Annotated in this window: 41 protein-coding genes (1 of these 41 running past the window's edge); 22 read left to right on the forward strand and 19 right to left on the reverse strand. The window is 59.9% G+C overall.

Annotation, left to right across the window (positions count from 1 at the left end):
• Positions 1-268: 268 nt before the first annotated feature.
• The 3 genes from ACSQ83_RS29495 to ACSQ83_RS29505 are packed head-to-tail and all read right to left on the reverse strand — an operon-like array spanning position 269 to position 4,489.
• Positions 269-1,735, reverse strand: a complete 1,467-nt coding sequence (locus tag ACSQ83_RS29495) for an efflux transporter outer membrane subunit (protein ID WP_436230570.1) — start codon at positions 1,733-1,735, stop codon at positions 269-271.
• A 20-nt stretch (positions 1,736-1,755) separates the two neighbouring features.
• Positions 1,756-3,357, reverse strand: a complete 1,602-nt coding sequence (locus ACSQ83_RS29500; RefSeq protein WP_436230571.1) for a DHA2 family efflux MFS transporter permease subunit — start codon at positions 3,355-3,357, stop codon at positions 1,756-1,758.
• Entirely contained in the window at positions 3,350-4,489 is a 1,140-nt protein-coding gene (locus tag ACSQ83_RS29505) for an HlyD family secretion protein (protein ID WP_436230572.1), read from the reverse strand. The genes ACSQ83_RS29500 and ACSQ83_RS29505 overlap by 8 nt, the downstream gene beginning before the upstream one ends.
• 92 nt (positions 4,490-4,581) lie before the next feature.
• On the opposite strand from ACSQ83_RS29505, the gene ACSQ83_RS29510 reads away from it, so the two are divergent.
• Positions 4,582-5,388: a CerR family C-terminal domain-containing protein gene (locus tag ACSQ83_RS29510; protein WP_436230573.1), complete on the forward strand. Its 807-nt coding sequence runs from the start codon at positions 4,582-4,584 to the stop codon at positions 5,386-5,388.
• Positions 5,389-5,436: 48 nt separating this feature from the next.
• Here the strand turns inward: ACSQ83_RS29510 and ACSQ83_RS29515 are convergent, their stop codons facing one another.
• Positions 5,437-6,504, reverse strand: coding sequence for a class I SAM-dependent methyltransferase (locus ACSQ83_RS29515; RefSeq protein ID WP_436230574.1), 1,068 nt, complete (start codon positions 6,502-6,504; stop codon positions 5,437-5,439).
• Positions 6,505-6,625: 121 nt separating this feature from the next.
• Positions 6,626-6,838 (reverse strand): DUF1059 domain-containing protein, encoded by a 213-nt coding sequence (locus tag ACSQ83_RS29520; protein ID WP_436230575.1) that lies wholly within the window; start codon positions 6,836-6,838, stop codon positions 6,626-6,628.
• 556 nt (positions 6,839-7,394) lie between these two features.
• On the opposite strand from ACSQ83_RS29520, the gene ACSQ83_RS29525 reads away from it, so the two are divergent.
• From ACSQ83_RS29525 to ACSQ83_RS29535, 3 genes are all read left to right on the forward strand, one after another.
• Complete coding sequence (locus ACSQ83_RS29525) at positions 7,395-7,742, forward strand: hypothetical protein (RefSeq protein ID WP_414968715.1); 348 nt, start codon at positions 7,395-7,397, stop codon at positions 7,740-7,742.
• 172 nt (positions 7,743-7,914) lie between these two features.
• On the forward strand, positions 7,915-8,391 hold the full coding sequence (locus tag ACSQ83_RS29530; protein ID WP_414949694.1) for a Spy/CpxP family protein refolding chaperone: 477 nt from the start codon (positions 7,915-7,917) through the stop codon (positions 8,389-8,391).
• A 163-nt stretch (positions 8,392-8,554) separates the two neighbouring features.
• Positions 8,555-8,869, forward strand: a complete 315-nt coding sequence (locus ACSQ83_RS29535; RefSeq protein ID WP_436230576.1) for an isochorismatase family protein — start codon at positions 8,555-8,557, stop codon at positions 8,867-8,869.
• Between the two features lie 1,325 nt (positions 8,870-10,194).
• On the opposite strand, the gene ACSQ83_RS29540 is transcribed toward ACSQ83_RS29535, so the two are convergent.
• The gene (locus ACSQ83_RS29540) at positions 10,195-11,469 is read right to left on the reverse strand and encodes an MFS transporter (protein WP_414949698.1); all 1,275 of its coding nucleotides are present in this window, start codon (positions 11,467-11,469) and stop codon (positions 10,195-10,197) included.
• A gap of 115 nt (positions 11,470-11,584) precedes the next feature.
• On the reverse strand, positions 11,585-12,769 hold the full coding sequence (locus ACSQ83_RS29545) for a M20 aminoacylase family protein (RefSeq protein WP_436230600.1): 1,185 nt from the start codon (positions 12,767-12,769) through the stop codon (positions 11,585-11,587).
• A 115-nt stretch (positions 12,770-12,884) separates the two neighbouring features.
• Between ACSQ83_RS29545 and ACSQ83_RS29550 the strand changes: the two genes are divergently transcribed.
• The gene (locus ACSQ83_RS29550) at positions 12,885-13,844 is read left to right on the forward strand and encodes a LysR family transcriptional regulator (protein WP_436230577.1); all 960 of its coding nucleotides are present in this window, start codon (positions 12,885-12,887) and stop codon (positions 13,842-13,844) included.
• A 60-nt stretch (positions 13,845-13,904) separates the two neighbouring features.
• Here the strand turns inward: ACSQ83_RS29550 and ACSQ83_RS29555 are convergent, their stop codons facing one another.
• The 4 genes from ACSQ83_RS29555 to ACSQ83_RS29570 form a co-directional block, all read right to left on the reverse strand.
• Positions 13,905-14,417, reverse strand: coding sequence for a DinB family protein (locus tag ACSQ83_RS29555; protein ID WP_414968716.1), 513 nt, complete (start codon positions 14,415-14,417; stop codon positions 13,905-13,907).
• Positions 14,418-14,562: 145 nt separating this feature from the next.
• Positions 14,563-15,471, reverse strand: coding sequence for an ion channel (locus ACSQ83_RS29560; RefSeq protein WP_436230578.1), 909 nt, complete (start codon positions 15,469-15,471; stop codon positions 14,563-14,565).
• Between the two features lie 74 nt (positions 15,472-15,545).
• Positions 15,546-17,396 carry an FAD-binding protein gene (locus tag ACSQ83_RS29565; RefSeq protein ID WP_436230579.1) on the reverse strand — a complete coding sequence of 617 codons (1,851 nt, stop codon included), beginning with the start codon at positions 17,394-17,396 and terminating at the stop codon, positions 15,546-15,548.
• Positions 17,397-17,668: 272 nt separating this feature from the next.
• Positions 17,669-18,394, reverse strand: coding sequence for a sulfite exporter TauE/SafE family protein (locus ACSQ83_RS29570; RefSeq protein ID WP_414949707.1), 726 nt, complete (start codon positions 18,392-18,394; stop codon positions 17,669-17,671).
• Positions 18,395-18,618: 224 nt separating this feature from the next.
• On the opposite strand from ACSQ83_RS29570, the gene ACSQ83_RS29575 reads away from it, so the two are divergent.
• Together ACSQ83_RS29575 and ACSQ83_RS29580 are read left to right on the forward strand one after the other, a co-directional pair.
• Positions 18,619-19,026 carry a MerR family transcriptional regulator gene (locus ACSQ83_RS29575; RefSeq protein ID WP_436230580.1) on the forward strand — a complete coding sequence of 136 codons (408 nt, stop codon included), beginning with the start codon at positions 18,619-18,621 and terminating at the stop codon, positions 19,024-19,026.
• A complete protein-coding gene (locus tag ACSQ83_RS29580) occupies positions 18,981-19,382 on the forward strand; it encodes a carboxymuconolactone decarboxylase family protein (RefSeq protein WP_436230581.1) in 402 nt (133 codons plus the stop codon). Before ACSQ83_RS29575 ends, ACSQ83_RS29580 begins: the two co-directional genes overlap by 46 nt.
• Before the next feature lie 57 nt (positions 19,383-19,439).
• Here the strand turns inward: ACSQ83_RS29580 and ACSQ83_RS29585 are convergent, their stop codons facing one another.
• The gene (locus ACSQ83_RS29585; protein WP_436230582.1) at positions 19,440-20,333 is read right to left on the reverse strand and encodes a LysR family transcriptional regulator; all 894 of its coding nucleotides are present in this window, start codon (positions 20,331-20,333) and stop codon (positions 19,440-19,442) included.
• Positions 20,334-20,511: 178 nt separating this feature from the next.
• On the opposite strand from ACSQ83_RS29585, the gene ACSQ83_RS29590 reads away from it, so the two are divergent.
• Positions 20,512-21,588, forward strand: coding sequence for an NAD(P)H-dependent flavin oxidoreductase (locus ACSQ83_RS29590; protein ID WP_436230583.1), 1,077 nt, complete (start codon positions 20,512-20,514; stop codon positions 21,586-21,588).
• A gap of 50 nt (positions 21,589-21,638) precedes the next feature.
• Here ACSQ83_RS29590 and ACSQ83_RS29595 read toward each other — a convergent pair whose 3' ends face one another.
• Positions 21,639-23,042: a PLP-dependent aminotransferase family protein gene (locus ACSQ83_RS29595; protein WP_436230584.1), complete on the reverse strand. Its 1,404-nt coding sequence runs from the start codon at positions 23,040-23,042 to the stop codon at positions 21,639-21,641.
• Between the two features lie 106 nt (positions 23,043-23,148).
• Here ACSQ83_RS29595 and ACSQ83_RS29600 point away from each other — a divergent pair, with 106 nt between their 5' ends.
• Positions 23,149-24,018 (forward strand): DMT family transporter, encoded by an 870-nt coding sequence (locus tag ACSQ83_RS29600; RefSeq protein WP_436230601.1) that lies wholly within the window; start codon positions 23,149-23,151, stop codon positions 24,016-24,018.
• A 54-nt stretch (positions 24,019-24,072) separates the two neighbouring features.
• Here ACSQ83_RS29600 and ACSQ83_RS29605 read toward each other — a convergent pair whose 3' ends face one another.
• Positions 24,073-25,059 (reverse strand): zinc-dependent alcohol dehydrogenase family protein, encoded by a 987-nt coding sequence (locus ACSQ83_RS29605; protein WP_436230585.1) that lies wholly within the window; start codon positions 25,057-25,059, stop codon positions 24,073-24,075.
• A 111-nt stretch (positions 25,060-25,170) separates the two neighbouring features.
• On the opposite strand from ACSQ83_RS29605, the gene ACSQ83_RS29610 reads away from it, so the two are divergent.
• From ACSQ83_RS29610 to ACSQ83_RS29625, 4 genes are all read left to right on the forward strand, one after another.
• Positions 25,171-26,025 (forward strand): LysR family transcriptional regulator, encoded by an 855-nt coding sequence (locus ACSQ83_RS29610; protein WP_414949716.1) that lies wholly within the window; start codon positions 25,171-25,173, stop codon positions 26,023-26,025.
• 676 nt (positions 26,026-26,701) lie between these two features.
• Positions 26,702-27,004 carry an H-NS histone family protein gene (locus ACSQ83_RS29615; RefSeq protein ID WP_414949718.1) on the forward strand — a complete coding sequence of 101 codons (303 nt, stop codon included), beginning with the start codon at positions 26,702-26,704 and terminating at the stop codon, positions 27,002-27,004.
• 272 nt (positions 27,005-27,276) lie between these two features.
• Positions 27,277-27,708: a MarR family winged helix-turn-helix transcriptional regulator gene (locus tag ACSQ83_RS29620; RefSeq protein WP_414949719.1), complete on the forward strand. Its 432-nt coding sequence runs from the start codon at positions 27,277-27,279 to the stop codon at positions 27,706-27,708.
• A gap of 243 nt (positions 27,709-27,951) precedes the next feature.
• Positions 27,952-28,386 (forward strand): tautomerase family protein, encoded by a 435-nt coding sequence (locus tag ACSQ83_RS29625; protein ID WP_436230586.1) that lies wholly within the window; start codon positions 27,952-27,954, stop codon positions 28,384-28,386.
• Between the two features lie 55 nt (positions 28,387-28,441).
• Here the strand turns inward: ACSQ83_RS29625 and ACSQ83_RS29630 are convergent, their stop codons facing one another.
• The 5 genes from ACSQ83_RS29630 to ACSQ83_RS29650 form a co-directional block, all read right to left on the reverse strand.
• Positions 28,442-28,711 (reverse strand): hypothetical protein, encoded by a 270-nt coding sequence (locus ACSQ83_RS29630; RefSeq protein ID WP_436230587.1) that lies wholly within the window; start codon positions 28,709-28,711, stop codon positions 28,442-28,444.
• A gap of 58 nt (positions 28,712-28,769) precedes the next feature.
• The gene (locus ACSQ83_RS29635; protein WP_436230588.1) at positions 28,770-29,186 is read right to left on the reverse strand and encodes a MarR family winged helix-turn-helix transcriptional regulator; all 417 of its coding nucleotides are present in this window, start codon (positions 29,184-29,186) and stop codon (positions 28,770-28,772) included.
• Between the two features lie 177 nt (positions 29,187-29,363).
• The gene (locus ACSQ83_RS29640; protein ID WP_414949724.1) at positions 29,364-29,546 is read right to left on the reverse strand and encodes a CsbD family protein; all 183 of its coding nucleotides are present in this window, start codon (positions 29,544-29,546) and stop codon (positions 29,364-29,366) included.
• A gap of 331 nt (positions 29,547-29,877) precedes the next feature.
• The gene (locus ACSQ83_RS29645; RefSeq protein ID WP_414949725.1) at positions 29,878-30,711 is read right to left on the reverse strand and encodes a hypothetical protein; all 834 of its coding nucleotides are present in this window, start codon (positions 30,709-30,711) and stop codon (positions 29,878-29,880) included.
• 170 nt (positions 30,712-30,881) lie between these two features.
• Positions 30,882-31,478: a nitroreductase family protein gene (locus tag ACSQ83_RS29650; RefSeq protein WP_414968726.1), complete on the reverse strand. Its 597-nt coding sequence runs from the start codon at positions 31,476-31,478 to the stop codon at positions 30,882-30,884.
• Positions 31,479-31,843: 365 nt separating this feature from the next.
• On the opposite strand from ACSQ83_RS29650, the gene ACSQ83_RS29655 reads away from it, so the two are divergent.
• The 9 genes from ACSQ83_RS29655 to ACSQ83_RS29695 all read left to right on the forward strand — a co-directional run.
• On the forward strand, positions 31,844-32,068 hold the full coding sequence (locus tag ACSQ83_RS29655; RefSeq protein ID WP_436230589.1) for an MbtH family protein: 225 nt from the start codon (positions 31,844-31,846) through the stop codon (positions 32,066-32,068).
• A 12-nt stretch (positions 32,069-32,080) separates the two neighbouring features.
• Positions 32,081-32,914 (forward strand): thioesterase II family protein, encoded by an 834-nt coding sequence (locus ACSQ83_RS29660; protein ID WP_436230590.1) that lies wholly within the window; start codon positions 32,081-32,083, stop codon positions 32,912-32,914.
• Positions 32,911-34,347, forward strand: a complete 1,437-nt coding sequence (locus ACSQ83_RS29665) for a peptide synthetase (protein ID WP_436230591.1) — start codon at positions 32,911-32,913, stop codon at positions 34,345-34,347. Before ACSQ83_RS29660 ends, ACSQ83_RS29665 begins: the two co-directional genes overlap by 4 nt.
• Positions 34,348-34,542: 195 nt before the next feature.
• Entirely contained in the window at positions 34,543-45,789 is an 11,247-nt protein-coding gene (locus ACSQ83_RS29670) for an amino acid adenylation domain-containing protein (RefSeq protein ID WP_436230592.1), read from the forward strand.
• A complete protein-coding gene (locus ACSQ83_RS29675) occupies positions 45,786-52,412 on the forward strand; it encodes an amino acid adenylation domain-containing protein (RefSeq protein ID WP_436230593.1) in 6,627 nt (2,208 codons plus the stop codon). The genes ACSQ83_RS29670 and ACSQ83_RS29675 overlap by 4 nt, the downstream gene beginning before the upstream one ends.
• A 17-nt stretch (positions 52,413-52,429) precedes the next feature.
• The gene (locus tag ACSQ83_RS29680; protein WP_436230594.1) at positions 52,430-53,437 is read left to right on the forward strand and encodes a TauD/TfdA family dioxygenase; all 1,008 of its coding nucleotides are present in this window, start codon (positions 52,430-52,432) and stop codon (positions 53,435-53,437) included.
• Between the two features lie 53 nt (positions 53,438-53,490).
• Positions 53,491-53,745: a phosphopantetheine-binding protein gene (locus ACSQ83_RS29685; protein WP_414949736.1), complete on the forward strand. Its 255-nt coding sequence runs from the start codon at positions 53,491-53,493 to the stop codon at positions 53,743-53,745.
• Positions 53,746-53,902: 157 nt separating this feature from the next.
• Positions 53,903-56,170 (forward strand): TonB-dependent siderophore receptor, encoded by a 2,268-nt coding sequence (locus ACSQ83_RS29690; RefSeq protein WP_414949737.1) that lies wholly within the window; start codon positions 53,903-53,905, stop codon positions 56,168-56,170.
• Between the two features lie 22 nt (positions 56,171-56,192).
• Positions 56,193-57,671, forward strand: the start of a protein-coding gene (locus ACSQ83_RS29695; RefSeq protein ID WP_436230595.1) for an amino acid adenylation domain-containing protein. 6,294 nt of this gene lie beyond the right edge of the window; the window shows 1,479 of its 7,773 coding nt (coding positions 1-1,479); the start codon lies at positions 56,193-56,195; the stop codon falls past the right edge of the window.

Genomic DNA, 57,671 nt, shown 5'->3' on the forward strand with positions numbered 1-57,671 from the left:
TTTCTTTGTCGCTTTGGACAAAGAAATGACGCGCCGCCACGCGCAGTGGCTAATAGTGATAAAGAAATCAGCCAACACATAACCCGCAAAAACCTAAAAAGCAGCAACCCGGCAATGAATCAGACCGCTACCGCAGAACCCGTGCAACCCGGCATAGACCGCGACCGCTAACGCCAGAACCCGTGCAACCCCGCCCCCACCCACCCCCAAGTGCGAACGAAAAAACCAACTTCACCCCCAAGCCGCCACGACATCTCTAACTCTCGCGTCACCCCTGCAGACGCCAGCCAAGCCCCAGACTCTTCTGCAAAGAAACAAAATCCTTAAGCAATTCGGCTTGCCCCGAGACCACATTCTGCTGCGCGCTGAACTGCGTGCGTTGCGTATCGAGCAAATCGATGAGACTTGACGTACCCGCGGTATAACGCTGCCGCACCAAAATAAGCGAACGGTCCGCAGAAGCTTGCACTTGCTGCAGCGTAGCCAGGTGTTCACGCTGATGCCCATATCGCGACAATGAAGTATTGGCGTCCTGCAAAGCCGCCAGCACCGTGTGCGCATATTTCGCATCGGCCTCGTCGCGCGATGCTTCGGCGCCGCGAACGCTCGAGAGCGTGCGCCCGAAGTCCAGCACGTTCCACTGCAAATAAGGCGCACCAATCCAGCTGAAATTGCTCTTGCGGACCAGGTGGCCCGGATCAGCGGCGGCATAGCCGATGTCACCGAACAACGTCACCTTCGGAAAGAAGTCAGCCTTATGCTCGCCGATCTGCGCGTTGTTCGAAGCAAGACGTCGTTCTGCCGCACGAATATCGGGCCGTTGCTGCAGCATTGAAGCGGGGTCGCCGATAGCCACCGACGCCGGCAAGGCCGGCAGCGGCCGCTGCGCAGAGAGCTCCTCATCAAGCGCGCCCGGGGCCTGTCCCGTCAATACCGCGAGCTGATCAAGCGATTCAGCAACTTGCTCATCCAGCGGCTGCAGCGTTGCGCGGGTGTTCTCAACCTGCGTGGTAAGGCGCTCGACATCGACATCGGCCGCCGTGCCGTGTGCGCGGCGCTGCTGCGTCAGCGTGAGCATCTGTTGCTGGAGTTCCGCGGACTGCTGTGCGAGCGTCAGGCGTTGCTGCTCGTCACGCAGGTCAACATATGCTTGCGCGACTTCCGCTGCGAGCGACACCTGGGTGTCGGCGAGATCGGCGTCGACTGCATCCGCTTCCGCCGTCGCGGCTTCCACCGCGCGTCGCGTGCCGCCGAACAGATCGATCTCCCACGATGCATCGAAACCCGCCGTGTAGAGCTGCAGCGGTCCTCCGCCGGAAGAAGATGAACTGCCCGAGCTACCTTGAGAAGAGGACAGCGAACTCAGGTTGGGCTCGCGCATGCGCAACGCGGCGGCGTCGAGAGAAGCGGTCGGCATGCCATTCGCTTTTTGGTGCTGCAACTGCGCGCGTGCTTCGCGCAAACGCGCTTGCGCCGCGTGAACGTCCGGGTTATCGGCGAGCGCGGCGTTGATCAACGTGTTCAGTTGCGGATCGTCGAGCGCCAGCCACCATTGACTCGGCGCGCGTGTCGAGACCATACCGGCCGCGGGTGTACGGACAAAGTTGGAAGCATGGGTCGCGTCGGGCGCAACCTGCGGCGCGCCGGCATAGTCGGGGCCGACGGTGCAGGCCGAGAGTGCGCAGACGGATGCCAGCAGCGTCAGTAAAAAGGGGGCGGTAGGGCGATCGAACATCGTGGATAGTGTCTTTGCCGTCAATGGCCGGCGGAAGTCGAAACGGGGCCGCGCGGAGTCTTCAGGAGGAGCGCAAGCGGCACGCAGGCAAGCAGCGCAAGACCGAGCAGATAAAACGTTTCAGAGTACGTAATAACAGTAGCTTGCATGTGGATCTGCGCCGCGATCTGACCGAGCGCACGCATCTTGGAGTAGGCCATGTCACCGGTTTGCGCGAACCAGTTCGCAGCACTCGACGTCAGGCGCTCCTGTCCCACCAGCGAGTTGGCGGTCAGCGACTCGCGGATCATCGCTGTGTGGAAGGTCGTGCGCCGATCGATAACGGTCCCAATGATCGCGAGCCCAACGGAGCCGCCAAGATTGCGGGCCATGTTGTAAAGACCGGCTGCATCGCCGGAATCTTCGCGCGAGACCGCCGCCATGGACGCCTGGTTCAACGGCATCAGCGCGAGGATTTGCGCAAAGCCGCGTATGAGTTGCGACCAGAAGAAGTCGTGGCCGACGCTCTGCGCTGTCAGGTCAATATCGAGCATGCAACTCAACGCAAACAGCAACAGCCCACCAATCACGAGCATGCGAAAGTCGAGCTTGCCGAGAATGCGCGGCAGGATCGGCATGATGAGAAACGCCGGTACGCCCGATATCAACATGATCGCGCCCGATTGCTGCGCGTTATATCCGGACACTATGCCAAGGAACTGCGGCAGCAAATACGACACGCCATACAGCCCCGCACCGACCGCAAACACAATCACAATGACGCTTGCGTAACGCGGATTGCGCATCAGGCTCAGACGCATGATTGGCCGCTTCGCGGCGAGTTGCGAAATGGTGATGAGCACCATGCCCACCAGCGACACGCAGGTCAGCGAGACAATCGTGCTGGACTCGAACCAGCGCTCGCGCTGCCCTTCTTCAAGCACCACGGTCAACGAACTCAGGCCAATTGTCAGGCCGATAATGCCAACCCAGTCCGCCTTGAAAAACGTACTCCATTGCGGACGATCTGAAGGCAGTCCAACGATCAGCAAGGTGATCAGCGCAATACATACCGGCAGGTTGATAAAGAAGCACCAGCTCCAGCTGATGTTCTCTGCAAGCCAGCCACCGAGCACCGGTCCCAGCAGAGGACCCAGCAACACGATCAGGCCGAACATGGTCATGCCCACTGGCATCTGCGAGCGTGGCAAGCGGGTGCGAATGATGGTCTGCGCCGTCGGGATCATTGCGCCGCCCGCGAAGCCCTGGCCAATGCGCCCGGCGATCATCATGGGCAGGCTATGCGACCATCCGCACATCATGGAGAACGCGATGAACAGCGTGGCATTGGCGAGCAGGAAGTTGCGCAAGCCGAACACGCGCGTGAGCCATGCCGCGAGCGGGATCATCACGATCTCCGACATCAGGTAGCCGGTCGATATCCACGTACCCTCGGTCCCGGTTGCACCAATCTCGCCCTGGATCTGCGGCAAGGCCGAGTTGGTGATCGAGATATCCAGCGTGGCCATCAGCGCACCCAGCGAGCCGGCCGCCACCGCGAGCCAGTCTGCCGCGCTCGCGCGCTCTTCCTCCGGCGCGGGGGCAGCAGGCAAGGCAGCCGCTGCCGTGGTCGCATCAGCCATGGTTATTCTCGGCTTTGATGCGTTCGTCGCCTTCGCGCGAGGAGCGCGTATCGACGTCGGCGGTCACCGACAAGCCGGGCAGCAGCACGCTGCGTGTCTCCGGCCCCGTATCAATGCGAATGCGCACGGGAATTCGCTGAACGATCTTGGTGAAATTACCCGTGGCGTTTTCCGGCGGCAGCAGCGCGAACTGGGCGCCGGTGCCGGGCGCGAAACTGTCCACTACGCCGTGCAGGTCCGTGCCGGGCAGTGCATCCACATGCAGGATCACCGGCTGACCGATGCGCATGTGACCCACCTGCGTTTCCTTGAAGTTGGCCGTCAGATAAGTACTTTGCACCGGCACTACCGACAGCATCCGCGTACCCGGTTGAACGTACTGACCGACGCGCACCGAGCGATCGCCCACCTTGCCGGCCAGTACGCTGCGCACGACCGTGTCCTGCAGGTCGAGATGTGCTTGCCGGGCGCTTGCCTCTGCGGCTTCGAGCTGGGCACGTGCCTGCGCGATCTGCGCGGTGGTGGCGGCGATCTGTGTCACGGCGGCATCGACTGCAGCGGTGTTGGCTGCTAGCGTTGCCAGCGCCTGATCGCGCGTGCTGGTCAACTCTGAGAGCCGTTCGCTGGTCTCGGCGCCGGTAGCAGCGAGCGGTGCGTAACGCTGCACTTCGTCGCGGGCATGCTGGGCGCTGACTCGCGCGACCTGCTGCTGCGCTTTGGCCTGTTCAATGTTGGCGTGCTGCTGGAGGATGTCAGCTTGCGCGCGCTGGATATCCGCAGTGCGTGCAGCGATGGTCGCCTGTGCCTGGTCGAGCGCGACCTGGTACTGGCGGGTGTCAAGCTTGACCAGCGGGTCGCCGGCCTTGACCGTGGCGTTGTCACCGACGTAGACATCGGTGACATAGCCGCTGACCTTGGGCGCAACCGTGACACTGTCGGCTTGCAAATAGGCGTCGTCGGTGCTTTCAATAAAGCGGCCCACTGTCCACCAGCGGGCAAGCCAGATTCCCGCCACGATCAGCGCGACGATCCCGAGCACCATCAGGATCATGCGTCTCCCAGATCGCCGCGTGGGCGAAGCGGCGGAATCTTGCGGTACTTCGTGCGGAGGCGCCCCGGCGGTTGTTGACATCTTTGATCCAAATTATTCCAATCGGAACAATTATTCCAGTTGGTAAAATTGTGTCAAGTGATATATTTGTTTGGTTGACGTGAGAGGCACGAATGAACGACACAAAACGGCTACGCCGTCCGTCGGCCGGCGGATATGTGCGAGGCGACGAGACAAGGCTGCGAATCATCGAAGCCGCGATCGAGTCCTTTGGTGAGCATGGTTTCGAAGGCGCATCGACGCGCGACATCGCCGCGCGCGCTGGCGTCAATGCGCCCGCGCTGCAGTATTACTTCGAGAATAAAGAGGGCGTGTACCGGGCGTGTGCAGAATATCTCGCCGACTCGTCATGGGTCACGCTCGAGCCGGTAGTGACTTACGCAGCCGATGTCTTGAGCAAGGACAGCGATATCCCCGTACTGATCGATGCTTTCATTCGCATTCAGGAAGCCATTGCGGATCGTATGTTCGTGAAGGTTTGCGGTACGTCCAACCAGCGTCTTTTCTTTACGCGTGAACAGGCAGGACATGAGCCGACCATTGCTTCGGACATCATGATGCGGCGTGTGCGGCAGCCCTTGAACGATGTTGGCACGCGATTGATTGCTCGCATCACCGGCGCGAAGCCTGACGATGAGCTTACGTTGATCCGGATGCTGAGTTTGCACGGCCAACTGCTGATGTTCCACGTCGCGCCGCGCACGACGCTTGCATTGCTTGGATGGAAAGAGATAGACACAGAGAAGGGCGACTTGCTCAAGGCGACGGTGCGCACGCAGACGCAGATCCTGCTTGAGCAATGGAGCAGGGAGGGGCTGGCCAAGAAACCGGCACCGGGCGCACGCGCGAAGCCTGTCGTGAAGACGGCGCTCAAGAAACCGGCGGCCCCCAAGCGCACGGCGGCCGCTGCGAAAAAGTAGCGTTGCGTGCGGGCTGCGTCACGCAACGTCGGGAACCCTGCGCACGGTTTATCGCCGTGCCTCAAACACGAGATTGAACGGCGTCGCAGTCGCCCGGCGGAACTGCCGGAAGCCTGCTTCTGTGACTATGTCGCGAATCCGCCGCTCGCCGGCTTGCGCGCCCAGGCACATAGCCCCTGCTTGCGCTCGTGAAGCGGGGGTGCAAATCAGCGTAGATGCCGAGTAAAAGATCCTCCCAACAGGATTCAGGTTTCCTTCAAGCGTGTCGTTGGCGAACGGCTCGACGATCATCCACGTGCCGTCTTCAGCCAGGGTTTCATGCACGTGACGCGCTGCACCGAGTGGATCGCCCATGTCGTGAAGACAGTCGAACATGGTGACGAAGTCGTAGTCGCGTCCCGGGTAATCACTGGCCGAAGCGATTTCGAAACTTATGCGATCACTCGTGCCATCACTTACGCCCGCCGTTGCCGCCGACTCTCTCGCGTGCTCAATGGACCCCTCGTGATAGTCGTAACCCACGAATGTGGATTGCGGATAAGCCTGCGCCATGATGATGGTGGACGCGCCGTGACCGCAGCCAATATCTGCCGCACGTGCGCCGCTTTTCAGTTTCGCTTCGACACCGCCAAGCGACGGAATCCAGTCGTTCACGAGATACGCTGCATAGCCTGGACGGAAGAAACGCTCGGTGCCGTGAAAGAGCGAGACATCGTGCTCATGCCATCCAACGCCCAGTCCGGTCTTGAACGACTTCACCATCTTCGGGATGATCTTGAACTGTGCGACGGCAATCTGGAACGCGCCGGGTATGAAGGCCGGGCTGCCTTCCTCGGCAAGCGCGAAAGATTGTTCTTCGCTAAGGCCGAAGCATTCCGACGCGGGATCATAAGTGACGTAGCCGCTCGCGGCTTGGGCGCTTAGCCACTCGCGGACATAACGCGCATCTGTCTCGGTTGCCTGGGCGAGTTCTTCCGCGCGTAGCGGCTTGGCGGCGAGCGCCTTATAAAGCCCGAGTTGATCGCCGACAACAACGGTGGCCGCGTGCATTACGGCGCCGAGATCGTGGACAAACCCTCCCATGAATGCATCGAGTTTTGACTGATCGACTGCCATGACATACTCCTTGAAAAGCATCCCGTTTGAAATGGCCGGCGTTTTGACGTAATTAGTTTGTCATACTTATTATTTATCGACGCGGCTTGGTAAGGCTACGTTTCGATCGTGCAACAGCGAGTCACGCGGCTCTGGGTGACTCGACCGGCGGAGTGCCTTGGTGGAACAGCGCGCTCAACTGGGCACGCAGTTCGGGAGAGTCGGTGTGTTTGTGAACTGACACGGCATGCTGGACGGCCGCATCCAGGAGTTCCTGATCGGAGTCCGCGGATAGCGCGATGCTGCAGTTCATTTCGCTAGGAAACTCGCGACAGTCGATGTATTTGCGGGTCATGGCATCATCCCCCAATTACGTAGTATGGAGTTAAGTGACAAAGAAAAGGCCGGGGTGGCGCCACTCACCTTCCAGCGAATCGGCGCCTGCGAAGAGTATAGGTCGCTAACAAAGAGCTTGAGACCTCATTCACGGCCACGCCGAGGGTATAAAGCATCGCGGTTCGGGCGTGGGGTTTTTATTTCGCTAGCGAGATAAAAGAGCGGGCGAACGCCCGTTCGGCCTTGTACAGGAGCGATCTTTCGTGCGCATTCTTACGGCCACATCGGATCTCGTTCAGGTCATGAAGGTCCGCAAACACATCGGCTATTCATCATCGCTTTGGAAACTTTTTCGAACCGGGTGTTATCAGATGCACGGGGCTCGTCGCTAATGCTGCGATGGCTGCGATGGAACTGTAAGTTATGGGGGCTAAGCTGACATGCAATCACGGTGGAGTGACTCTTCCTCTGCATGCGATCGCCGGTGGTCCCGGCCCCGATCGTCCTTCATCGGTAATCTCGCCGCGGTTATCGATGCAGACACTTCACCTCTCACATGAAAGGAGACGAGCTTAATGACGCAGGGTTCCCGAAGTTTGTTGTATCGCCGGCTGGCGACGGTTGCGATAGCGATTGCCGCAGCAACCTCCGTACTGCCGGCGCAAGCGCAGCACCACGATGATCACGGCGGCGGCCGCGGTGGATACCATGGCGGTCACGGCGATAACCGCGGTGGTTATCGAGGCGGTGGCGGCGGTGGCGGCGGTGGTCTGCTTGTCGGCGCGCTGCTGGGTGTTGTAGCGGGTGCGGCTATCGCGGGTGCTGCCACGCAACCGCCTCCTCCAGTGGTCTATTCAGCTCCGCCGCCCCCGCCTCCGCCGGGCGTCGCTTATTACCCGAATAGTTATCCGCCAGGTTACTGAGTACTGAGCTTGTCATCCTGAGCCTGCCGACCTCGCTGACAGTACATTGATTTCACGAGTACTTTGGCCGGCAACATGACCACAACGCGTCTTATATAAACGTCGCGAATCTAACAACTCAATTCAAACTTCCAACATGAAACCATCCTTTCGTATTGCTGTTGCACCTGCATTGCTGGCGCTTGCCTGCTTCACGACGTCCGCCTGGGCGCAGTCCACGGCAGCTAGCGACGCGGCTGCTTCGGCGCCGATGAGCCATGCACAGAAGCACGCAGACTTCGTGGAGAAACGAATCGACGACCTGCACGCGCAGATGAAGATCACGAGTCAGCAGGCGCCACAGTGGGATGCCTTTGCGCAAACGATGCGTGACAACGCGACCAAGACCGATCAGGCCTTCCGTGATCGTGCGCACAAACTGCCTTCGGAGAATGCAGACGACGCGATGAAGTCCTACGCCGAGCTGGCTCAACTGCACGCGGACAATATGCAAAAGCTGGCTGCGTCATTCAGCGCCCTTTACGCCACGCTGTCTGATGACCAGAAGAAGATTGCAGACCCGCTGTTCCGGAATGACCACGGGAAGAAGCACGGCGGGCCGCGTAAGCATAAGCCTGCGGCAGCGGCTCCGGCACCAGCATCGAACTAAGCATTAGTGGTTCCATGGCGCGAGCCCTTAGCCGGTACGGCGGGGCTCGACTTCCTATAGATAAAGGACTCGGCCGGAGTTTTTTTATCTGAGGGGATCAGCTTTTTACAGCGTTTTCTACAGCGTCATGTCAGCTAGCCCACCGTTTTTTCGGGAGCGAAAAATGGTTGCAGCACTGATCGTGATCGATATTCAGGAAGGCCTGTTCCGGCCGACTCCCTCACCCGCAATGTCGGGGGATGTATTTTCCCGCATCAACGAACTCACTTCACGAGCGCGTGCCGCTAGCGTTCCGGTGATTTTTGTTCAGCATGAAACCGCGACAGGTGACCTTGAATACGGCTCGCCCGGCTGGGCGCTTGCTAAAGAGCTGCACGTCCGCGCGTCTGATCAGATCCGCCTACCCAGCAGTCATCTTGGGTCACGTGTGTATAGCCGCTGCGGCCATGCCGCTTGCGGCGATCGTATCCGCCACTGACTTGATGACGCTTTCGTTTACGTTGCATGCGAATGTGTTCCAGGAGTTCCAGCCCATGGGTGGCAATGCGTAGCGTACGGTAGTTTTTGCGATGCCGGGGTCGGGCGTGCCGGAAGAAACTGCACCTCCGTCTGAGCCGTTGCCTCCGCAACTCGCCAGTAGGACGAGAACGAGTGCTACTTGTACCAGGCCAACTGCTCGCATTGTCATGATTGTCTCCTACCGATTTGGTCACCTAAGTAGTGGTAACTAATTCTGGCCGGTTCGGCTCTGATATTGTGTAGTCGAGCTTAGGGCCGGGAGCGGAAACGGTGCAAGCCGCGGCGCAACGAAACCGCATACTAGGATGGGGGGCGCTCGCGCCGGTGGACGGGGGGTGGGTTCTGGGGTGGACGGGGAAGATGCTGGTTGCACGGGTTCTGCGTTAGCGGTCTGGTTCATTGCCGGGTTGCTGCTTTTCAGGTTTTTGCGGGTTCGGTGTTAGCTGATTTCTTTATCACTATTAGCCACTGCGCGTGGCGGCGCGTCATTTCTTTGTCCAAAGCGACAAAGAAACGAAGCAAAGAAAACGCTTTTAACAGCACTACCCTAAGTGTCCACAGCGTGCAGTTTCTATTCATGGGTGCCCCAAAAGCACGGTGCTCGCCAGAGCCACGGATGTTTGAACCCCTTCTTCTCGCGAATCCTGACAGTAAAACGCTTCGCCCCGTACGCTCTCGGGCAAGCACTGGCGACTGAACCCGCCCAAGGAGCGCCCCGCGCTATCCGCGGAAAACCAACCTCCAAATTTGTATGCATGCCGAACCATTTGAAAACCCGTCGAAAAACGGTGCTGCAGAACGTGGTAAGGCCTTACACCCGAAATAACAGCGCGAACCGACGAGTTAACCCGCGAAGAACCACACCCATAAAAGCGCGTGAGGTCGTGCCGGTCCGTGGAACACTGGTGCTTGCCCGAGAGCGTACGGGGCGCAGCGTTTTACTGTCGGGATTCGCGAGAAGGAGGGGTTCACACATCCGTGGCTCTGGCGAGCACCGTGCTTTTGGGGCACCCATGAATCAAAACTGCACGCTGTGGACACTTAATTTTTAGAGAGTTGAAAGCGTTTTCTTTGCTTCGTTTCTTTGTCGCTTTGGACAAAGAAATGACGTGCCGCCACGCACAGTGGCTAATAGTGATAAAGAAATCAGCTGACACCGAACCCGCACGTACCTGGAAAGCAGCAACCCGGCATAGATCCCGACCGCTAACGCAAAACCCCAGCACAGCCCGGACCGTAACCCCGCGACCTAACGCCCCCCAAAGCAAGTGCCAACGCCCCACCCTAGTTCAATTCCCGCCCACCAGTCTCATCGAGCATAGAAACAGCGATCAACGAAACAACCACGCACCCGATCATGTACCACGCCGGGGCCATCGTATTGCCAGTCACCTTGATCAACCAAGCAACCACCAACTGCGCCGAGCCACCAAACACCGACACTGCCACCGCATAAGCACTCGCCAGATATCCCGCGCGCACATGCTTCGGAAAGTTCTCCGGCATGAGTGCATACGCCGGTGCCGACCCCATCGTATAGAACAACATCAACAGCACAATCAACCCAACCATAACCGGCAACGAAGGAAACTGGTTCATCAACCAGAACGCCGGATAGAGCAGCACGATCAACGCAATGCGCCCCACCAGGATCAGCGGCTTGCGACGTTGCATCTTGTCCGATAACGCACCCCAAAGCGGACACAACGTCAGCGAAACAATCGCCGCGCAGATCGACACCAGCATGGAAAGCTTGGCCGGCATCTTCAGGTACTGGATCGAATAAGTGGGGATGTAATACATGAGGACGTAAGTCGCCACCGTCATGCCCATGATCGCAAATACAGTCAGGAACCACTTGTGCACGAGGCCCGGTTCCAGACTTGCCTTAGCCGCCTGCGCCTGCTTCAAAGGCTCTTCCACAATATGCCGGCGCAAATACACGCCAACCGGCATGATCAGCGTGCCGATCAGGAACGGTACGCGCCATCCCCAGTCGAGCAGCTGTTCACTACTTAACTGGTACGTCAGCAATGCCGCAATGCCCGAGCCCATCAGCGCAGCAGCGCCTTGGCTCGCGAGCTGCCAGCTAGCCCGAAAACCACGGCCCTTGGCTGTTCCTGTCTCAAGCAGCGTCGCGGTGGCAGCGCCGAATTCCCCGCCCTGCGCGAAGCCCTGCAGCAACCGGGCAAAGATGATCAGAGCCGGAGCGGCGAGGCCAATGCTTGCATAACTCGGCGCCAAACCGATCATGGCCGAACCGATCGCCATCAGGAAGATGGTCAGGGTCAGCGCAGCACGCCGGCCGCGTTTGTCCGCATAGTGACCCAGCACGAAACCACCAACGGGGCGCGCGACAAAACCGATTGCAAACGCGGACAGCGCGAGCAACGTGGACACAACGGGGTCATGCGCCGGGAAGAAAAGCTTCGCGATCGTGAGCGCGAAAAAGCTATAGACGGTGAAATCGTAAAACTCAAGCAGGTTGCCGACAATCGCGGCAATCACGATCTTGCTTTGCGATACCGCTTTAGCAGGCTGGGCAGTAATGACTGACATGGATGTCCCGTGAACGCTTGGGTCCGGCGCGCGGCTTAAGCGCGATGCCGAAACATCGCGCAGCACCCAAGATTTGTGTTGTCACCGAAGTGCTACCGACCTGCTCGCACGAAACCTACCGCGCGAGAAAACGCTCGACCAGACGAGTCCAGTAGGCCGCGCCGACAGTGAGGTTGTCGTCGTTGAAGTCGTAGGACGCGTTATGCAGCATTGGCGCGCCTTCACCGTTGCCCAGGCGCAGGAAACATCCCGGCTTCTTCTGCAGGTAATAAGCGAAATCTTCGCTACCGGCGATAGGGCCGAAGTTATCGACAACCCGATCGTCGCCAACCAGTTCGCGCGCCACCTGCAACGCCAATTCCGTCTCGGCCTGGCTGTTGATGACGACCGGATAACCCGGCACGTACTCAATCTCCACGCGCGCGCCATACGCGCCTGCCTGGGCTTCCGTCAGCGCGCGGATACGCGCTTCAAGCAGCTCGCGCACAGCGGGGTCGAACGATCGAACGCTGAGCTGCAAACGTGCCGACTCAGGAATCACGTTGGCCGCATGCCCCGCGTTAAAGGCCCCAACCGTGACGACGGCTGTTTGCGTCGGGTCAATGCTGCGAGCAACCACGGTCTGCAACGCGGTCACCAGTCCCGCGCCGATGACCACCGGATCCACGGAAAGATGCGGGCGCGCTGCGTGGCCGCCTCGACCATGAATCGTGATGTTGACCGTATCCGATGCCGCCATGAACGGGCCGCTGCGAAACATGAATGTGCCCGTTGGATAGCCGGGATGATTGTGCAAACCAAAGATTGCCTCGCAGGGGAAGCGTTCGAACAATCCATCGGCAATCATGCGCATCGCGCCGCTGTCCGCACCGATTTCTTCGGCGGGCTGGAACACGAGATGAACCGTACCGTTGAATGCGCGCGTGCGAGCAAGGTGGCGTGCCGCGCCCAGGACCATGGTGGTGTGGCCGTCGTGGCCGCACGCGTGCATCAGGCCGGCGTTGCGGCTGGCGTACGGCAAACCGGTTTCTTCAGCAATCGGCAATGCATCCATGTCGGCGCGAACGGCGACCGCGCGGGTGCCCGAACCCGCTGTCAGCGAAGCAACCATGCCAGTTCCACCCAGGCCACGCGTCACCGTGTAACCCCAGCTTTCGAGGCTTTGCGCAACGAGGTCGGAGGTTTGAAACTCCTTGTACGCGAGCTCCGGATTCTGATGCAGGCGATGACGGATATCGCTTAGTTCATCGCGCAGATCTGCTGTGTCGTCCAGTGAGCAAAAGCCCTTGGTATTTTCCATGGTCATGGGTGTCTCTCTTTAAGAAATCCAGTGGGGGAGTATTCTGCTGCAAAATCCGCTAATCAATGATGTTCACTGACCGATAATGTTGATCTGCATGTCAACAGACAAGAATATGGCTAAAGACAATACGCCTGCGCGCGAGAATTTGCTTAGCGCCCGGAGCCTGCGTTATCTGCATGAAATCGATGTGCACGGCGGCGTGCGCGCCGCGGCTGACGCGCTAGCCATTAATGGTTCCGTGATCAGCCGGCAAGTGGCGCAACTCGAGCGCGACCACGGCGTGGTGCTGCTGGAGCGGCGCAGCAGGCGCGCCGTGCTGACGGAGATCGGGCTCAGTCTTGTCGAACATTTCCGCGAGAGTAGCCGTCGCGACGCGGACATGCTGGCACAACTGGAAGATTTCAGGAGCCTGCGGCGCGGACGGTTGGGCATTGGCGTGGGCGAGGGGTTCGTCGAGAATTTGCTGGCCACCGTGCTTGAAGGTTTTAGCTTGCAGTTTCCTGACATCGTAGTGGAACTGCGTAGCGGCGCAACGTCTGAAATCATCGCAATGGTCCGCAACGATGACGTCGATCTCGGCTTATGCGCGGGCGGTGGCAGCGACCCGGCCATACGTTCGCGCACGTTCCGGGCGGCGCAATTTTGTGCGCTCGTCAGTCCGCGACATGCGTTGGCGGGTGAGCGGCGTATCCGCTTTGAACAGTTGCGCGATCAGCGGCTTATCTTCATGCCCGAGCGTTTTGGCGCCCAGCAATATCTCGATGCCATCATTCGAGCAGAGCGGCTGAACCTGACGCCATCGTATCGCTGCGATCTTTTCTCGGCCGCCCAGGCCATTGCTGCAGCGGGACTGGGCGTAGCGTTCATGTCGACGGATGCGGCGCGGCAATACCTTGAAGCGGGACGTCTGGTTGCACTTGAACTGGAGCATCCGATAGCGCGCGAATTCAGCAGCCAGGCAATACGGCGGGTCGGCCGGCGCCTCTCTCCAGCTGCTGAATTCCTTTGGCGACATCTTGTAGAAGCGATGCAGCGGCGTTGGGCCGTTTCATCGCCTAAGCAAGGTGAGTAGTTACACGGCGGTTCGGATCAAGCGGCTTGGATCACCCGACCGCGCATAGACGCATGCATGTTAAGCGTCTTGCGCCACGTCGCGCAGGAACACGGGAAGGTCGGTGGCAGAGGGCGTGACGCCGGCCTGATACATCATGTCGCCGACAAAGCCGCGATGATAAGTGCCGTGATTGACCACGTGCAGGATCATTTCGTTGCAGGTCATGACACCCTCGCCACCGCCAATAAACTTGAAGTGAATTGACCGGTCAAGATCATCAGCCGATAGATCCGCGGCGAAATCAACATACCACTGGTCTAGCGTGCGGACCGATTGCCGGAGTTCTTCCAGAGACGGATGAGTCGGCGTGTTGCGTGCCGAGTATCCATGTTCACGTCCCTGCAGATGGGCCTGGAAAACGGCGTCTATGACGTAGATGTGGTTAAGGGTGTGGACCATGTTGCCGAAGCGTGTCTGCCGTGGCCGGACAACCTCTTCGTACGGCATGTCCTTCAGCATGGAGAAGAGGAGATCGTTGGCCCAGGCCTTATATCGGGTCAACATTCGCACGGTCTTGTTGGCGGCGGTCATGGTTGCTTCCTTGGCAGAATGGCAAGAGATGGCAAGAGGAATAGCGTGCTCTAGCTTAACCGTCAGGAAATCAGTGTGACAGATACAGTGATTGTAGGAACCACCAGATCAGTTCCAGCTAAAGCGCACCGAATCAACGACTCTTTCAGAGCGGCGCGACATCATGAAATTTGCCATAGTCGAGATGCGTCTCGCCGTCCTGCTCAAACATCAAGTCGACGTACTGATGTTGCCAAAGAATGCATTCGGGCGGCCATGCATACCGTGCTTGCATGGGCTGCGCCGTGGTTTCGTCGAGGCCTTCCACCATGAGCATTAACTCGGCATTGCTCGCTTTGAGCGACTCCAGCGTCTGGCCAAAGAGCGGACTTTCTTCATCGATGACATGCATGAGGCTCCAGCCGAGCAGGAAGATCGGATGCTGTTCGCGGATCAGCGGAAGATCGAGCACCTTGCGAAAATAGAACCCTTCGGGCGTGGTCTCCGACCGCATCAGGCGCATGCGTGCCTTCGCTTCCACGATCACGTTCTGGCGTGCATTGGCGGCGCGGACCATGAGTGTCATGCGACCGTCGATAGGGCGCACTACCGCGCGCTTCGCAAACAATATACGTGCATGGGGCCGCGAAAATCGCGCGAAGATCATGCCGGTCGTCAACGCAATGCCTGACATGCCGACGAAGATTTCGAGTGTCGCGACGCAATGGCCGTAGACGGTATCCGGATGCATGTCGCCATAGCCGACGGTTGCAAGCGTCTCCACGCTGAAGAAGAACGCGCCCAGCAAACCGGCGGGAGCCTGGTTCGCGATAGCGTGATGTCCCAGCAGGTACAGCAACGCGAATCCGAAGTTGAGAAGAAGAAAGAGCAGTGCGGCGACTGCAAAGAACAACGGCCAGCCGACCGTCAGTGCGATGTGGTAAATGTCCTGCCAGAAGTGGGTCTTGAGACCATGCGTGATGACATGCCGGTTTTCATCCAGAGCAAGCCTTCGATGCGGCGCCCCAGGCTCGTATGCCTCATCTGATGACGCTCGCTTTGTATTGGATGGCATCGTTTAAGTGACTCTAAAAGGGGAGGCAGGGCATCTCGAGTAGCGTGCGTTTAACTGTTCAACCGGTCACGGTCTTATACAAGTTTCGTGAAACCGTCGGCGCTCCAGCGTTCGCTTCCTACGCCGTGGTGAACGAAGAACAAGCCTTCGGGATCATACTGATCTTTTACGGTGAGCAGCCTGCTGTAATTCGATCCCCAGAAGGCCTGTTGCCAATTCGCGTTGAAGAAATTGCTTTCACCGACGTAAGAACCGGGGTTCGGAACCAGCTTGCGCACTTCATCCATCGCGCGGCCGATGGCTTGCGCATTGCGCCGTGCTGCGCCGGTATCCGGTTCGTGGCCCGGGATGCCGGGATAAGCGGGCGGCCCTTCCATCCCTGCGATAAGCAACGCAAACGCGTCAAGCACCGCCGGATTCGTGGCGGCGTCCCTTGACGCCGCGATGGCCTCGGCCGGCGCGCCTGCCAAGCCCTTGTTGAGGTGTAGCGACACGCCCCATTGCCGGCTGGCGGCAAACAACGTGTCGGCCAGCGTTTGCCGCTGATCGTCTTGCAGCAAGGCGGCAGGGAGCCACGCAGACTCATAGCCGTGCAGCACTTGTCCGGCCTCTCCCGTGTTGCCCGACCAGAAGACATTGTCTACAGGCGCGTTCGGCCGGTCGTCGGTGCTAATGAGATCGGGCAATTTCTTCAGCATCGCTGGGGCCCATAAAGTGCGGGCCGGAAGGGCGAGGATAGTCAATGGAGGGAAGTCGGCCTTGAAATCGTCAGGCGCTGCGGCAAGCGTGTCCATGAACGGTTGCCAGACCGATTGTGCTTCGCTGCGGCTGAGCCCCTGGAACACCATCGATATAGCGAGGACATTGTCACGGCGAAACCGGATCTGCTCGCCCCGGTGAGGGTTCATGAGCTCCCGATGGTAAAAGTCCACCATCAGTCCAATTAGGCGCCGAAATGCAGGCGCCGACGCAGCTTTGATCGTCATGTTCACGGCGCCGAAAGTTTCGGGTAGTTCGTGGACCCGCAGCGTCAGCCGTGTGACCACGCCCAGGCTGCCACCGCCGCCGCCTTTCAGCGCCCAGAACAAATCGGGATTTGTGCAGGCGTTGGCGATGCGGACGACGCCGTCCGCGGTAACAATCTCGGCTTCGAGAAGGCTTCCCGCCGCCAGCCCGTAGGCTTTGGAAAAGCTGCCGAACCCGCCGCTCTGGATCAGCCCGGCTACGCCAACCGTCAAGCAGCCGCCGCCTTGAACGTAACCGCCCGCCTGCGTGGTGACGGCATCATAGACGTGCGCCCAGAGCGCGCCGGCGCCGACCGTCACTGCTCGCACTGGCGAGGCGTGCCCCTGGCATCCCGTGCCGACGAATGCGTCTTGCACAGTGATGCTATTCATTCTTCGCGTCCAGACCAGCAGGGAATCCGGCGAATTCGAATTGCCTTGATAACTGTGTCCGCCCCCCTTTACGACAAGCCGCAAATTATTACGGCGTGCGAAGTTGATGGCAGCGACTACATCGGTCGTATTGCGCGCGGCCACAGCATAGACACTGGGTGTCGATGTCCACGCGTCGACCCAACCGAGGGTTTGCGTCAGGCCAACTTCATCGCTGAGAAAATACGGGTTCTTGAGTTCCTTGAACAGCTGCTGGCAGGCGGCGCTGTCAGGCGCGTTCACGCAAGCCGTGAGCGGCGATTGGACTTTGATCAGTGCGTCGCCGACTTGCTTGCCAAGCGCATTCCACTGCGACTCCGACGGCCAATCCGGATCACCAGGGCGAACGCGAGAAAGCGCATTGGACGCTACCGCCGCGTGCGCGGGCGTAAGCAACGGTTCCCAGATACTGGAAAAAATCGGCAGCCCCGCAGCGAGTTGTAAAAGGCGTCGTCTTTGCCGCGAGAGCGATTGGGTCGAAGGTTTCATCGGTGAGCATGAAAACTTGATGTGGTCGAAACCGTGAAGTTATCGCGCCTCGCTACCGTTGTGAACGCTCTACGCCACGAAATTCGTTTTCCGCGTCGACATGCGGCGCTCAAGCAACGAGGCGTTGTTCACCACCCGCAAGCCGGTGCGCATTGCGCCGAGCGCCACGCGCCCGACCATTAGGCGATGAATAGCGCCGCTCGCATCGAAGGAAGCGCAAGCATGGTACTTGAGCCTAAGCGCGGATTCGCGGCTAGCAGCACGCTCGCCAACTATTGGCCGGCTGCGGCCCAAAGTAACGAAAGGCCAGATGACAGCATGAGTCCGTCGACCAGCAATTTGAATGTCGATGGCGCCATGCGCACGACAATCGACTTCGCGAAAAACGATCCGGTCATCAACGCCGATCCCGCGATCAGGCCTTGAAACACAACACCCGCCGGCAGTGCGCCAAACTCCTTGAACGCAGCAATCTTGGTCCCATACACGGCAAGCGATCCGGCGGCCTCTGTAGCGAGAAAAGCGCCTCGTTCCAGTCCATAAGACGTGAAAACAGGTACGGTAATCGGACCCGTGGAAACAACGATGCCGGTCAGAAATCCAACCGGGCCGCCAATTAGTGCAAGGTGCAAAAGGCTGAACTTTATCGAGCGTCGTGCGAGCCATCGGCGGGTGGGGATCATGGCTACAAAAAATACGCCCAGGGCTATTTCAACCGCGCGGGCAGGCAACGATAACAGCGTGTGAACGCCCAGCGCGGCGCCCGGAACAGCGGTCAGGCAATACGCGCCGCAAGCGCGCCAGTCGATCTCTCGCCACCACGCGACAATCTTGCCAAAATTTCCCATGATCGCGCCGATGGCCATGATGGGGACGGCCTGCTGCGGTCCAAACAGAATCACGAGAACGGGCATGAGCATCATTGAAGATCCCGTGCCGATGATTCCGCTCAACATGCCGGCTGCCACGCCGACGGTTAACACAAGGACGTATTCCATGGTCCGCGTCTTTGTAGAGATTATTCGAATAAGCGACGATGAAGAAATGCGGCTAGCCAGTACGGCACACGCCGTATGGTACGTGAACTTTCGGCGCTAAGCCTATCCACTTGTTGCAATGCCAGCGACCCATATTCCGTGCTAGCGGCACAATGCCGAAAACCGCTTGACTTAGAGTGCGCTCTAAGTCCTACCATGCTTTATGTCGAAACGAGAACGCAGCCATGAAGATAGGTGACATCGCCGAGCGGACGGGCCTCACGGCCCATACGATTCGCTACTACGAACGGATCGGACTGCTGCCGTTCGCGCCTAGGGACCACACGGGTCAACGTGTTTATGACGCTTCCATCCTGACGTGGATCGAGTTTCTGGGCCGGCTTAAAACGACCGGCATGTCGATTCAGGAGATGCTGCGTTATGCCGGGCTTCGCGCACAAGGTGCGGCAACCGAGGAAGCCCGGTGCACGCTGCTAGCGGGACATCGCGATCAAGTAAGAATCAGAGTGGCAGAACTGCAGGCATGCCTTCTCGTCCTCGACGAAAAAATAGCCGGTTACACCCACACTCAATTGAGGACTGAAAAATGCAAGACACGATCGAACGCCAAGCGGATCAGGAAAGTCGCCTAGAACGAGGCAAGCGGGTGTTATCGGAGATCGACGGAGAAGCAGGGCAAACGGTTATCAATTCGCTTGCGGATATTGCGCCGGACTTCGCGCGTTACCTGCTTGAATTTCCATTCGGCGACATCTATTCGCGACCGGGCCTCGACATCCGTGCTCGTGAAATTGCCACCATCGCAGCACTGACTGCAATGGGCAATGCAACGCCTCAGCTCAAGGTTCATATTGCTGCGGGGCTTAACGTGGGTCTTAGCCGCGACGAGATAGTCGAGACCATCATGCAGATGGCGGTGTATGCGGGATTCCCGGCGGCGCTCAACGGCCTGTTCGCTGCGAAGGAAGTCTTCCGCGATCACGGTTGAGCGGGGTCACTTAAGCTCGAGCCCCCATTGCTCAAGCGGGTCACTCAAGCGTTTTGTTCAAGCAACGACAAGCGCAGGCATGGAGGCTTCAACCGGACGCGCAATCCCGAGAAAAGCGTTAAGCGCGGTGGTCGCATAAACGTCGCGGCGACGCACGAACAATGTGTCGACGCGAGCATCTTCGGGCGCGAGCTCATGCACGGCGACACGGCCTTCGCGCCACGCTGTTGCGACTACGCCTTTCGGCAGCAGCGTCACACCTACGCCCGCTGCCACGCAACCCAGCATGGCGTCAAGAGAGCCGAATTCCAGCGGGGTGCTGACTCTCAAACCGTGCCGCGCCAGCGCGATATCCAGCCGTGTCCTGTACGAGCATCCGATTCGAAACACGATCGTTTTTACATCGCCCAACCGCGCAAGCTCAGCAATAGAGCGAATATGCCGCGCTGTCACAAGCACCATTTCCTCATGAAACATGACCTCGGTGGACAGATCGTCGTGATTCACCGGACCCGCGACAAACGCGCCGTCGAGCCGATACTGCAGCACATCGTCGATCAGGCTTGCCGTGGTCCCGGTCCGCAACACCATGTCCACTTGCGGATAAGCCAGCGCAAACGAGGCGAGTACGTCAGGCATGCGCAGCGCGGCGGTAGTCTCCAACGTACCGAGGATCAGCGGTCCGTGCGGGACGCCGTCGTCTTTGACTGCGCTGCGCGCGTCGTCGAGTAACCGCGCCATCTGTCTGGAGAAAGGCAGCAGCCTGCGGCCGGCGGCCGTCGGTTCCACGCCTCGATGATGCCGGTGAAAGAGCGGTGCGCCCAATTCTTCTTCCAGCAAGCGAACCCGCGCTGTCACATTCGACTGAACAGTATGGAGTTCCAGGGCTGCGCGATTCATGCTGCCGTTTCGCGCGACCGACTCGAATATGCGTAAATCGGCTGCGTCCATGTCGACCCTCGATATCGGGAAAAGTGATAGCAATTATCACATCAAAGCGCCGCTTGCTTCTTCAAAGCTTGCTAAGCTTTGCGCCTGGTGCAGCGGCGCTGCGCGCAGTGCAAATCCATGCGCAACGAATGATTTCAAGTCACTCAGGCGCCGCGACTATCATCAAGGAGAAAAGAACATGAGCACGTGGCGCGATCGTCGGATTCTGGACTTGTTTGGTATTGAAGCACCTATTGTCTTGGCCCCCATGGCAGGGCCCGGCACGCCTGAACTGGCCATAGCCGTATGCGAAGCAGGCGGCCTGGGATCGCTGCCTTGCGCGCTGCTCACCACGGAACAAGCGCGTGACGGCATTGCGTTGATCCGCACGAAAACGCGTGGCCCGATCAACCTTAATTTTTTCTGTCATGTTCCGCCGCAAGCCGATGCAGCGCGCAACCTGGCATGGCGCGCGCGTCTGGCGGAGTATTACGTCGAGTATGGACTCGATCCCGAGGTAACGCCGCCCGCAGCTGGCCGCCGCCCGTTCGATAACGACTTCTGCGCAATCGTGGAGGAATTCAAGCCCGAGGTCGTGAGCTTTCATTTCGGACTGCCAGATAAAAATTTGTTCGATCGCGTGAAGGCGACGGGCGCGAAAATCATAGCGTCGGCAACGACCGTGGCAGAAGCGCGCTGGCTCGAAGCGCACGGATGTGACGCTGTGATTGCGATGGGCGTTGAAGCGGGCGGGCATCGTGGAAATTTCCTGACGCAGGATTACGCTGCACAGGTCGGCACGTTTGCGCTGGTGCCGCAAGTCGTTGATGCCGTCTCTGTTCCCGTGATCGCGGCAGGGGGCATCACCGACGCGCGGGGCATTGTCGCTGCGTTGGCATTAGGGGCATCGGCTGTGCAAATGGGCACGGCGTATCTGTTTTGTCCGGAAGCGAAAGTGCCTGAGGTGCATCGCATTGCACTGCGCGAGTCCCAGGATGATTCCACCGTGCTGACGAACATCTTCACGGGGCGGCCGGCACGCGGCATCATCAATCGGGCGATTCGCGAGCTGGGTCCGCTGTCCGCTGTGGCGCCCGCTTTTCCGCTTGCCGGCGCCGCGCTTGCACCGCTCAAAGCCAAGGCCGAACAAGCAGGCAGGGGCGACTTCACGAGCCTCTGGTCGGGGCAGGCGGCGAGGCTTGGGCGAGAACTGCCCGCGGGCGAGTTGACGCGTGCGTTGATCAGCGAAGCGCTGGCGAAGATGGCGCAGGGGTGATGTTGCCGCCCTGTGTATGATGCGGCTAATCCGTTAAAAGCAGACGATCGTCATCCATGCATCGCTGTTTCCAGCACAGTAAAAACGCGCGGGTCTGTCGACTGAGCGACGTTGAAGCGCAGGAACTGGCTTGCGGACTGCGCGACGCTAAACGCATTGCCCGGCGCAAGGATCACGTTCTCGGCCAGCGCCCGGCGCGCAACGTCCGTTGCATCCAGTCCGCCGGGCAGCTTGCACCAGAGAAACATGCCGCCTCGCGGCTCGATCCATGGTTCGATGCCTAGTGCTTCCAGCCGCGCGCTTGTTTGTCCCATCGAACGCGACAAACGTTCTCGCAAGCTCTCCATGTGCTTTCTGTACGTGCCGTCTTTCAGCACGCCGAGAATGAGTTCGCCTGACAAACGTCCGCCACCGAATGAGGTCGCAATCTTCAGGTCGATCAACGGCTCGACCCAGTCGCGTCGCACCGCGATAAAACCGCAGCGTACTGACGCCGAGAGACTTTTGGAAAAGCTGCCGATATGGACGACTCGCCCCAGTCCGTCGAAAGCGGCCAGGCGGGGAGCGGATTCGTGCTCGAAGTCGCCGAAGATATCGTCTTCGATAATCGTGAGACCCGACTGATCCGCGAGCTTCAGGAGCCGATGCGCGACGACCGGCGAGAGCGTCGCGCCCGTCGGGTTATGAAGCGCCGAATTGGTGATGTACAAGCGCGGCCGATGCTCCGCGAGCGCTTGCGCGAACAGGTCGATATCGGGACCTGCCGGCGTATACGGAACGCTTATGACCTTGGCCCGATGAGCACGCAGCAGGGCGAGGAAATTGAAATAGCAGGGGTCATCGACGAGTACTGTATCGCCCGGTTCGAGCAGCAGCCGGCACAACAGGTCGATGGCTTGCGTGCCGGATTCGGTGAGGATGATCTGATCGGGCGCGGCTTCAATGCCGCGATCCGCCATGCGGCGGGCGAGCAATTGCCGCAGTGCCGGGAGCCCGAGGGAGGTGCCGTAGTCGGCCAGCACGGCGGCGTCGGTGCGCGCGACGGATCTCAATGCGCGGCGCAGTCCCGCTTCCGGCAACCACGACGCAGGCAGCCAGCCGCAACCGGGTTTCAGCGCGTTGGCGCCGGCCTCCAGCGATTGCCGCGACACCCAGAACGGATCGACCACGCGATCCAGGCGCGGACCCAATTCAGCAAGCGACAGCGGCGGTAAGTGTCCGGCGACGTAAAAGCCCGAACCGCGGCGCGACAGGATGACCCCTTCGGCAGCGAGGCGATCATAGGCTTCCACCACGGTCGACTTCGAGACTTGCAAGGTTTCAGCGAAGCCCCGGATGGATGGAACCTTGGCGCCCGGTGCCAGGATTCGGCCGGTAATCCGCTGCCGGATTGTCTGCATGACGCGATCGACCAGCGTGCCGGAGTCTGTGCCGGTGAAAGTAGTGTCTTCCATGTGTACTGATTTTTAACCCATACAGTTTTCCGTAACTGTAGTGCACTGTCTCTGGAAAATCCATGCTTTGCGGCCTGATACTGCTAGCTGAAAATAGGGGAGCATGATGGACAAGACAGCAAGCGGATGGATGAACGGTTTTCTCGGGATGCTGATTTTTAGCGGCTCATTGCCTGCGACACGCGTCGCGGTCGCGGCGTTCGACCCGGTCTTCCTCACAGTCGCGCGTGCGGGGATCGCGGGCTTGCTCGGACTCGCGCTCTTGCTGGTGTTCCGCCAAAAGCGGCCCGAACGAAGCGACCTGATTTCGCTCGCGGTGGTTGCGTGCGGCGTCGTCATCGGCTTCCCGCTGCTGACCGCGCTTGCGCTGAAGCACATCACCGCCGCTCATTCTGTTGTCTTTGTTGCATTGCTGCCGCTGTCGACCGCCATCTTCGGCGTGCTCCGAGGTGGCGAACATCCGCGCCCGGCGTTCTGGCTGTTTTCCGGATTTGGCGCCTTGCTTGTAGCGGGTTTCGCGCTGGCCCGGGGAACGGGCGCATCGCCTGTCGGCGATCTGTTGATGTTCGCGGCCATCATCGTCTGCGGGCTGGGTTATGCCGAAGGCGGCAGGCTCTCGCGCAAGCTCGGCGGCTGGCAGGTGATCTCGTGGGCGCTTGTGTTGTCGCTGCCGATCATGGCGCCGCTGGCGTTGATCACCATGCCGTCGACCTGGGCTGACGTGGGTGGATCGGCATGGATGGGACTCGCTTACGTGTCGTTGTTCAGCATGTTGATTGGCTTTGTCTTCTGGTATCGCGGGCTGGCTCAGGGCGGTATTGCGGCAGTGGGGCAGTTGCAATTGCTGCAGCCCTTCTTCGGACTCGTGCTTGCCGCGACCTTGTTGCATGAGCCAGTCGGCTGGCCGATGGTGGCCGTTGCAACAGCCGTGGTGCTATGCGTGGTGGGCGCCAAGCGGTTTGCGCGGCCGGCGTAAGTCGTGCAATCACGTTAGGAATTCGCGGCCGTTTTGCTTAGCGCGCCTTAGTCGCTATTGAACATCGACGACTATTTTTCCCTTGGCGGTTCCGGCTGTAATAGCCTGATAAGCGAGGTCCGCGCTAGCCAGGTCGAAACTGCGGGGATCCACTCGGGGCACGAGCTTTCCCGCTTCGGCGAGTTGAGTTGCTACTTGCAACATTGCGCCATGGTGCTCACGATGTTTGCCCGTTAGCAGCGCGGAGAGCGTGAATACGCCTGAGTACGTTGCTTCGCGGAATGACAATGGCGCCAAGCTGTGCGTGCCCCAGCCGAGCGCGCTCACGACACGCCCGCATTGTTTGACCGCTGAAAAAGACGCGTCCAGCGTCTCTCCGCCAACCGTGTCGGCCACCAGGTCGAAGCCTTCCCCCTTGGTGTATTCCTGAACGTATTGCTCGACAGAATATTCTCGATAGTCGATAGCAGTCGCGCCATAACGTGCTACGAGTTCGGCGTCGCCTTTGCTCACCGTTGCAAAAACCCGCGCGCCTAACGCTTGCGCGAGTTGCACGGACAGATGTCCGACACCGCCTGCCCCGCCTTGGACAAGCACTGTTTGCCCCGCTTTCAATTGCGCCCTGTCCACGATTCCCTGATAAGACGTGATGAAGCCAAGCGGCAGGGCTGCGGCCTCTTTCATCGACAGGTTAGAAGGCTTTAACGCGATCAGACGCGCATCGACTGCTGCGAACTGGGCGAGCGAACCCTGGATGCCGCCAACGCCGCCAGTCATTCCGTACACCTCATCACCCACCTTGAACTGAGCCACGCCCGGCCCGACTGCTTCGACCACGCCCGCCATGTCGATACCCAGCACCAGCGGCAGCGGATGCTTCGCATGCGCCGCGCTACCGGCGCGAATCTTGGTGTCGAGCGGGTTCAAACCGCTGGCTTTGATTCGCACCAGCACCTCTCCGGGTCCGGCGCTTAGGCGAGAGAGTTCCGTCAGTTCAAGCGGCCCGTTATAGCGGTTCAGAACCAGCGCTTGCATGTTCATGGTGTTTCTCCCGGCGATTGAGCGAATTTGCTTGATTCATATTCGTCCATGCGGGAAATTACGGCAATCGACGTTATTGCACGGCGACCAAACGTTTATGCATGAGGTGAAATGGACTGGAGCGATGTTCGGATTTTCCTGGCGATTGCGCGCACGGGTTCGCTTGGCGCAGCCGCAAAACAGGCCGGTCAAACACAGCCGACCATGGGTCGCCGCCTGCGAGCCCTCGAATCAGCAGTTGGCCAAACCTTGTTTCAGCGCACGACCGATGGCTTTGTCCTGACCGATGAAGGGTCAGCGGTCCTGATGCACGCGGAGCGTATGGAGGAGGATGCACTCGCGTTCGAACGCTCGTTGGCCGGCAAGGAGAAGCATCTGACCGGCGTGTTGCGGGTTTCATCGTCGGACTGGTTCGGCATTCATGTCCTGACGCCGCTCTTCGCCGAATTCCTTAGAGCGAATCCACACGTAAGCATCGAACTCGTGACCGATTCCCGCCAATTCAATCTGGCAAGGCGCGACGCGGATCTGCTATTTCGCATTACGCAGTTCGATGAAGCCGACGTGATCCAGCGCAAGTTCAGGCATATGGACTACGCGCTTTACTCTCCGGTCGACATGGTTCCGCCGCTGGCGGGAGACGGCGAAGGGTATAACCTCGTCACCATGGACAGCGCATTTGGAACGCTACCGGATGTCGAATGGCTCAAACGCCTGCTACCGAAAGCGCACCTTGCGTTTGGCAGCAACAACCGCGGCGCCCAAGCCAGGATGTGCGCGGAGGGAGGCGGACTGGCGGTCCTCCCTTGCGCGCTCGGCGACAATACGACCGGCATACATCGCATTGATCTGGGAGAGTCGCCGCCCGGTCGCGACGTCTGGTTCGGCTACCATCGCGACCTGCGCCGGCTTGGAAGGCTGAGGGCGTTGCTTGACCTGGTTATTGAGCGCTTGGCGAATGGGTGAAACCGCTGGTTGGGTTTATTGTTCTACTTGATTTTGCGACCTTGTTAGTGCGATCTCATGCTTTCATTTAGCTTCCTGCGTGTCGATGCTTAAATGCCTAAGATAAGGCAGGCGGACAGAAGCGCGAAATGAGTCCCGAATATTGCCGGGATGCCTAATGCTCCCGTGATGTGTCCCGCTTGAAGACCACTGCCTGCTGAACGATCGCCCGCTTGCGGATTCAGTTTCCGAATTCATTCCCCTTAAGGAGTCGGCATTTGCGCCAAACGGATTGTTTCACCAGATTCAGCGCCTGACGCTGCGCGCAAGATATCGTTAATATCGACGACTGGATCAGTTGGGCCGAGCGTTGTATTTGTATCTATATCGATCCGCAAAGTGGCGGTTCCAAGTCGATTTGGCGTGATGGGCGTACACTACCGCTGGTTCAGTGAAGAGGCGCGCGGGAAACCCCGCGCGCAGGCAGCACCTCTCGAATCGTCGGCTGACAGGCAACTATCGTTAGCGGCGTCACGGCGACTGAAAACTCTGACGAAGTTCGCTGCCCGGTTGAAGACAGCCGCGCAGCCACGAATCGCAACTAAAACGCGCCTTTTCCTGCTTCTGCCTTCGCGGATTAATACGCACTCGAACACCCATACAACTTCAAAGAACAATTTTTATAATGCAAACGGAAATGCCCACCCTTAAAGAATTGCTCGCGCAACGCGAAGCGCTTCAGGACCAATTGAACGTCGCGCGACAGCGCCAGGCCGAAATCGTCCTCGCTGAAATAGTCGCAAAGATGGGCGAATATAAGATCTCGCTTGCCGAGCTGATGGGACACCACACGCAGGTCAAGACGATCGCACCGGTAGCCGCTACAACCGGCGTACCCAAGTATCGTGATGCGGTGAGTGGCGCGACCTGGTCTGGCCGCGGCCGGGCTCCCCACTGGATCGTCGATAAAAACCGTAACGAATTCCTGGTAGATGCCTGAAAGAATTTGGGTGGCACGTTAGATCCCGCTAAAGACGAGTTGACGCCATTGCCCCGTTGTCGATAAACGAGCGGGTCGGCGCCGCATGTTCTGATTGACGCAACATTTCCGTGATCTGGCATTGACGCACTACGCGAGATGCGAGCTATACTAAAGCAGTTGCATATGCATCTTATTTGACGCCAGTGATATTTCACCGGCGCTAAGAGGGCGCTTAATTGCGGTATCGCAACGGCTTGGGAATATCCGCCGCTAATCGAATCTGGAATGTCATGTTCACGGACTGCTACTGCACACAATTCCGCCGCTCGGCAAACGCTCTAACGAGCGTCTACGACGATGCGCTCCGGCCAATCGGATTAAAAATCACGCAATTCTCGCTTCTTCGCGCGCTCGAGCGACTAGGATCGGCGACCTTCACTGAAATCGCGGTGGAAGCGGCGCTCGACAAGACCACTATCTCGAGGAACCTCAAGGTCCTGATCGATGCCGGCTGGGTCAAGGTTGGCAGCGAAGAAGACGCGCGATTCAAGGTGGCCACGCTGAGCAAGGAGGGCTTGAAGATGCTGCGACGCGCGGAGCCTCATTGGCAAGTCGCCCAGAAGCAGGTTGAAAGCGAAGTTCAAAAGTTCATGAAGGGGCCAGCCAGCAAGCGGCTTTTGGAAGCGCTCGAAACGCTTCAAGATGTCGGGCGAGCGGTGTGACGCTTGTTTCTGTGTCTGTATCGACTGACGGTTGGTCGAATCGACTATCGGGTTAACGCGTGTATCTGGCCGGTTCCGCAAGCAATAGGATGTAGCTACAACTATCTTGAACGGGCTCGTTTCGTCTAATTGGTTGTAGCTGCAACTGTATATGACTGGGTCTTATTAGTTGTCAAGTGGTTGTATGTGCAACTGATAAGCCGTAAAACGAAAGCGTGTTTTTCTCGCGTATGGATGGTCTATATGCCTAGCTATTTTGTTTTCGCCGCCACCGGGCGCCTCTCCGCCGATGCAAAACAACGCATAGCGCAAGACATCACCCGGATTCACAACCAGGCCACCGGTGCGCAGTCTTTTTTCGCTCAGGTGATTTTCAACGACGTGCCTCAAGGCAACCACTTCGTGGGTGGAAGTCCTCTTCGCTCGGAGCAGATTTTCGTACACGGACACATACGCGCGGGTCGCACCGCTGAGCGCAAGCGTGAGTTGCTTGAGGGCATTGTCGACGCGATTTCGAAAACCACGGACGTTGCCAAGCGATACGTCTGGGCTTATATATCGGAACTGCCTCCGGCGCAGATGGTCGAATACGGGCATGTTTTGCCGGAACCCGGTACTGAGCAAGACTGGCTCTCATCGCTGCCCGCTGAAGACCGCGACTACATGCAAAGCATTTGAAAAGACGTCTGCCGCATGTGCCGCCTTTATACCAAAGACGACGATCGATCAATGTTCATCGCGAGCATTGATCGATCGCTTGCACCAGCGAATCCTGCAGCGCCGGGTCCTGGAAAAATGCGTCAACGCTACGATGTTCATCGTTTGCGAACGCCTGAAGGCACCGTGCATTGTTTGCGCGGTTGCTTGAGACAGAGCAGGCAAGCGCGACCAACAGCGCTGCCATTCCAAGGGTTGCCATAGCGGCGCCGGCGGCGCGGGCCGCCGACCATCGCCACCCCATGTGCTTTTCAACCACGGCCACGCGACGTAATTCGCTATTCATTTTCTTGCCTCCATTATGATTAGCAAGACAACTATTTAACCTTAAAAAAGCGTTGGACTTACGCCAATGCTTTCCTTACGCCGTGCATGGATGTGACCGCCGATTCGAATAAATCCGGGCCGATTTTTGCGCGCAAGGTTCGTGCAATTTTGGCGCTCGCGTTGTTGATTGGCCGATCGAGCGTCAGACCGGATGGAGTGGGATGGACCGTCCACTCCCGGCCGTCTTCCTTGGCTTGACGGCGTTCGACGAGTTGCTTTTCGCAGAGGCTGTCGATAAGTCTGGTTGCGGTGGGCCGCGCTATGCCCAGGATGTCGGCCACCTGACTGCTGAGGCAGCCGGGCGTAGCGAGTACGACTCGAAGCACAAATCCCTGTGGTGGCGTTAGCCCGAATTCTGCATACACAACGGTCCACTCCCGCTCGACGAGGCGGGCGAGGGCAGCTGAGTTGAAGTAAAGGCAGTGATCGAACATGACCGCATTAAATCACAAAGTAGTTAGCAAGGCAATTAGTTAAGGGCTTCTTGTCGCAGTAGGAATAGTCGGAGCATGAGGTCCGAGGCGCCTTCTTGCGACGGTGCGCTACACCGAGGCCAGGAGCAAAAAAAAGCCGACCGGAGCCGGTCGGCCTTTAGCGCGCACATTACCCAGTTACTTCCTGAATATGTCGCGTACGGTGTCGGCTGCCTTGCCGACTTTCGACTGAACTTTGCCAGCGACTCTTTCGGAGGCGCCTTCCGCTTGCGTCGTCTTGTTGCCCGTGATCTTGCCGATTGTTTCCTTAACGGAGCCGGTCACTTGTTTCGCTGCGCCTTCAACCCGATTCTTATCCATGACGTTTTTCCTCTAGAGAGCTTGCGGTAGCGACGTGCCAGATGTACGTCGAGCGATGATTTCCTTCCTGGCTTCTTGCATTTGCAAAACCAGCGAACGCTCATCAGGGTCATTCACTTCAATTGCCGACCATCGCAAATGGAATCTGCCAAATGCGTTTGAAACGCCAATGAGCGGCGTGAGTTATGTATAAGGGACAAACCCACGCGCAACCTGTAAGCGCAGGAATCAAGACGCACAATTCGTTCCCGGAATGGATCGAGGTAGGTCCACAACGCTTACTTGCAAGTCGGATCAAGCAAAGCGTAGCCGCGTCCACCACAAGCAAACCTCACCCATCATTTCGCTTACTCCATCCAAAAGCGAAAATGGTGCTTAGCGGTGTCGAGCTGCAAACCGACGCACATAGTTGCCCCGGCATAGGCAGGTCAAACACATGCCACGGCTCGCTCTTGGGAACACTAGCCAAAGCCGAAACGGATTCGCCTAACGCAAGGCTTGAATGATCGATAGCCGAGCGATGTCCGGCAGCGCTAAGCAAACTATTATCGCGCGCTCGCTGCTTGCTAAAGCGCAAAGCATCCGAAGGTGGCGAAGCGTGACCCGGCACCCGGCCCGCCAGCGATGCATCGTCATCGGATGCCATCTTGTACGAAGGAAGCGACGTCCCCAAACCCAGGTAACTGGCGCTGATGCCAAGCATGATCCAGACGCCGGCATAAGCCACGTCGGCGCATAAAACCATGTTCCCGGTGGCGTCTTGCGCGAACATCCGGCCCCGCGTGTCGTCGCGCAACTCAACCGTATCAGGTTGGCAGCCGAGCATCCGGGCCACGGCCAGCCGCAACACCGCGCGGCTCGATATATACCGGTAGCGCAGCGCGGGACTGGGCAGCAAAGCCGCGCGCCGGGTTTCATCCTGCGTCAGCCACTGCGCGGAATCCTGCGCGCTCACGCGTTGCCACTGGCTGCGAAACCGGAATACAAAGATCTCGCCCGGAGCCGGCGCGCATGGATCGAGCGAAAGCGTTTCGTTCATGCGCAACGGCAGGAATTGCGGTTGTGTTTCATGGACGGGCGGCCGGATTGGTGTATCGAAGTCATCGATAAAATCCCGCCGCGATGTCTGCGTCAATGAGCGCTCAGTCAATAGACCCGTGGGCATGGTAAGTACCGTTTCAGCGAGAGGGTATGCGGCGGCGGATCAAACGCGCTCACGCCGAACCAGCCCGGCGGATTGCCGGACGTTCCTCTCGAGCCGATGAGGAATAGGAGCACGAACGAAAATGGCGTAGAGCTCGCCGTTTGTTATCGCACCAATTCTGCCGGCCACCTTCAGGCGCAGGCTTCGAGCCATTCAGTCACATAGCGATCGCTGGACGGCCGCTCGACCGCACGCACACCGTCTGGCGGCGTGCCGACAAACAAAAATCCAAGCAAACGATCACGCTCGGTCAGCCCAAGCGCGCGGTGCATTTGCGGCTCGTAACTATCTGGACCGGTCGCCCAGAATCCACCAAAACCAAGCGCATGAATCGCGTTCAGCATGTTCATGGCCGCGGCCCCGACGGACAGCAATTGCTCGACTTCAGGCACCTTCGTCTCGCGTGTCAACGACACCACGAGCGCAATCACAACGGGCGCGGCCAGCGCGCGGCGGCCACGATGTTCATGCGCTGAACGCGGTTCTCCGGGAGCCCGGGCGCAAGCGAGATCGACTAGCAATTCACCGAGTTTCAGGCGCGCGTCGCCGCGAATCAGCACGAAGCGCCACGGTCGTAATGCGCCGTGATCAGGGGCGCGCAGGGCGGCATCGAAAATCTGTTGAAGCTGGGAATCGTCGGGCGCGGGTTCGGCCAGCGGCCAGTAAGACTGGCGTGTCATCAGCACGTTCAGGGCGTCTTCATTGACACCGGGGTTCGTCGTTTCCATGGAGTGGTCCAGGCTTTCTCAAGGCATCCATGATCGCCAAAAACTCTCCGTATTGCAAATGATTCTCAATAACGTGATTTTGTCATGGTAGATGCCTATGCTTCGGTCCTGTTCACAATTTTTATTAAGATTTCACCTCGCTTGCGAGAGTTCTTGGCGCACATCTGGCTGCGGTCCAGCGCGACTCGCAGGTACCGCCAGCGTGCCTCAACGTGCTTGGACAAGCCGCACGGTGAAGCGGCCGCACTCTCATTCGGGCTCCGAGCCCGCTGCGGCAACGCTGATAAGCAATCTTCAAAGCGAGCTTTGCACCAGACGATTTAAGCTGTAATAATAGTCATTCTCATTCGCATTAAGGAGTTTCCATGAGCTGGGGCGACGAAAACACGACCTACAACGTGGTCATGAATCACGAGGAACAGTATTCGATCTGGCCGGACTACAAGACGCTGCCCGCGGGCTGGACGTCCGTGGGTAAGACCGGCAAGAAGGACGAATGCCTTGCGTACATCGACGCCGTGTGGACCGACATGCGCCCGCTCAGCCTGCGTCAAGCGATGGCGGTCGATGCCGGGGCCAAAGCGGCCTGAGACAGGTAGCGGATGAATGTCACGCTGATCTGTCTGCCGTTTGCCGGAGCAAGTGCGGCGGTTTATCGGGAGTGGCGCACATTGTTGCCATCGTGGATACGCCTTCACGCTCTGGACTATCCGGGTCACGGCGCCAAACGCGCGCAGCCCGCGCTGCATCGCTGGCCGGACGTGGCAGACGCATTGGGACGCGAAGCCTTGCCGGCAATAGAGGCAATCGAGGGACCGTTCGCGATCTTCGGCTACAGCATGGGCGCGCTGGCCGGTCTTGAACTGGCGCACTGGTTGCGCTGCGGCCATGGCCTCATGCCCGTGTGGTTCGGCGCAGCGGCGTGCGCAGCGCCTGCCTGCCGGACGATCGACAAGACCTGGCTGGATTCCAGCGACGAAGCGCTGATCGACGAGCTCCGGCGCCTTGATGCAACGCCAGAAGAGTTGCTCGGCGATCGCGGCTTCCTTGATCTTGCGCTGCCTGTTCTTCGCGCCGACTTTCATCTGTGCGCGACCTATGTTCGTCCCAGTAATGCGTTGCGTGCGCCGCTCGCATGCCCGTTGGTGGCGTTAGGCGGTAAAAATGATTCGTTATCCGAACAATTTGAGAGCCTGTCGGCATGGAAGCACGAGACATCGGGGCAATTTACTCAACGCTTAATCGACGGCGGTCATTTTTTCATCGATACGGCACGCACTGAATTGGTCGATGCAATCGTGACTTCGATCAAGGACGCGCTGACGACTGCGGCCTCCGCGAACCCACGTTGCCACGCTGGCGCCTCAAACGCAGCTTCACGCACTGCAATCATTGATTCCGCCGGCGCGGCCGGTCCAAGGAGCTTTCATTCATGACGTTTTCTCATCCTGCTCTATTCGACTTCGAGCCCTTTGCCGGGCGAAGCGAAGAGTTCGTGGCGCTGATCAGGCAGTTCGCCGCCGCGCATCCGTTTCGCAGCGCCACCGTTGATGAATTACTGCTCGACGACGACTATCATCGCCGGCCGTTGCGCCCTGAAGATTTCGAATTTCTCAAGTTCATGAAGCCAGTGCGCGCCGACAACGTCAGCCGGTTGCCATCGCTGGCGTCGAACCGTACGCTGCTCTCGATCTATGAACTGGAGGCCGCACGCATGCCACGCAGCGGCGAGGCTGCGGACTGGGAGCGCTTCACGGATTTCTATCGCGACGACGTCAGGACGCTGGGCGCACAGCTCACGCCGTTCCTTGAAGCGTATGCGTTTTCGTACTTGAGCAATGCGACACCGGCAGGAGAAAGCGTGGCCCCTGCGAGTGCGCGGCTTGCACGCATCATCGACGATGAAAGCACGTTCTGGGATACAACGTTTGCGCGCCTGATGCGCAATGACTATCTGGAAGAAGGGCTGCGTTTCATCATGGTGCAGCGCTGGGCGCTTGCGCCGTCGAAGCGGCGCGCGGTGGCCCGTGCGGCGGCGAATGGCTATTTCGACGCGTTGCCGCAAGACGCGCGGCCGACACTCGAAGGCGACCTTCCCGACGACGCGTTGCTGCATCGTGTAGCCGCAACATGCGGTGTAACACGTCAGCAGCATGCGTACTGGCAGTTCTATCTGCCGACGAGCATGGCCAAGACCAATCTACTGTATGCGCTTGCCCGGCGTCCGGATCGCGCATTTGCGCTGACCGGCGCGGTGTTTGCGGCCGAAGCCGAGTGGCTGGCTTTCGGTCTCGCGCTCGAGCGTGCATGCGCGTGGCTGCAGCCAGCGGGCCGGCGACCCGGCGAAGCCGAAGCGCGCAAGGCTGCGTTGGTCGGGCGTTTCGCCACCGCGCTGCAAACCGTGGCAGATCGCTTCGGCGATACCGCATTCGAGCAATGCGTGTCGGGCGCGATAGCGGGCGAACGTCTGGCGGAACGCGGCCGTTGGGATCTCGGCGAGCAGTTGCAATGGCTCGGAGCGATCCCTCAGTACTGCGAGTTCGCACGCCGCATCAGCAAGCGGATTGATGCCGAGTGCCCCGGTATTGACCGCGAGACGTTCATCGAGCCGCATGAAATGTGTTCGACGACGCATGTCCACAACGACCATCGGCTCGTCACGATTCAGGAAGGCGACATGCTGTTCTGGGGCAACGTCGGCATGCAGCTCAAGATGCACGAAGGCGACATGGTCCTGATTCCCGATGGCCGCCTGCATGGGTCGACGGTGGTGTCGGGTGAGTGTACATACCACCAGCCGATCATCCCGGACGACTGGGTGCAGGTACTCGTTGCCGAGCTGGATGTGGAAACGTCCGCAGTGCGCTAGCCGCGCTGAACAGCATCAAGCGGAGTGAGATGCACTTCGCTGTCCAGGCACCTCTCTCGAAGGCGCTGGTTCTCCCCACAAAAAAACGGATATGGCAAGTGCCCACGACACAGCCGGCATCGGCTCGCGCGCCAATAGGTTGCGCCGGGCGCGTCAGGGCGAAGTTGGGGTGCAGCCGGGTGATGAACGAGAGGAATGAAGATGCTGACAAACGAAGAGACCACGCAGCAAAATCCCGCCAGTCCGGCAAAATCGCTTGAAACGGCGAGCGCCGTAAGCTCCGCGAATTCCGCACCCGAGTTCGATCCGGGCGACTGGAAAAGCCGCATCATCGCGGGGCGTTTGATCGGTGCTGAGATCGATCTGCCGGAGTGGCTCGATGCCTCATACGAGACCTTGCGCGAGCAGGTGATGCATCCGGCCTATCCATGCTTCTTCGGAACGACCGCGGAACGGCGCGGCGAGATGTTCTACTCGTTCGTCAGCGGCAAAGAGAAAGATATCCGCAATCTGCCCACGACCATGCAGACTTTCGCGGAACTTGCTTCGTTACCGCAGTATCGCAAGAACAATATCGCCGTATTCTTCGAGCCGGACACCGTCCCGCTTTCGCATGATGAGTATAACGAACTATTCTGGAAGACGCTCCAGCATCTTCACAACGTTGACCCTGATCCGGCTGCGGACCAGCAGCCCGAACCGTCGCATGAAGAGTGGGAATTTTCGTTCGCGGGCGTGGAGATGTTCGTGGTCTGCGCGTGCCCATCGTTCAAGCTACGCCATAGCCGCAACCTCGGTCCAGGCATGGTGTTGTTGTTCCAGCCGCGTAGCGTGTTTGTCGACACGATCACCAACAAGGTCATCGGCCGCGAGGCGCGCAATCAGGTTCGCAAGCGCCTGGAGACGTGGGACGAAACCCCTGCGCATCCTGATCTGGGTTTCTACGGCGATGCCGGCAATCTCGAATGGAAGCAGTATTTCCTCGACGACCATAACGTCGCTGCGCAAGATGCTTGTCCGTTCCTGAAGCGGAAGGCTCGCAAGAAGGTGGAGGAGGCGGTTGCGGTGAAACCGGAGGGCGTTATGCGTGATACGCAAGATGCAAAGCCCGCGGCAGGCGGCCTGCAAGCTGTCGCTCAAACGTATGCGAGTTTGCCGCCGGAAAAACGTAAGGCATTTCGCGTGCGTTTGCGTGAACGTGGTATGTCGGGCGAGCAGTTGCCTATCGTAGCGTTTGCAGGGCGTTCAGAGCGCTTTCCCCTATCGCCCGCGCAAGACCGGTTGTGGTTTCTGTGGCAACTCGATCCCAATGACGCGAGCTACAACCTGTCGGGCGCGTTGAGGCTCGAAGGGGCACTGCTCATCGACAAGCTGCGTGCCGCGCTGACTCACGTGGTTCAGCGGCACGAAGTATTGCGCACGCGTTTTGTTGAGGCCGACGGCCAGGCATGGCAAGTCGTGGGCGATGCTGTCTACGGTTGGGCTGATATCGATTCAGCCGACACAGGTGCCCTCGAAGGCCGTTTGCAAGCGTTGTCGCTGGAGCCGTTCGACCTTACGCGTGGGCCGCTCTTGCGCGTTGCGTTGCTGAGCGAAGCGGCTGGCTCTCACGTACTGCATGTGTCCATGCATCACATCGTCTCTGATCATGCATCGATCAAGCTCTTGCTCGATGAATTCATCGCGGCATATGAACAGCTTTGCAACGCAAAGGCGCCGGTGTCTAAGCCTTTGCCTGTGCAATACGGCGACTACGCCGCCTGGCAGAAAGAGTGGTCCGGCGACGACAAGAACAATCCGAACCTTGCATATTGGGTCAAGCAGCTAGGCGGGACGCAGCCCGTGCTTGAACTGCCGATCGTGAAGAGCCGCACGGGCATTCAGACGACGCGCAACGCGCGAGGCGCACGCGTGAATTTCACGTTGGACCCGGAACTCGCGCGGTCACTCAAGCAAGCAGCAGCGAGTCGCCAAACCACACCGTTTACCGTATTGCTCTCGGCGTACGCGGTCCTGCTCGCGCGTTACAGCGGGCAGAAGGACGTGCGAATCGGCGTCCCGGCGGCAGGACGCAACCGGCTGGAAACCGAGCGGGTGATCGGCTTCTTCGTCAACACGCTGGTGATCCGCGCGGACCTCGCAGGTGTTGCGTCGTTCGGGACCTTGCTCGGCCAGCTTCATGAGCGCGTGCTTGAAGCGCATCGTCACGATGCACTGCCGTTCGCCCAACTTGTCGAGGCGTTGCAACCTGAGCGCAGCATCGGGCAGACGCCGCTGTTCCAGGTAATGTTCAATCACACGCGCGCGCAACACACGGATATCGGCGTGGCGGGACTGCGCGTGTCGGAGGTGGTGAACCATGTGCCGACAGCCCGCTTCGATCTGGTGCTGAATGCTGTCGAACTCGACGATGAACTCCGCCTGTCGTTCAACTATGCAGCGGACTTGTTCGATGAATCTATCGTCAGGCAGATGCTCGAGCACTACGTCGAAATTCTGCGGCAGGTGAGTGCGGCGAAGGATCAGCCGTTGGCGCAGATTGCGCTAAGCCGCGTCGATACTGATGGCATGGCGGATCGGGTCGTGACGAGCATGGCATTCGTACCAGTCGGGCAGAATTTTAGCTGCGAGGCATCGAAACATCCGCTTGCACCCGCGCTTCATTGCGAGGGCGAGCGGCTTTCGTATGGCGAACTTGAGCGCTGGACGAATCGTATTGCACGCCGTCTGGATCGGCTCGGCGTTCGGCCCGATGAATGCATCGGCTTGTGTGTGGAGCGCTCGACCGCGCTCGGCGCCGGTGTGCTTGGCGTGCTGAAATCGGGCGCTGCATTTGTGCCGCTCGATCCGGCTTTCCCGCTCGAACGACTCGCCGCGATGCTCGACGATGCGGGGATCGTGCGAGTGCTGGTTGATCGCACGGGGTTTGAGCGCTTAGGGGAATTGCTGCGCGGTCGCGAGCCAATTCAAGTTGCCGACGACCCGTCGCTGCAAGGCGATGACGAAGGCGCTTTCAATGCCCCGATTCATCCAGAGCAACTCGCTTACGTGATCTACACCTCGGGCTCGACAGGGCGTCCCAAGGGCGTGGCGATCAATCACGGCACGCTGAGCCAGCATCTGGACGACTTCATCGGTACATATCGCATTGATGCTTCCGACAAGGTGCTGCAATCATCGACGATCAATTTCGACGTCGCCTTGCACGAACTCTTGCCCGCCCTGATGAGCGGTGGTCAGGTCGAGATGCGTGGCCCGCAGCTTTGGGACCCTGAGACCACGAGCCGTCATCTGATCGAGGAGAAGGTGACGTTCGCCCGCATTCCGACGGCGTACTGGCAACAGTGGCTGCGTGAACCGCCGGCGGCGGCATCGTTGGCGGCATTGCGGCAGATCACGGTGGGCGGCGAAGGATTACCCGGCGACGCGTTGCGGCAATGGCGCAACGGTCCGCTTGGTTCCATCCGGCTCGACAACCTGTACGGCCCGACCGAGACGACCATCGCCTGCATGTACCGCGAAACGCGCGCTCAGGACGGGGACCAGGCGATCGTATCGATTGGCGGTCCTTATCCGTCACGCTCGGTTCACGTCTGCGATGCCGACGGCCACGAAGCACCCGTCGGCGCGCTAGGCGAATTGTGCATCGGCGGCTATACGCTTGCGCGAGGTTATCTCGGGCGTGGGGGGCTGACCGCCGAGCGGTTTGTTCCTGATTCCAACGGACCTTCTGGAAGCCGGTTGTATCGGACCGGGGATCTGTGTCGTCGCCGTGCCGATGGCACTATCGACTTCCTCGGGCGGATGGACCAGCAAGTGAAACTGCGGGGACATCGTATAGAACTCGGCGAGATCGAAGCAGTGCTGCGTGAAGCGCCCGGCGTGCAGGCGGCGGCGGCAGCGTTGCGCGGCGAAGGCGATGCGAAGCGGCTGGTGGGTTATGTGGTAGGCGACGCGGATGACGCGGAGGTCCGTCGCATCCTGCAGAGCCGTCTGCCGGGCTACATGGTGCCATCGGCGCTGGTGTGGATGGAGAAAATGCCATTGATGCAAAACGGCAAGGTGGACCGCGCGGCGTTACCTGAACCGGGCGTTGAGGTGGCACGTCAACGCGTGACGCCGCGTACCGAGCTGGAAGCCGCGTTGCTGGCGATCTGGCAGTCGGTGCTGGGCCGTGAAGGTCTGAGCATGACCGATAATTTCTTCGAGGTTGGCGGTCACTCTTTGTTGTTAATGCGAGTGGCGTCGAGGATTCGTCAGGAACTCGGCCGCGATGTTTCGCTGCAGACGCTATTCCTGCATCCTGTGCTCGAAAGTTTGGCGGCTGAATTGGCGTTGCATGAGGCGCGTGCGGCAGACGTCATTTTGCCGCGCGACTCTGCGGTTCGCATTCCGCTGACACACGAGCAGGAGCGATTGTGGTTCCTGTGGAAGCTCGAACCGGACAGCGCCGCTTATACCATTACGGGTGCCGTCAATCTAAGCGGTGCGCTTGACCGGCAAGCGATACGCGAAGCTCTGGATCGCTTGCTTGACCGACACGAAAGCCTGCGTACGCGTTTTGTCGAAGAGCATGGGTCGCCGTGGCAAGTAGTCGATAACGCCGCACTTGATGGCTCTCAAGCGCTCTACGGCTGGCGCGAAGAAAGCATCGCCGGTCAGCACGAACTTGACGCGCGTTTGCTTGAATTGGGCCGCGAGCCCTTCGATCTTGAACGCGGGCCCATGCTGCGCGTCACGTTGCTGGCACGCGCTCAGAACGAAACCGTCCTGCATTTCGCGATGCCTCATGTTGTGTCGGATGCGTGGTCGCAAGTCATCCTGCTGCGCGAGTTCTCGCAGTTGTATAGCTGGGAAATTTGCAACGAACCCGCAGATCTCGCGCCGCTGCCGATCCAGTACGGAGACTATGCGTTATGGCAGCGCAACCCTCGCAACGAAGCCGCCCTCAATGCTCACTACGCGTTCTGGCAACACGAGCTTGGCGGTGAGCAACCGCTGCTTGCATTGCCTGTTGACCGGGTATGTCGTGGAGTACGTAGTAATGCAGGCGCGGTCGTTGAGCGATCAATCGATGCTGAACTGGCCGATGCGCTTGATCACCGCTCCCGCGAGCATGGCGTCACGCGTTTCATGACCTTGCTGGCTGCGTTCGGAACACTGCTGCAAGGCTACAGCGCACAGGATGACGTCCGTGTCGGCGTCCCGGTTGCAGGGCGGGATCGCCTCGAAACCGAGCCGTTAATCGGCTTCTTCGTCAACACGCTGGTGATCCGCATGGCCACGCGCCGGACGGAGCCGTTCAGTGCGTTGCTGGCCGAGGTACGCGACCGGATGGCAGGCGCGCAGTCGAATGCCGGCGTGCCGTTCGCGAAGCTTGTCGAGCTGCTGCAGCCACAACGCAGCATCGCGCATACGCCGCTGTTCCAGGCGATGTTCAACTACAGCGCAGAGCCGCGCTCGCAAGTTGAACTGCCAGGAATTAAAGTGAGCCCGCTGAGCGGCGGCACAGGGACAGCGCAGTTCGATCTATCGCTGGATGTATCGGTTAATGGCGGTGGCCTGAAGGTCGCTTTGAACTACGCAACCGATCTCTTCGACCCGGCGACGGCTTTGCGTCTCCTCGACAGCTACGTCGCCGTGCTGGAGACAGTCGCGAGCCATCCGGACACGCGTGCGGTGCCGTTGTTGGGAGATCGCGAGCAGCAGCAACTACTGGCGTGGGGCCGCAACGACCAGACATTTGCGCAGGCAGAGCCGGTGCATCACTTGTTCGAACATCACGCGATGAAGACCCCCGATTCAATCGCGTTAGTGTTCGCCAACCGGGCGCTGACGTACCGCGAACTCGATGAACGTGCCAACCGCCTTGCGCACAAACTGATGCGGCTAGGCGTGCGACCGGAGGTAAAGGTTGGTATTGGCGTCGAGCGTTCTGTGGAGATGGTGATCGGCTTGCTGGCCGTCTTAAAGGCTGGCGGCGCCTATGTGCCGCTTGACCCACAGTATCCGGCGGATCGTCTGGCATACATGGTGGCCCATAGCGGCGTGCGGTTGTTGCTCACGCAGAGCTCCATCGAACAGCGCTTCAGCACGAACGAGCAGACCCTGCGGACGCTGGCACTCGACACGCTAAATCTTGACGATGAACCATCGCACAAACCGCACGTGGATGTGCGCGGACACAACCTGGCCTATGTCATCTATACGTCCGGTTCCACCGGCCAGCCCAAGGGTGTGATGGTTCACCACCACGCGCTCAGCCACTTCATCCACAGCATGCAGACGAAGCCAGGCCTGGCATCGGACGATGTGCTGGTCGCCGTGACGTCGCTGTCATTCGATATTGCCGCCCTTGAGTTGTACTTGCCGCTTTTCGTTGGGGCCCGGATTGTCCTGGCTACGCGGGAAGTGGCTCGCGACGGAGCGTCGCTGGCGCGGCTGGTACAGGACTCGAAGGCAACGGTGCTGCAGTCGACTCCTGCCGGTTGGCGGTTGCTGCGGGCCGGCGGCTGGCCACAGACGCCGCTCGTGCGCTTCAAGGGCCTATGCGGAGGCGAAGCGTTGCAGCCGGATCTTGCGCACGACCTGAACGAACAGGGCGTCGAGTTATGGAACATGTACGGCCCCACCGAGACCACGATCTGGTCAGCTGCTGGTCCCGTGCTGGACGCTACGCCGGTTCTGGGAAGTCCAATTGCGGGAACGCAGCTTTACGTCCTCGATTCGGGCATGGCGCTTGTTCCGCCCAACGTGCCGGGCGAGTTGTATATCGGCGGCGTCGGGCTGGCGCGTGGTTATATCGGGCAGGGCGGGTTGACGTCGGAGCGTTTCGTCGCAGACCCGTTCAACGGCAACGGCGCACGTTTGTATCGGACAGGCGATCTCGTGAGGTGGCGGGGCGACGGTCAGCTTGACTATCTGGGGCGGATTGACCATCAGGTGAAGATCCGGGGCTTTCGTATCGAACTGGGAGAAGTCGAGGCTCAGTTGCTGGCGCAACCGGAGGTGGGCGAAGCAGTCGCCGTGGCGCACGAAGGAAGTGGAGGTGCGCGGCTGGTGGCGTATGTTTCGCCTCGGGCGGGGCAGCATGCGGACGCGGCCACGCTCGCTGGGCAGCTGCGAGAAAAGCTGATCGCGATGCTGCCGGAGTACATGGTGCCCGGTCTTATCGTGGTCATGGACCGCCTGCCGTTGAACACGAACGGCAAGGTCGATCGACACGCGCTGCCGTTGCCTGAGCAAACCGAACGGATCTGGGAAGCGCCGAAGGGCGAGATGGAGCGGGTCATCGCCGGCGTCTGGCAGGACGTATTGCGCATCGACCGTATCGGCCGGCATGACAACTTCTTCGACATGGGCGGGCAGTCGTTGCTGGCATTGCGCGCGGTCGCCGCGCTGCGCGAGGCGTTGAACATTGAGTTGCCGGTGCAGAAGGTGTTTGCGTATCCGGTGCTGGCAGATCTGGCGCGAGTAATCGAACGAGACGCACCGGTTGCGATGCCCGTGACAGCGGTTGTGCTCTCTTCAAGACCGGAAGGAATGCTTAGCATACCGTTATCGCCGGCACAGGAACGGCTGTGGTTCTTCTCGCGCCTCAGTCCGCAGAGTCCCGCGTACAACCTTGCAGGTGCGGTGAAACTGGAAGGCGCGCTTGACCGCGACTTTCTGCATCAGGCAGTCACGGCCCTCGTCTCGCGGCATGAAAGCCTGCGTACGCGTTTCGTTGAAGTCGATGGCGTCGCGATGCAGCAAGTCGATGTCATCGAGCCGGGCTGGTCGGTGCTCGATCTGGAAGATGTCCCGCAGGAAAACAGGGCCAAGCGCGTGACGGACACGGTGAACGCGATATCTCGCGCGCCATTCTCGCTGGAGCAAGGACCACTGTTTCGCGTCACGCTGATCCGGCTTGGCGACTGCGAACATGTGCTTCATTTCGTGACGCATCACATCATCTCGGATGCATGGTCGAACCGGATCATCCTCGATGAGTTCGCGCGTCTTTACACAGCGATCCGTCAAGGCCGCACGCACCAACTCGCGGCCTTGCCGATTCAGTACGCCGACTACGCGCTCTGGCAGAACGGCGCCGAACAACAAGCGCGCGCGGACTCCGAACTTACGTTCTGGCGTGAGCGGCTTGGCTGCGAACTGACGGCGGTCGAACTGCCGTTCGACCGCTCGCCGCCGGCTTCGCGCAACCAGTCTGGCGCACGAGTCGAGGTCAGGCTCGCGGCGCCGGTGATCGATGCAATCGGCGCACAGTCCAGACGGCATCAGGCAACGCCGTTCATGGTGCTGCTGGCGGCGTTCGATGTCCTGCTTGCGCGCTACAGCGGACAAGCCGACATCCGCGTTGGTGTGCCTGTCGCAGGGCGAGACCGGCGTGAGACGCAATCGCTGATCGGCTTCTTCGTGAACACGCTGGTCATTCGCACGGAGATGGCCGGCATCGATACCGTCGAAACGCTGCTCGGCCACGTTCGCGAACGCGTGCTTGAAGCGCAGGCGCATCAGGACGTACCGTTCGCTCGTGTTGTCGATGCGCTGAACCCAGGCCGGAGCCTCACGCAGACGCCGCTCTTCAGCGTCATGTTCAACTACGATCACGGCGCGGACGGCGAAGCGCTCAGCTTGCCTGGCTTGCGGGTCTCGCCGATAGAAACATCGACGGGTACGGCGCGTTTTGATCTTGTGCTGTCGGTCCGTGAGCGGCGCGACGGCATCACTGTTTCGTTGAACTATGCCCGCGATGTATTCGATGCTCAAACCGTCGAACGAATGCTGGGCCATTACGTGTCCTTGCTTGAGCAGATTGCGACGAAGGATCATGCATATCTGGCTGAGCTCGTGCTTGATGCTCAAATGAGCCAACGTGCGCTCAGCAATCACGCGTTCATGCCAGTCGGCGAGCGCATCGCGGCACAGGCGCTTCGTCAGCCTCAAGCGCCGGCCGTGCATTGCGAAGGTGCGCGGCTCTCTTATGGTGAACTCGATATCTGGTCGAACCGCATCGCGTGTGCGTTGCTTGCGCGAGGGATGGGCTCGGAGACACGCGTGGGACTCTATCTGACGCGCTTGGTGGGATTGGTCGCGGCAGTGGTTGGCGTGCTCCGGTCCGGCGCGGCGTTCGTGCCGCTCGATCCAGCCTATCCAGCGGATCGTCTGCGCGCCATGATCGATGACGCACAATTGTCCTGTGTGCTCGCCGATGCCGCCACGATCGCGACATGCGGTCAGCTCTTCGAAGGTCGTGCAGTCATCGACATCAACGCACTTGAAGCGTCGCCCGGCGATCCACTCCATGTCGCCATTCATCCAGAGCAACTCGCCTATGTGATCTACACATCGGGATCGACAGGACGGCCCAAAGGCGTGGCGATCAGTCATGTTGCGCTCAGCCGTCATCTGGACGATTTCATCGGTACTTATGGGATCGATGCAAGCGACGTCCAGTTGCAATCGTCGACGATCAACTTCGATGTGGCGCTGCATGAAATGCTGCCGGCGCTGATGCAAGGCGGTCAGGTCGAGATGCGTGGTCCGCAGCTTTGGGACATCGAGACAACCAGCCGTCACTTGAAGGATGGTCGCGTCACGTTCGCGCGGATTCCGACTGCGTACTGGCAACAATGGTTGCGCACGCCGCCTTTGGACGACCTCGCGGCATTGCGGCAAATCACGGTAGGCGGCGAAGGACTTCCCGGCGATGCACTCGCGCAATGGCGCAACGGTCCGCTCGCGCGCATCCGGCTCGACAACTTATACGGCCCGACGGAGACCACGGTGGCGTGCATGTATCGCGAGACGCGCGCGGCAGATGCTGCACAGGCAATCGTGTCGATTGGCGAGCCGTATGGATCGCGATATGTCTATGTGATGGACCTGCACGGCAACGAGGCGCCGGTCGGCGCGCTGGGCGAATTGTGCATTGGCGGTCTGACGCTTGCGCGCGGTTATCTGGATCGACCCGGTTTTACCGCGGAACGGTTTGCGCCGGACCCGCGTGTGCCGGGGGCGCGTTTGTATCGCAGCGGCGACCTGTGTAGACGGCGCGTGGATGGCAGCATCGACTTTCTCGGGCGGCTTGATAGTCAGGTGAAGCTGCGAGGCTTTCGCATTGAACTGGGTGAGATAGAAGCCGTGTTGCGCGAAGCACCCGGCGTGCAGGCGGCGGCTGCTTCGCTGCATGGTGAGGGAGATGCGAAACGGATCGTCGGTTACGTGGTCGGGGATCGTGACCGGTTCGACGAAGCAGAGATTCGCGGCGTGCTGGAAAGCCGTTTGCCGGGTTATATGGTGCCGTCAGTGCTCGTGTGGCTCGATCGTTTGCCGCTGATGCAGAACGGTAAGCTCGATCGTGCCGCGCTGCCTGAACCGGATGGTCGAAAGAGCGCCGAGAGAACCGCGCCGAGTACACCGCTGGAAACACAGTTGCTTGGCATCTGGCAAGACGTGCTGGAGCGCGACGACCTGGGTGTCACCGATAACTTCTTCGAAGCGGGCGGACATTCGCTGCTCGCGCTCAAGGTGCTCGCCAAGAGCGCTCAAGCCGGGTTGGCGAGCTTGACGCTCGAAGCTTTGTTCAAGCATGCGACGGTTCGTACGCTCGCGTCGCATCTCGACACACGAGATTCGAGCGTGGACCCTGCTGCGAATGTTGTATCGATGAGCGAGCGCACCGATGCGCCGAACGTCTTCGCCATTCATCCGGCGTCAGGTCTGGTCGCGGACTACCGGCCGCTTGCCGCGGCACTCGATGGTGTCGCGAACGTGTACGGCGTGCAGGCCCCGTTCTATACGGAAGACTGGTGGCCCGGTGATTTGTCCGAGCTTGCTGTTGACTACGCCGCGCGTATTCGTACGGTGCAAGCGTCCGGGCCCTATAGGCTGATTGGCTGGTCCGTGGGCGGCGTGATCGCGACCGAGGTGGCGCGCGTGTTGGCGGGTGACGGCGATGAAGTTCAGTTCGTAGGCCTGATTGATTCGCACATGCTGAAGACGGATGACAATCGAGAGCGCGGGGATGAAGCCCCGGTGACTCACGAGCAGATGCGGACCTATCGTGCAACCGATCATGAACTGCAGAACGTGCTCGACGATGCCGGCAGGAAATGGCCGTCGATGCAAGGCGATCTCGACGATGCCGGCACGCGCGCGATGCTCAGCAAAGTGATGTTGTTCCAGCGGCACTTGGGTCATATCGTCCGCTACACGGAGCGTGCGCCGCTGCCTGTCGACCTGAAATTATGGTGGGCGCAGCACCAGCCTTATCGCCCCGCACGCGAAGCAACGGCTATGTGGTCAGCGCTCTCGACGGGCTGGGTGTCGGTGGCCGGCGAGATCGACGCCGATCACACGCATATCGTGCGGCACAACGATCTTTTCGATGACCTCGCACGTGCGCTTACCTCGAGTGCCCGGCCGGAGAACCTGTCATGAGCTTGAGCGAGCAAGCCTTGACGGGCAACTGGATAGCGGGCGAGGCGGGAATGGCCGCTCGTCTTCGTACGCTGGCGATCGAGCGTCCTGACGCGGTCGCCTTGATCAGTATCGATGCTGCCGGTGAAGCGCAATACGACTACGCTGAACTCGATCGCCGGGCGGCGTGCTTGGCCGCTCGCTTTACTGATAAGCAATCGGTGGGCGAGCGTGCGTTGCTTCTGATGGACAGCGGCATCGACTATGTGAGTGCGTTTTTCGGCTGCCTGTATGCGGGCGTCGTCGCGGTCCCCGTCTATCCGCCGGAATCGAAGCGCGAGCAGCATCTGGCGCGATTGCGCGGGATTGCGCAGGACGCAGGCATTCGTTACTTGCTGACTACGTTGGCGTTGGAGGAGCGCTTCGCTGAGCAGTACAGCGAGCTGGCGCCGGATGCTGACGTCATCGCGGTGGATGGGCTTTGTTCGACGGGTGACACGACCGAATTCACGCTGCACGACGTGCAACCGTCCGATATCGCGTTCCTGCAATACACCTCAGGTTCCACGGGAACGCCGAAAGGCGTGATGGTCAGTCACGGCAATCTGATCGCGAACGAAATTGCTATCAAGGCTGGCCTCGGCGTGCAAAGCGACGATGTGTTCGTGAGCTGGCTCCCGCTCTATCACGACATGGGTTTGATCGGCAGCATGTTGCAGCCGGTCTTCAGCGGCATTCCTCTCGTGCTGATGTCGCCGCAATATTTTCTTGAACGTCCGTTGCGATGGCTTCAGGCGATCGGGCGGCATCGGGGCACGATTTCCGGTGCACCTGATTTCGCGTATCGGTTGTGTGCCGAACGCCTGCGCGACAACGCGGTCGCGCAACTCGACCTGTCGAGTTGGCGGCTCGCTTTCTCCGGCTCAGAACCCGTGCGGCGCGACACGCTGGATGCGTTTGTCGCGCGCTTCGCGTCTGCCGGATTCGATGCCGCCGCAGTCTATCCATGCTATGGCCTCGCCGAAGCAACGCTCTTCGTGACGGGCGGCCGGCGTGGTGCGGGGTTGGTATCGGCGAGGTTTGAGAGCGACGCTTTGTCTGCCGCGCGGGTGGCCGTTGTATCGGAGACCGAGCCCGGCACGGTGCTGGTTGCGTGCGGCGCGCCGCAACCGGGGCACGTGATTGAGATCATCGATCCGGTTAGCGGGCAGATGCATGCCCATGGGCAGATCGGAGAAATTCATGTAAGCGGACCGAGCGTGGCACACGGTTATTGGCAACGTCCCGAGGTCACCGCTTCCACGTTTCGCACGGAAGGCACAACGCGATGGCTGCGTACCGGCGACCTCGGCTTCATGCATGACGGCCAGCTTTATATTGCCGGTCGTTGCAAGGACCTGATCATCGTGCGCGGCAGGAACCTGTATCCGCAGGACATCGAGCAGGCTGTTGAAGTCTTCTGCGAGTTCGCGCGCAAAGGCCGGGTTATCGCGTTTGCCGCCGATATCGATGGCGCGGAAGGCCCCGCGCTTGCACTCGAAATTGCGCCGATGATGAAAAAACGCTTCGCGGCGGCTGACATCGTGGCGCAGTTGAACCGCTGCGTGTTCGACGCATGCGGTGAGGTTCCTGTAGCCGTTGTCTTGCTCAATCCGGCGGCGTTGCCGAAGACATCGAGTGGCAAATTGCAGCGTGCGGCTACGCGGCAAGGCTGGCAGAACCGCACGCTGGATGCGTATGCGCTGTGGGAGCGTGGGCACTTTATAGTGGGTGCGGAGGCAAGCGATACCCTGCCGCAGGCGCCCCTCGATGGCCTCGAGAAGGAACTCGCCGCACTATGGAGCGAAGTGCTCAACGATGTTCAGATTACGACATCCGATGCACATTTTTTCGCATCAGGCGGCAGTTCGCTGACGGCGGCGCGCTTGGCGGCACGCATCGGTGAACGGTGGAGGCGGCCGTTCGAGCTCGGGCAGGTTTTCGAATTCCCGACTCTCGCGACAATGGCTCACGCACTGTCGCGGGCAATTGAAAAGCCGGAGTGCGAATCAATCGATACCATCCGGATAGAACGTAGCGACGAGCTTGTTGTATCGCACGCGCAGCAGCGGCAACTGTTTGCGTGGCAACTCGATCCACAGAGCCGCGCTTATCACATCGCCACCGGCGTACGCTTGCGCGGGCAACTCAACTTTGACGCTCTGCGCGGCAGCTTCGACAGGCTCGTCGAACATCATGCCGCGTTGCGTACGAGCTTTGTCGAGACGCCGGGGTCGGAGAATGTGTATGCGCCGCGGATCCATCCGGCAGCACCGCTCGACTGGATGCAAACAGACTTGCTCGATGAAGACTTCAGCGAGGAAACGCTTCGCAATCTCGCCCAGCGCTTCGCCGCCGAGTCTTTCGATCTTGTGCAAGGGCCTGTGTTGCGCGTCGGCCTTGTGCGCTACGGCGACAACGAACACTTGCTGCTTCTGGCACTGCATCACATTGCCACCGACGGTTGGTCGATGCAGATCATCGTCGATGAATTTGTCGCGCAGTATCGTGCCGCTGTTACGAGCACGTCTTCCACAATTGCCGCACCGGTAATCGCTTATACCGATTACGCCGCGTGGCAGCGCCGTTGGCTCGATAGCAGCGACGCGCAGCGCCAACTCGATTACTGGCGCAATGAACTCGGCGATGAAGCGCCTGCGTTGGCCTTGCCGTTCGATCGTTCACCCACCGCCAACGCGGAAAGCCTCGCTGCCGCGCGCATGTCGTGCACGCTTCCCGTAAGTCTTGCACGCAAGGTCCGCGACGCAGCAAGCCGGCATAGCGCCACGCCGTTCATCGTGCTGCTCGCGGCTTATCACGCGTGGTTATATCGCGTGACCGGGCAGGCCGATATCCGGACCGGTGTGCCGGTTGCGAATCGCCAGCAGCCTGAAACGCACGGCGTGGTTGGCTTTTTCACGAACACAATCGTGCTGCGCAGCGTCTGTACAGCATCGCTGAGTGTATCGGCGCTAGTGGCAGCGCTTCGTCGCGCGGCAATCGAAGGGCTGGCGCATCAGGCACTGCCTTTCGATGTGCTGGTCGAGCGGTTGAACCCGGCGCGCGACACGCAAGCTCAGCCGCTCTTCGAGACGACCTTCAACTATCTCGCCGATGACTATCCGGCACTCGAACGTTTGCCTGGTCTCACAGCATCGCGGTATGAGATTGAAGAGGTGCACGTGAAGGTTCCGCTCGCGCTCGATCTGCGCGAGTCGCGCGACGGTGGATTGCGTGCTTACCTGACCTACGCCGGCGATCTGTTCGATGCAACCAGCGTGGAACGGATGGCCGCGCAATATCAACGAATGGTTGAAGCATTCGCCGCTGCGTTGTTATCCGATGATCCGGCTACTGATCGCGCTCTGGCAGCGCTCGACTTGCTCGATGCTGAAGAGCAGGCGCGCGTAGCGGCCGCAAGTCGCGGCAGGGAAATAAACTTCTCGGGGACGCCGGTGCATGTGCGTGTCGCGACCCACGCGCAGATTCAACCCGAAGCGCTGGCGCTGATCGATGGAGCGGAGCGCCTGAGCTACCGGGAGCTCGATCAACGCTCGCAACGCATCGCTTGCTGGTTGCTCGATCATGGTCTTCATGCTGGACAGCCCGTGGCAATTGTCGCGGACCGCTCGGCGGCGTTTGTCGTTGCGATGCTGGGCGTGTTGAAAGCAGGCGGCGCTTTTGTTCCACTCGATGCCGCTAATCCGCCGCAAAGAATTGAACAGACCTTGCGCGATTGCGGAGCGCGGTTTGTGCTGCGGGAAAAGGAGTCCGTATTCGCGTTCGATGGCCTGCAACAGACGACCATCGATAACGCGCAACAGCACGCACATGCGTTAGCCCGACAGTTGCCTGCCGTCGACTCTCGAGAAGCGGCCTACGTGATCTTCACTTCCGGCTCCAGCGGCACGCCGAAGGGTGTGGTCATACCTCACGCAGCATTGAACAATTACGTTGACGCAGTGCTGGACCGTCTCGCGTTACCGCCGCGATCGACGTTCGCAATGGTGTCGACCGTGGCTGCCGATCTCGGTCATACCGTGTTGTTCGGCGCGCTTGCATCGGGCGGAACGCTGCATCTGATCGACCGCGATACAACGCTCGATGCAGATTGCTTCGCGCGATATATGGCCGAGCACAGCATAGACGTACTAAAGATTGTTCCTGGTCATCTGAATGCATTGCTGCAGGCGCAGAATGCCGCGGACGTTTTGCCCGCTCATATGCTGGTGTTAGGCGGTGAGGCAACGGCGTGGCCGCTGCTGGAAAAGATCCGCTCTTTAAAACCATCGTGCCGCGTGATCAATCACTATGGTCCGACCGAGACGACTGTCGGCATCCTGACTCAAGATGCGGGGAGCGCGGATCCGAGCGCGGCTACCTTGCCCGTTGGCCTGCCGTTATCAAACACGTCGACGTGGATATTCGATGCACACATGAACCCCGTCGACGCAGGCGAAACCGGCGAACTGTATCTGGGCGGCGCGGGTGTCGCGCGGGGTTATCTGGGGCGGCCGGGAATGACGGCGGAGCGGTTCGTTCCCGATCCCTTCGCGGCAGGCGAGCGCTTGTATCGCAGCGGCGACCGGGCACGCAGGTTGGCGGATGGCGCGATCGAATATCTGGGTCGTATCGACGATCAAGTCAAGATTCGCGGTTATCGTGTGGAGCCGGGCGAGATCGCAGCTCGGCTGCGTGGGCTAGACGGCGTGCGGGATGCAGCAGTGATCGTTTCGGCAGCGGGGCGTCTGGCCGGTTTTGCAACAGCCAAGCCCGGATGCAAGCTCGAACCCGCATCGCTGAAGAAACAACTCGCAGCCGTTTTGCCGGACTACATGGTGCCGTCGAGTGTGCGCGTGCTGGACGCGCTGCCGCTCAATCGTAACGGCAAGCTCGACCGTCAATCGCTAGAGGAAATGGCGCGCACGGCGACGAGAACCGGCGCAAGCGTTCAATGTACGCCGCAGGGCGCAACCGAGATCACGCTCGCGAGGATCTGGGCAGAGGTGCTGAGCCCAGAGCAAAACAAGATCCACCGCGATGACAATTTCTTCGCCCTTGGTGGTCATTCGCTCGCTGCGATGCGGATGCTTTCGCGGGTACGCTCCGCGTGGCCAATCGATTTACCGCTGCGTGCAGTATTCAACGCACCGACGCTTCAGGCGCTGGCTGTGCGTATCGATGAACTTTCCACCGAACCGCACGGTACATCCGCAATTCGTATTATCGAAAGGCAGCATGAGATGCCGCTATCGCTCACGCAGCAGCGGATCTGGGTTGTGGATCAGTTGGCAGGCGGTGGACTTGTGTCGTACAACATGGCCGCGGGGCTGGACCTGCGCGGTGAGCTCGACGCGAACCTGCTGCACGCGAGCCTCGCTGCACTGGTCGAGCGGCATGAAGTCTTGCGCTCATCGTTTGGCGAACATGACGGCGATCCTGTGCTGACGATTGCGGATCACCTCGATGTGCCCATGCCGCTGGTCGACTGCGGCGCATTGCCCAATGCACAGCGCGACCAAACAGTTGCTCGCTATCTAAACGATGCAGCCAACCATCCCTTCGATCTCGCCACGCCGCCGCTGATGCGCGCGCTGCTCTTGAAGTTCGATGTGTCGCATCATGTGCTGATTCTCGTGCTGCATCACATCGTGGCGGATGGCGCGTCGGTGCATATCCTTATCGATGAGTTGTGCGCGCAATATCGTGCGCGGCGCGGTGGCACGACGACTGCGTTGCCGGCCTTGCCGATTCAATACGCCGACTACGCGGCGTGGCAGCGTGAACAACTGACGCCGCCGAAACTAAGCAACGAACAGGACTTCTGGCGCGCGTATCTGGCGAATGCCCCGCATTTCCTTGCGTTGCCGGCTGACCGGCCGCGTCCGCCAGTCGCGTCTCACGAGGGCGGCACCGCACGCCTGACGTTATCTGCGGAGACCGGCGAGCGTGTCAGAGCACTCGCGAGTGCGCGCGGCATGACGCCGTTCGCTGTGTTGCTCGCGAGTTTCCAACTGTTTCTGCACAAGCTGACAGGCCAGACCGATCTTCTGATCGGCACCGACGTAGCGGGGCGCGACCGCACCGAGTTCGAAGGGCTGATCGGATTTTTCATCAACGTGTTGCCGGTCCGTTCGCGCACCAACGCTGACGGAGCGAACCTAACGAGCTTCAACGCATGGCTTAACGCCGCGAAACATTCAGCGTGGGAAGCGCTGGAACATCGGGCGCTGCCATTTGACCGCATCGTGGACGCACTTGCCGTGTCGCGTCGTCGCGATGCCAATCCGCTGCTGCAAATGTTGTTCGTCCTGCGTGACCTGCCGCGCAAAAACGCGAGTGTGCCGGGTCTTGCAATAGAACTGCTGCGAGCACCGACGACGCAATCGAAGTTCGACATGGCGCTGTTCGTCGAACCAGTTGATGGCGGTTACGAAGTCGAATGGGTCTACGCGTCGTCGCTATTCGTGCGGTCCACGGTTGAGCGCTGGTTTGGGTTGTGGCGCGACTTGCTGGACGAGGTATCGGCCAATCCCGACTCGACACTTGCCCATCACGTGCCCAACGCCGTGCCGCAGCGCATTCCCGAAGCCATTTCGCAATGAACGAGAGCCACTCATTTATGAACGCGACCCCGATCACCCACGCCAGCGTCGAGACCTCATTTTTCAACGCCGGCACGCGCTTGCCGATCGTCCTTACACCGACCGGTCCGATCAATAATTTGCCCGGCTGGATCGACGCGCATCGCGACGCACTGGAAACGTGGCTCACCCGCCACGGCGCCATTCTGTTCCGCGATTTCGACCTGCCCGGGCCTGCCGCTTTCGAGACCTTCGCCGAGGCGATTTCACCCGCGCTGTACGGCGAATACGGTGACCTGCCAAAGAAGGAGGGCGGCCGCAATACGTATCGGTCCACGCCGTATCCCGAGCGGCAAATGATCCTCTACCACAACGAAAGTTCGCACCTGTCGCGCTGGCCGCGCCGGCAGTTCTTCTTTTGCGAACTGCCGTCCGTGACGGGCGGCGCCACGCCCATTGTCGATTGCCGCGAGATGCTGCGGCAGTTGCCGCCGCAACTGGTCGATACATTCGAGCGCAAGCAGTTGATGTACGTGCGCACATTTACTCGCGGCCTGGATGTGCCGTGGCGCGAGTTCTTCGATACCGACGACCGGCGCGCGGTGGAAGCACGGTGCGAAGCGGCGGGTGTGCAGTACGAATGGTTGCCGAACGACGAGCTGCAGACACGCACCGTGTGTCCGGCGGTGATCGTGCATCCACTGACCTGCGAACGGTCGTTCTTCAACCAGGTGCAGTTGCATCACATCGCGTGCCTCGCGCCGGATGTCCGGATGGACCTCCTCGATATGGTCGGCCTTGAACGCATGCCGCGGCACGCCTACTTCGGCGATGGCAGCACGATCAGCGACGACGCCATCGCGTTGATCGGTGCGGCTTACGAGCGCTGCGCGGTGCGTTTTGACTGGCGCGCCGGCGACGTGCTGATGCTCGACAACATGCTGGTCGCGCACGCTCGTGATCCCTATCAGGGGCCGCGAAAGATTGTCGTGGCGATGAGCGAGCTCGTCGAACGCTCGCAATTCGCGCATGCCGCCAACGTTTGAAATCCATGCCTGACGCCAGATCATTCCTCCTACAGAAAGCAGACCTAAAGACCATGGACCAACAGACTCCCCACCTTCAGGAACCCGCGCTCGACACCGCGCTGCGCACGCTCTTTGCGACCCTCCTGGAAGTCGATCCCGGCACGGTCGGCGACGATGACGACTTCTTCGAACTGGGTGGTGACTCGCTGCTGGTGATCAAGCTGGTCGCCCGAATCCGCCGGACGCTGAGCCGAGAGCTTTCTCCCGGCGATGTCTTCGATCATCCGACAGTCGCCAGCCTGACCCGCTTTCTCGACAGTCGATAAGCCGCGCAACACAGCCGCACGAAAGCTGGGGAGTAGTCAGGGAAATTTCACACAAAAAAATATCTCGCCGATATAATCACGTATTAGTAATCATTCTCATTTGCATTATCGTTCATACTTTCGCTCATCTATCCATCCACACCAACCGCAAGAGACCATGGCACGACAACAATCAGAACGACGCGGCGCAGACCGCATCGGGGCGCGGGGGCGCGCAAGAAATCCCTGGCGGCTCGCGCCGATAGCAGCGGGCGTGCTGCTGGCAACGTCCGCGTTCGCGCAGAGTGAGGCAGTCGTGCCGACGGACTCGACCGGCCAGCCGGCGGCGACTTCCGGGTCTGCTGCAGGGCAACAGTTGCCCGCGGTGGTGGTGAAGGGCCAGCGCGATGCGGAAACGGGCACGGGACCGGTGAAAGGTTACGTGGCAAAACAGAGCACGGCGGGCAGCAAGACCGATACGCCGATCATCAAGACGCCGCAGGCGATCTCGGTGGTGACGCGCGACCAGATGGACATCCAGGACGCGCAGAGCGTGGCGCAGGCGCTGCGCTATACGTCGGGCATCAACCCGGAACAGCGCGGCACCAACACGGACTCGCTCGAGTACCTGTACGCACGCGGTTTCCTCGTCGATGAGTTCTGGAACGGCTTGCGCACGCCCGGTCCGGCCGGTGGTTTTGGCTTTAACGTGACGAGTTTCGATCCGTACATGTTCGAGCGTATCGAGTTGCTGCACGGACCGGCTTCCGTGTTGTACGGTCAGGGTTCGCCGGGTGGCACGGTGAATCTCGTGAGCAAGATGCCGACGGCCGAGCCGCTGCATGAAGTCGGATTCCAGACCGGCAGCTATGGGCGCCTACAGGGGTTTTTCGATTTCAGTGGTCCTATCGATCAGGACGGCAAGGTGCTTTACCGTTTGACGGCCGACGGCTTTAATACCGGCACGCAGACGGACTACGTGAACCAGCAGCGCTTCGCGATTTCGCCGACTATTACGTGGAAGCCGACGAAGGACACCACGTTCACGGTCTTCATGAACTACCAGGCCGATCCCGAGGCTGGTATCTACAACACCGTGCCGGCGGTGGGCACGATCCAGACCGGCGTGGCGCAACTGCCGCGCAGTTTCTATCCGGGCGAACCGGCTTTTGACAGCTTCCGCAAGACGCAGGAGTCGATCGGGTACCAACTGGATCAACGCCTGAACGACGTCTGGTCGTTGAAGCAGAGCTATCGTTTCCTGCATAACAGCCAGACCATTCAGTATGTGGCGGACGACGCGGGCTACACCAACAACGGCACCGAGCTGGCGCGTGATGTGTACTTGAACACGGGCCGCTTGAACTCGCACACGCTCGACAACCAGGCCACCGCGCGTTTCAACACGGGACCGGTGTCGCATACGGCCACCGTCGGCCTTGACTATCAGTACACGCAATTCGATCACGCGTTCTACGGCGCGTTCGACAATGTCCCGTCGCTCAGCGTGACGAATCCGCAATACGGCCAGCCGGTTCCGTATCCGGACTTCATGTTCGGCACGTCGAACAAGCAGACGGTCAAGCAGCTTGGCACCTATGCGCAGGACCAGATCGATATCGACCGGTGGTCGTTCCTGCTGGGCGTGCGTGAAGACTGGACGAACGAAGATAGCAAGTCGTACGTGAACGGCGCGGAGGCGAGCCAGTTCAACCGCGCGTTCACGTGGCGTGCCGGGGGCGTGTACAAATTCGACAACGGCTTTGCGCCTTATGCGAGCTACACGAAGTCGTTCCAGCCGCAGGTTGGCTCGACCGCCGCGGGTACGACGTTCTCGCCCACGACCGCCCAGCAGTACGAGATCGGCGTGAAATATCAGCCGAAGAATTACAACAGCTTTGTCACCGTGTCGGCGTTCCACCTGACGCAGCAAAACGTGTTGACCACGGACCCGAACAACGTCAACTTCCAGATTCAGACTGGCGAAGTGCGGTCCCAGGGTTTTGAAGTTGAAGCTCACGCCAGCTTGACTAACAACCTGCAAATGATCTTCAGCTACACGTATACAAACCTGCTCAATACAAAGAGCACTACGTCGAACCTGAACAAGACGCCGGTCGGCATTCCGCGTAATACCGCGTCGCTGTGGGCGGACTACACGGTCACCAGCGGGCCGCTCAACGGCGTTCAAGCGGGCGCGGGGCTGCGTTATATCGGCGGTTCCTACGGCGATACCGCGAACTCGATCCTGCTCTCGTCGGCAACGCTGGTTGACCTCGCGCTGCGCTATGACCTTGGACGCGCGTTCCCGACCATGCATGGCTGGACCGCTTCGCTCAATGCAAGCAACTTGCTTAACCGCACTTACATGGCGTCGTGCAGCAACGGCGACTGCTACTGGGGTCAAGGCCGGCTCGTACTCGCGGGACTGAAGTATCAGTGGTAATTCAACAGGAGGCAGGGCGCCGATGCGGTCTTTTTCGACGAAAAATTTAACGGCGTCCTTGCCGCTGTCTCCGCAGCAGGAGGGATTGTGGTTCATGCAGCGGCTCGCGCCGCTGTCCACTGCCTACCATCTGGCGCGCGCTTTTCACTTGCGCGGACAGGCTGATATTAGCGCGCTTGAACAGGCGCTGAATGTCGTTCGTGGCAGGCAAGCAGTATTGCGTACGCGTTTTGCGGAACACGACGGCCAGCCTTTTCAGATCGTGGATGCACCGGCGAATGTGCCGTTGCCTGTGACCGATCTTTCCTCGCTTGATAGTGATGCACGCGACTTGAGGCTGGCGGAAGCGCTTGCTCACGAGGCCCGGCAACCGTTCGATCTGGGCACGGAAGGCGCGATCCGCTTGCGCGTTTTCGTGATGTCCGCGCAATGGAATGTGCTGTCCGTCGTGGTTCATCATCTTGTCTCCGATGGAACATCGACGGCGATCTTCGCGCGTGAACTCGCTCACGCGTATGGCAGGATCGTGCATGACAAAACGATTCCTGAACTGCCGGAATTGATATGGCAGTATGCCGATTTTTCCGCGTTCCAACGTGACATGCTGGCGAGCGAAAAAGCGCGTGCTGATATTGCGTGGTGGACCGATTACATCGGCTCGCCTGATGCAAGTTTCGAACTACCCTTCGATTTCGCGAGAGCGCCCGGGCAGGACCATCCAGCGCGAACGCATGCATTTACCCTGACTAACGCAACGGCAAACGCGTTGCGCTCCCGCTGCAAAACCGAGCGTTGCACGCCGTTTGCCGTGCTGATGGCTGCGTGGCAGTTATTGCTGTCGCGCCATGCCGGCAGTGATGATTTCTGTATTGGCGTGCCAACCAGCGGACGAACAGTTGAGGAAACCGAGGACCTGATCGGTCTTTTTGTCGATACGCAGGTGTATCGAGCACGTGTTCAACCGGCCATGACCGGACGCTCGCTGCTGCAAGCGGTCCGCAACGACACCCGTGCCGCGCTCGATCATGGCAGCGTTACATTGGCGGCAATAGTCGACGCATTAAGCGTGAAACGAGAAGCCGATCGACATCCGCTTTTCCAGACGCTGTTCAACGTGCAGGGCGCGGCCGCTGCTGGAAAATTGCGACTCGCGGGCCTTGCGGTCGATATCGTCGATACGGAAACTCAGGCGGCTAAATTCGACCTCAGCATGGATATTCGCGTGAGCGCCGATGCGATCAACTGCACGGCGCGCTACGACGGCGCGTTGTATCGCACTGAAACCATCGCCCGGCTTGGTCGACAGTACGAAGCAATGCTGGCCGGCTTGTGCCAGGATCCTGATCGGCCGGTGTCGGAGATCGCGTTTATCGATGAAGACGAACTCGCTCGTCTTTCGAAGTGGAGCACATGCGCCGCGGAGTTTGGCGTTGCGGCGCCTGTGCATCGTTTATTCGAAAGCCACGCAGCAACGACACCGGATGCGCCAGCGCTCGTGTTC

It is taken from the genome of Caballeronia sp. LjRoot29 (assembly GCF_964252755.1).
Lineage (GTDB): Bacteria > Pseudomonadota > Gammaproteobacteria > Burkholderiales > Burkholderiaceae > Caballeronia.

What these genes read in the sequence shown, in the direction of transcription:
- ACSQ83_RS29670 (WP_436230592.1), top strand. Translation starts at nt 34,543, where the DNA reads ATGAAGATGCTGACAAACGAAGAGACCACGCAGCAAAATCCCGCCAGT.
- ACSQ83_RS29515 (WP_436230574.1), bottom strand. Translation starts at nt 6,504, where the DNA reads ATGGCAGTCGATCAGTCAAAACTCGATGCATTCATGGGAGGGTTTGTC.
- ACSQ83_RS29510 (WP_436230573.1), top strand. Translation starts at nt 4,582, where the DNA reads ATGAACGACACAAAACGGCTACGCCGTCCGTCGGCCGGCGGATATGTG.
- ACSQ83_RS29690 (WP_414949737.1), top strand. Translation starts at nt 53,903, where the DNA reads ATGGCACGACAACAATCAGAACGACGCGGCGCAGACCGCATCGGGGCG.
- ACSQ83_RS29560 (WP_436230578.1), bottom strand. Translation starts at nt 15,471, where the DNA reads ATGCCATCCAATACAAAGCGAGCGTCATCAGATGAGGCATACGAGCCT.
- ACSQ83_RS29680 (WP_436230594.1), top strand. Translation starts at nt 52,430, where the DNA reads ATGAACGCGACCCCGATCACCCACGCCAGCGTCGAGACCTCATTTTTC.
- ACSQ83_RS29545 (WP_436230600.1), bottom strand. Translation starts at nt 12,769, where the DNA reads ATGGAAAATACCAAGGGCTTTTGCTCACTGGACGACACAGCAGATCTG.
- ACSQ83_RS29565 (WP_436230579.1), bottom strand. Translation starts at nt 17,396, where the DNA reads ATGAAACCTTCGACCCAATCGCTCTCGCGGCAAAGACGACGCCTTTTA.
- ACSQ83_RS29555 (WP_414968716.1), bottom strand. Translation starts at nt 14,417, where the DNA reads ATGACCGCCGCCAACAAGACCGTGCGAATGTTGACCCGATATAAGGCC.
- ACSQ83_RS29540 (WP_414949698.1), bottom strand. Translation starts at nt 11,469, where the DNA reads ATGTCAGTCATTACTGCCCAGCCTGCTAAAGCGGTATCGCAAAGCAAG.
- ACSQ83_RS29650 (WP_414968726.1), bottom strand. Translation starts at nt 31,478, where the DNA reads ATGGAAACGACGAACCCCGGTGTCAATGAAGACGCCCTGAACGTGCTG.
- ACSQ83_RS29590 (WP_436230583.1), top strand. Translation starts at nt 20,512, where the DNA reads ATGAGCACGTGGCGCGATCGTCGGATTCTGGACTTGTTTGGTATTGAA.
- ACSQ83_RS29605 (WP_436230585.1), bottom strand. Translation starts at nt 25,059, where the DNA reads ATGAACATGCAAGCGCTGGTTCTGAACCGCTATAACGGGCCGCTTGAA.
- ACSQ83_RS29675 (WP_436230593.1), top strand. Translation starts at nt 45,786, where the DNA reads ATGAGCTTGAGCGAGCAAGCCTTGACGGGCAACTGGATAGCGGGCGAG.
- ACSQ83_RS29600 (WP_436230601.1), top strand. Translation starts at nt 23,149, where the DNA reads ATGGACAAGACAGCAAGCGGATGGATGAACGGTTTTCTCGGGATGCTG.
- ACSQ83_RS29580 (WP_436230581.1), top strand. Translation starts at nt 18,981, where the DNA reads ATGCAAGACACGATCGAACGCCAAGCGGATCAGGAAAGTCGCCTAGAA.
- ACSQ83_RS29620 (WP_414949719.1), top strand. Translation starts at nt 27,277, where the DNA reads ATGTTCACGGACTGCTACTGCACACAATTCCGCCGCTCGGCAAACGCT.
- ACSQ83_RS29640 (WP_414949724.1), bottom strand. Translation starts at nt 29,546, where the DNA reads ATGGATAAGAATCGGGTTGAAGGCGCAGCGAAACAAGTGACCGGCTCC.
- ACSQ83_RS29610 (WP_414949716.1), top strand. Translation starts at nt 25,171, where the DNA reads ATGGACTGGAGCGATGTTCGGATTTTCCTGGCGATTGCGCGCACGGGT.
- ACSQ83_RS29685 (WP_414949736.1), top strand. Translation starts at nt 53,491, where the DNA reads ATGGACCAACAGACTCCCCACCTTCAGGAACCCGCGCTCGACACCGCG.
- ACSQ83_RS29575 (WP_436230580.1), top strand. Translation starts at nt 18,619, where the DNA reads ATGAAGATAGGTGACATCGCCGAGCGGACGGGCCTCACGGCCCATACG.
- ACSQ83_RS29635 (WP_436230588.1), bottom strand. Translation starts at nt 29,186, where the DNA reads ATGTTCGATCACTGCCTTTACTTCAACTCAGCTGCCCTCGCCCGCCTC.
- ACSQ83_RS29585 (WP_436230582.1), bottom strand. Translation starts at nt 20,333, where the DNA reads ATGGACGCAGCCGATTTACGCATATTCGAGTCGGTCGCGCGAAACGGC.
- ACSQ83_RS29525 (WP_414968715.1), top strand. Translation starts at nt 7,395, where the DNA reads ATGACGCAGGGTTCCCGAAGTTTGTTGTATCGCCGGCTGGCGACGGTT.
- ACSQ83_RS29500 (WP_436230571.1), bottom strand. Translation starts at nt 3,357, where the DNA reads ATGGCTGATGCGACCACGGCAGCGGCTGCCTTGCCTGCTGCCCCCGCG.
- ACSQ83_RS29660 (WP_436230590.1), top strand. Translation starts at nt 32,081, where the DNA reads ATGAATGTCACGCTGATCTGTCTGCCGTTTGCCGGAGCAAGTGCGGCG.
- ACSQ83_RS29550 (WP_436230577.1), top strand. Translation starts at nt 12,885, where the DNA reads ATGGCTAAAGACAATACGCCTGCGCGCGAGAATTTGCTTAGCGCCCGG.
- ACSQ83_RS29615 (WP_414949718.1), top strand. Translation starts at nt 26,702, where the DNA reads ATGCCCACCCTTAAAGAATTGCTCGCGCAACGCGAAGCGCTTCAGGAC.
- ACSQ83_RS29495 (WP_436230570.1), bottom strand. Translation starts at nt 1,735, where the DNA reads ATGTTCGATCGCCCTACCGCCCCCTTTTTACTGACGCTGCTGGCATCC.
- ACSQ83_RS29665 (WP_436230591.1), top strand. Translation starts at nt 32,911, where the DNA reads ATGACGTTTTCTCATCCTGCTCTATTCGACTTCGAGCCCTTTGCCGGG.
- ACSQ83_RS29655 (WP_436230589.1), top strand. Translation starts at nt 31,844, where the DNA reads ATGAGCTGGGGCGACGAAAACACGACCTACAACGTGGTCATGAATCAC.
- ACSQ83_RS29570 (WP_414949707.1), bottom strand. Translation starts at nt 18,394, where the DNA reads ATGGAATACGTCCTTGTGTTAACCGTCGGCGTGGCAGCCGGCATGTTG.
- ACSQ83_RS29645 (WP_414949725.1), bottom strand. Translation starts at nt 30,711, where the DNA reads ATGCCCACGGGTCTATTGACTGAGCGCTCATTGACGCAGACATCGCGG.
- ACSQ83_RS29595 (WP_436230584.1), bottom strand. Translation starts at nt 23,042, where the DNA reads ATGGAAGACACTACTTTCACCGGCACAGACTCCGGCACGCTGGTCGAT.
- ACSQ83_RS29505 (WP_436230572.1), bottom strand. Translation starts at nt 4,489, where the DNA reads ATGTCAACAACCGCCGGGGCGCCTCCGCACGAAGTACCGCAAGATTCC.
- ACSQ83_RS29625 (WP_436230586.1), top strand. Translation starts at nt 27,952, where the DNA reads ATGCCTAGCTATTTTGTTTTCGCCGCCACCGGGCGCCTCTCCGCCGAT.
- ACSQ83_RS29535 (WP_436230576.1), top strand. Translation starts at nt 8,555, where the DNA reads ATGGTTGCAGCACTGATCGTGATCGATATTCAGGAAGGCCTGTTCCGG.
- ACSQ83_RS29520 (WP_436230575.1), bottom strand. Translation starts at nt 6,838, where the DNA reads ATGACCCGCAAATACATCGACTGTCGCGAGTTTCCTAGCGAAATGAAC.
- ACSQ83_RS29630 (WP_436230587.1), bottom strand. Translation starts at nt 28,711, where the DNA reads ATGAATAGCGAATTACGTCGCGTGGCCGTGGTTGAAAAGCACATGGGG.